45 protein-coding genes and 2 pseudogenes (2 of these 47 cut by a window edge) are annotated in these 57,671 nt (G+C 43.5%); 22 read left to right on the top strand and 25 right to left on the bottom strand.

What is annotated here, in order from left to right; all coding sequences use genetic code 11:
• From ACT7WV_RS04655 to ACT7WV_RS04605, 11 genes and pseudogenes are all read right to left on the bottom strand, one after another.
• Nucleotides 1-110, bottom strand: a pseudogene (locus tag ACT7WV_RS04655) (IS701 family transposase); it reaches 1,131 nt to the left of the window's first position.
• A 326-nt stretch (nt 111-436) separates the two neighbouring features.
• Nucleotides 437-784, bottom strand: coding sequence for a TniB family NTP-binding protein (locus ACT7WV_RS04650; RefSeq protein ID WP_445101780.1), 348 nt, complete (start codon nt 782-784; stop codon nt 437-439).
• A 16-nt stretch (nt 785-800) separates the two neighbouring features.
• Nucleotides 801-1,313: a hypothetical protein gene (locus ACT7WV_RS04645; RefSeq protein WP_445101779.1), complete on the bottom strand. Its 513-nt coding sequence runs from the start codon at nt 1,311-1,313 to the stop codon at nt 801-803.
• Between the two features lie 189 nt (nt 1,314-1,502).
• A complete protein-coding gene (locus ACT7WV_RS04640; RefSeq protein WP_445101778.1) occupies nt 1,503-2,402 on the bottom strand; it encodes a transposase family protein in 900 nt (299 codons plus the stop codon).
• Nucleotides 2,403-2,476: 74 nt separating this feature from the next.
• Nucleotides 2,477-2,758 carry a Mu transposase C-terminal domain-containing protein gene (locus ACT7WV_RS04635; protein WP_445101777.1) on the bottom strand — a complete coding sequence of 94 codons (282 nt, stop codon included), beginning with the start codon at nt 2,756-2,758 and terminating at the stop codon, nt 2,477-2,479.
• A 95-nt stretch (nt 2,759-2,853) separates the two neighbouring features.
• Nucleotides 2,854-3,333 (bottom strand): hypothetical protein, encoded by a 480-nt coding sequence (locus ACT7WV_RS04630; protein WP_445101776.1) that lies wholly within the window; start codon nt 3,331-3,333, stop codon nt 2,854-2,856.
• Between the two features lie 5 nt (nt 3,334-3,338).
• Entirely contained in the window at nt 3,339-4,133 is a 795-nt protein-coding gene (locus ACT7WV_RS04625; RefSeq protein WP_445101775.1) for a hypothetical protein, read from the bottom strand.
• Complete coding sequence (locus tag ACT7WV_RS04620; RefSeq protein ID WP_445101774.1) at nt 4,130-4,801, bottom strand: TnsA endonuclease N-terminal domain-containing protein; 672 nt, start codon at nt 4,799-4,801, stop codon at nt 4,130-4,132. The genes ACT7WV_RS04625 and ACT7WV_RS04620 overlap by 4 nt, the downstream gene beginning before the upstream one ends.
• Before the next feature lie 219 nt (nt 4,802-5,020).
• Nucleotides 5,021-5,853: pseudogene (locus ACT7WV_RS04615) on the bottom strand (IS5 family transposase).
• A gap of 77 nt (nt 5,854-5,930) precedes the next feature.
• On the bottom strand, nt 5,931-11,081 hold the full coding sequence (locus tag ACT7WV_RS04610) for a WD40 domain-containing protein (RefSeq protein ID WP_445101773.1): 5,151 nt from the start codon (nt 11,079-11,081) through the stop codon (nt 5,931-5,933).
• Nucleotides 11,082-11,833: 752 nt separating this feature from the next.
• On the bottom strand, nt 11,834-13,150 hold the full coding sequence (locus ACT7WV_RS04605; protein WP_445101772.1) for a P-loop NTPase fold protein: 1,317 nt from the start codon (nt 13,148-13,150) through the stop codon (nt 11,834-11,836).
• Between the two features lie 506 nt (nt 13,151-13,656).
• Between ACT7WV_RS04605 and ACT7WV_RS04600 the strand changes: the two genes are divergently transcribed.
• The 4 genes from ACT7WV_RS04600 to ACT7WV_RS04585 all read left to right on the top strand — a co-directional run bounded on the left by ACT7WV_RS04600 (nt 13,657) and on the right by ACT7WV_RS04585 (nt 17,886).
• A complete protein-coding gene (locus tag ACT7WV_RS04600) occupies nt 13,657-14,466 on the top strand; it encodes a cell division protein FtsQ/DivIB (protein ID WP_445101771.1) in 810 nt (269 codons plus the stop codon).
• Nucleotides 14,467-14,701: 235 nt separating this feature from the next.
• The gene (ftsZ, locus tag ACT7WV_RS04595; protein ID WP_445101770.1) at nt 14,702-15,973 is read left to right on the top strand and encodes a cell division protein FtsZ; all 1,272 of its coding nucleotides are present in this window, start codon (nt 14,702-14,704) and stop codon (nt 15,971-15,973) included.
• A 380-nt stretch (nt 15,974-16,353) separates the two neighbouring features.
• Entirely contained in the window at nt 16,354-17,166 is an 813-nt protein-coding gene (gene thiD / locus ACT7WV_RS04590; RefSeq protein WP_445101769.1) for a bifunctional hydroxymethylpyrimidine kinase/phosphomethylpyrimidine kinase, read from the top strand.
• Nucleotides 17,167-17,289: 123 nt separating this feature from the next.
• The gene (locus tag ACT7WV_RS04585) at nt 17,290-17,886 is read left to right on the top strand and encodes a hypothetical protein (RefSeq protein ID WP_445101768.1); all 597 of its coding nucleotides are present in this window, start codon (nt 17,290-17,292) and stop codon (nt 17,884-17,886) included.
• 66 nt (nt 17,887-17,952) lie between these two features.
• Here the strand turns inward: ACT7WV_RS04585 and ACT7WV_RS04580 are convergent, their stop codons facing one another.
• The gene (locus ACT7WV_RS04580; RefSeq protein WP_445101767.1) at nt 17,953-18,357 is read right to left on the bottom strand and encodes an NIL domain-containing protein; all 405 of its coding nucleotides are present in this window, start codon (nt 18,355-18,357) and stop codon (nt 17,953-17,955) included.
• A gap of 52 nt (nt 18,358-18,409) precedes the next feature.
• Here ACT7WV_RS04580 and ACT7WV_RS04575 point away from each other — a divergent pair, with 52 nt between their 5' ends.
• Entirely contained in the window at nt 18,410-19,009 is a 600-nt protein-coding gene (locus ACT7WV_RS04575) for a thioredoxin family protein (protein ID WP_445101766.1), read from the top strand.
• 110 nt (nt 19,010-19,119) lie between these two features.
• Here the strand turns inward: ACT7WV_RS04575 and ACT7WV_RS04570 are convergent, their stop codons facing one another.
• The 4 genes from ACT7WV_RS04570 to ACT7WV_RS04555 form a co-directional block, all read right to left on the bottom strand.
• Nucleotides 19,120-19,407 (bottom strand): hypothetical protein, encoded by a 288-nt coding sequence (locus tag ACT7WV_RS04570; protein ID WP_445101765.1) that lies wholly within the window; start codon nt 19,405-19,407, stop codon nt 19,120-19,122.
• 236 nt (nt 19,408-19,643) lie between these two features.
• A complete protein-coding gene (locus tag ACT7WV_RS04565; RefSeq protein WP_445101764.1) occupies nt 19,644-23,015 on the bottom strand; it encodes a sensor histidine kinase in 3,372 nt (1,123 codons plus the stop codon).
• A gap of 658 nt (nt 23,016-23,673) precedes the next feature.
• Nucleotides 23,674-24,507 carry a DUF3598 family protein gene (locus tag ACT7WV_RS04560; protein WP_445101763.1) on the bottom strand — a complete coding sequence of 278 codons (834 nt, stop codon included), beginning with the start codon at nt 24,505-24,507 and terminating at the stop codon, nt 23,674-23,676.
• Nucleotides 24,508-24,996: 489 nt separating this feature from the next.
• Nucleotides 24,997-25,911 carry a cell division protein FtsX gene (locus ACT7WV_RS04555; protein WP_445101762.1) on the bottom strand — a complete coding sequence of 305 codons (915 nt, stop codon included), beginning with the start codon at nt 25,909-25,911 and terminating at the stop codon, nt 24,997-24,999.
• A gap of 107 nt (nt 25,912-26,018) precedes the next feature.
• On the opposite strand from ACT7WV_RS04555, the gene ACT7WV_RS04550 reads away from it, so the two are divergent.
• From ACT7WV_RS04550 to ACT7WV_RS04530, 5 genes are all read left to right on the top strand, one after another.
• Nucleotides 26,019-26,735 (top strand): actin-binding WH2 domain-containing protein, encoded by a 717-nt coding sequence (locus ACT7WV_RS04550; RefSeq protein WP_445101761.1) that lies wholly within the window; start codon nt 26,019-26,021, stop codon nt 26,733-26,735.
• A gap of 164 nt (nt 26,736-26,899) precedes the next feature.
• Nucleotides 26,900-27,619: a hypothetical protein gene (locus tag ACT7WV_RS04545; RefSeq protein ID WP_445101760.1), complete on the top strand. Its 720-nt coding sequence runs from the start codon at nt 26,900-26,902 to the stop codon at nt 27,617-27,619.
• A 307-nt stretch (nt 27,620-27,926) separates the two neighbouring features.
• A complete protein-coding gene (gene def, locus ACT7WV_RS04540) occupies nt 27,927-28,490 on the top strand; it encodes a peptide deformylase (protein ID WP_445101759.1) in 564 nt (187 codons plus the stop codon).
• A gap of 22 nt (nt 28,491-28,512) precedes the next feature.
• A complete protein-coding gene (locus ACT7WV_RS04535; protein WP_463424219.1) occupies nt 28,513-28,707 on the top strand; it encodes a hypothetical protein in 195 nt (64 codons plus the stop codon).
• A 128-nt stretch (nt 28,708-28,835) separates the two neighbouring features.
• Nucleotides 28,836-30,206 (top strand): PrsW family glutamic-type intramembrane protease, encoded by a 1,371-nt coding sequence (locus ACT7WV_RS04530; protein ID WP_445101758.1) that lies wholly within the window; start codon nt 28,836-28,838, stop codon nt 30,204-30,206.
• A gap of 139 nt (nt 30,207-30,345) precedes the next feature.
• Here ACT7WV_RS04530 and ACT7WV_RS04525 read toward each other — a convergent pair whose 3' ends face one another.
• The gene (locus ACT7WV_RS04525; protein ID WP_445101757.1) at nt 30,346-34,344 is read right to left on the bottom strand and encodes a GAF domain-containing protein; all 3,999 of its coding nucleotides are present in this window, start codon (nt 34,342-34,344) and stop codon (nt 30,346-30,348) included.
• Nucleotides 34,345-34,976: 632 nt separating this feature from the next.
• Nucleotides 34,977-35,150 carry a hypothetical protein gene (locus ACT7WV_RS04520; protein WP_445101756.1) on the bottom strand — a complete coding sequence of 58 codons (174 nt, stop codon included), beginning with the start codon at nt 35,148-35,150 and terminating at the stop codon, nt 34,977-34,979.
• Between the two features lie 332 nt (nt 35,151-35,482).
• Between ACT7WV_RS04520 and ACT7WV_RS04515 the strand changes: the two genes are divergently transcribed.
• A complete protein-coding gene (locus tag ACT7WV_RS04515) occupies nt 35,483-36,262 on the top strand; it encodes a pentapeptide repeat-containing protein (protein WP_445101755.1) in 780 nt (259 codons plus the stop codon).
• Between the two features lie 141 nt (nt 36,263-36,403).
• A complete protein-coding gene (locus tag ACT7WV_RS04510; protein ID WP_445101754.1) occupies nt 36,404-36,844 on the top strand; it encodes a SufE family protein in 441 nt (146 codons plus the stop codon).
• 186 nt (nt 36,845-37,030) lie between these two features.
• Here ACT7WV_RS04510 and dusA read toward each other — a convergent pair whose 3' ends face one another.
• From dusA to ACT7WV_RS04495, 3 genes are all read right to left on the bottom strand, one after another.
• Nucleotides 37,031-38,080 (bottom strand): tRNA dihydrouridine(20/20a) synthase DusA, encoded by a 1,050-nt coding sequence (dusA, locus tag ACT7WV_RS04505; RefSeq protein ID WP_445101753.1) that lies wholly within the window; start codon nt 38,078-38,080, stop codon nt 37,031-37,033.
• A 114-nt stretch (nt 38,081-38,194) separates the two neighbouring features.
• On the bottom strand, nt 38,195-38,734 hold the full coding sequence (locus ACT7WV_RS04500) for a hypothetical protein (RefSeq protein WP_445101752.1): 540 nt from the start codon (nt 38,732-38,734) through the stop codon (nt 38,195-38,197).
• Nucleotides 38,735-38,932: 198 nt separating this feature from the next.
• The gene (locus ACT7WV_RS04495; RefSeq protein WP_445101751.1) at nt 38,933-39,886 is read right to left on the bottom strand and encodes a metallophosphoesterase; all 954 of its coding nucleotides are present in this window, start codon (nt 39,884-39,886) and stop codon (nt 38,933-38,935) included.
• Nucleotides 39,887-40,019: 133 nt separating this feature from the next.
• Here ACT7WV_RS04495 and ACT7WV_RS04490 point away from each other — a divergent pair, with 133 nt between their 5' ends.
• The gene (locus ACT7WV_RS04490; RefSeq protein WP_445101750.1) at nt 40,020-41,072 is read left to right on the top strand and encodes a hypothetical protein; all 1,053 of its coding nucleotides are present in this window, start codon (nt 40,020-40,022) and stop codon (nt 41,070-41,072) included.
• 171 nt (nt 41,073-41,243) lie between these two features.
• On the opposite strand, the gene ACT7WV_RS04485 is transcribed toward ACT7WV_RS04490, so the two are convergent.
• From ACT7WV_RS04485 to ACT7WV_RS04475, 3 genes are all read right to left on the bottom strand, one after another.
• The gene (locus tag ACT7WV_RS04485) at nt 41,244-41,957 is read right to left on the bottom strand and encodes an N-acetylmannosamine-6-phosphate 2-epimerase (protein ID WP_445101749.1); all 714 of its coding nucleotides are present in this window, start codon (nt 41,955-41,957) and stop codon (nt 41,244-41,246) included.
• A gap of 84 nt (nt 41,958-42,041) precedes the next feature.
• A complete protein-coding gene (locus ACT7WV_RS04480) occupies nt 42,042-43,946 on the bottom strand; it encodes a hybrid sensor histidine kinase/response regulator (RefSeq protein WP_445101748.1) in 1,905 nt (634 codons plus the stop codon).
• Between the two features lie 661 nt (nt 43,947-44,607).
• A complete protein-coding gene (locus ACT7WV_RS04475) occupies nt 44,608-45,453 on the bottom strand; it encodes a tail fiber domain-containing protein (RefSeq protein WP_445101747.1) in 846 nt (281 codons plus the stop codon).
• Nucleotides 45,454-45,590: 137 nt separating this feature from the next.
• On the opposite strand from ACT7WV_RS04475, the gene cobN reads away from it, so the two are divergent.
• Genes cobN through ACT7WV_RS04460 form a run of 3 tightly spaced genes read left to right on the top strand, consistent with a single transcriptional unit; the run spans nt 45,591 to nt 50,593 of the window.
• On the top strand, nt 45,591-49,436 hold the full coding sequence (cobN, locus tag ACT7WV_RS04470; RefSeq protein ID WP_445101746.1) for a cobaltochelatase subunit CobN: 3,846 nt from the start codon (nt 45,591-45,593) through the stop codon (nt 49,434-49,436).
• 56 nt (nt 49,437-49,492) lie between these two features.
• Nucleotides 49,493-49,711, top strand: coding sequence for a hypothetical protein (locus ACT7WV_RS04465; protein ID WP_445101745.1), 219 nt, complete (start codon nt 49,493-49,495; stop codon nt 49,709-49,711).
• A gap of 30 nt (nt 49,712-49,741) precedes the next feature.
• On the top strand, nt 49,742-50,593 hold the full coding sequence (locus ACT7WV_RS04460; RefSeq protein ID WP_445101744.1) for a class I SAM-dependent methyltransferase: 852 nt from the start codon (nt 49,742-49,744) through the stop codon (nt 50,591-50,593).
• 125 nt (nt 50,594-50,718) lie between these two features.
• Here ACT7WV_RS04460 and crn3 read toward each other — a convergent pair whose 3' ends face one another.
• Nucleotides 50,719-51,051 (bottom strand): CRISPR-associated ring nuclease Crn3/Csx3, encoded by a 333-nt coding sequence (crn3, locus tag ACT7WV_RS04455; RefSeq protein ID WP_445101743.1) that lies wholly within the window; start codon nt 51,049-51,051, stop codon nt 50,719-50,721.
• Nucleotides 51,052-51,629: 578 nt separating this feature from the next.
• Between crn3 and cas10 the strand changes: the two genes are divergently transcribed.
• From cas10 to csm5, 6 genes are all read left to right on the top strand, one after another.
• Nucleotides 51,630-53,966 carry a type III-A CRISPR-associated protein Cas10/Csm1 gene (gene cas10, locus ACT7WV_RS04450; protein ID WP_445101742.1) on the top strand — a complete coding sequence of 779 codons (2,337 nt, stop codon included), beginning with the start codon at nt 51,630-51,632 and terminating at the stop codon, nt 53,964-53,966.
• Between the two features lie 10 nt (nt 53,967-53,976).
• Complete coding sequence (locus ACT7WV_RS04445; protein WP_445101741.1) at nt 53,977-54,540, top strand: Uma2 family endonuclease; 564 nt, start codon at nt 53,977-53,979, stop codon at nt 54,538-54,540.
• A 67-nt stretch (nt 54,541-54,607) separates the two neighbouring features.
• Nucleotides 54,608-55,144 (top strand): type III-A CRISPR-associated protein Csm2, encoded by a 537-nt coding sequence (csm2, locus tag ACT7WV_RS04440; protein WP_445101740.1) that lies wholly within the window; start codon nt 54,608-54,610, stop codon nt 55,142-55,144.
• Between the two features lie 2 nt (nt 55,145-55,146).
• Entirely contained in the window at nt 55,147-56,106 is a 960-nt protein-coding gene (csm3, locus tag ACT7WV_RS04435; protein WP_445101739.1) for a type III-A CRISPR-associated RAMP protein Csm3, read from the top strand.
• Nucleotides 56,103-57,209 (top strand): type III-A CRISPR-associated RAMP protein Csm4, encoded by a 1,107-nt coding sequence (gene csm4, locus ACT7WV_RS04430; protein ID WP_445101738.1) that lies wholly within the window; start codon nt 56,103-56,105, stop codon nt 57,207-57,209. The genes csm3 and csm4 overlap by 4 nt, the downstream gene beginning before the upstream one ends.
• A 26-nt stretch (nt 57,210-57,235) precedes the next feature.
• Nucleotides 57,236-57,671, top strand: the beginning of a protein-coding gene (csm5, locus tag ACT7WV_RS04425; RefSeq protein ID WP_445101737.1) for a type III-A CRISPR-associated RAMP protein Csm5. Its footprint extends 869 nt past the window's final position; the window shows 436 of its 1,305 coding nt (coding positions 1-436); it begins with the start codon at nt 57,236-57,238; its stop codon lies beyond the right edge, outside the window.

Genomic DNA, 57,671 nt, shown 5'->3' with positions numbered 1-57,671 from the left:
TCACTTTCCCCTAATAATCCCCCAATATAGTTCCTAAACTCCCTTTTTTGCGCTTGATGTCTCCAGACATCATCAAAGCGTTTGCACCATCTATCGAAGCAAGGAGGCATGGCGGCGGGGGTTGTCTCTTTCCTGTCTTACACTCTAATGTCAAATGGCTGCCATGCCTAAATTATACCTTTATTAACTCTTTATTTTCGTTTAAGTCCCGCTAAAATTATGCCGATTCGCAAACCTCCGGCTCAATTGCGGGTTGAACTGAAAAACGGTTTCCGCCTCCGGCAGTCCAATTAAACCATTGGCACTTTTGTATCTAATATCAAGTCCTTCAACCAGTCAGATACCGTTTTGAGGACTTTGGCTGAATCTCGGTCAATAAAATGTTGGAATTCATCTAAGAAAACAAGGGATACCCCACAATCTTTCATCAATCCAATCAGTCGAATTGTCTGATTGCTGATAGCGCCCGCTCATAGGCTGGGTCTCCCAGTTCCCAAAGCAGCTTACTGACGACGCTTTTGACGGTAGCCGGGGAAGGAATCGTGACCGACAGGATGGGAACTACAGTCCCTTCTGGAGTTTCTTTTCTGGGATAATCTTTTTCATAGCTCTTGATGAGCGTAGTTTTCCCGGCTCCCGTCGCACCCTTTAAAAATAAGCATTCCGGTTCATCTTTCAAGTCCGAAAAATGACGACAATCATCGATGGCACTTAGAATTTCCTTGAACCGGGGATAGACGACGTAGATGTTATTGACAATGTAGAGCCGCTCTTTAAAGGTCATAGTTTGTAACGACTTTTTATCTATCTGCATCAGGTTCGACCTCACTGGGGTAAGTTGGTAACCCGATGCTGACATCCCATCCCGATAAATCTGGCTGCCAATTATCGGTTGAAGTATCATGGTTTTCGGGTTGAGCTGGCGAGTTGACTTTCTGACCACCCGCCTTGGTGGATGACCGACGACGGGACTTGGGTTGAGATGTCTGTGGTAGCCGTTCTGGTGATGGCAGAGATTCTTGGGCAGGGTTGGGATTATGGGTACTGCCCAAGTCAGAGAGTCCTGATCTCGAATGAGGTTGACTGCTGCTGTCGTTCGATTCTTGGCTTTGACTACACTCACCAGAACCAGACCGTCCAATCCCCAACCACCTCGCCATTGCAGTCCGAGTTCGACCTTTCTTTGATGAATTCCATTCCCGCTCGACAATTCGTTGAATCTTTTCTTTGGCTAAGGACAAAGCCACAATGTCCACTGTTTCAGCTTCTTGGCGTGCCAGTTGTTTAACGACTTGGTGCTGCCAGAGGGTCAACCCTTTAGTGTATTAGACATCTCCGAAAACTCCCAATGCCCGTCTGGTACTGGCTTTTCCAGGATTAAACGAGACCTGCCAACCCAGTCAGTTTTAACGTCAAAATCAGGCTTTTAGGTAGTTGCTGTTAAATTCTGTTCTGTAAATAGCCACCCCATTAACTCATTTAACACCTTTACTACCTGAACTTTAACAGGATAGAATTAAAGCCTTAATTCGGAGTCTGACTAATCCGCAAATAACCAGGATTACTGGCTTGTAATTAAGACAATTCAAACGGAATCTCTCGCGGGCTACGTTAAATATTTTGATAAGACGAATAACGTGTTCTACAAAAATTCGCTGTTGAGAAAACTCTCTATTCTGTTGTTTTTGTTCATCAGTTAACTGTCCACCTTTAGGTTTTTTGCATGGAGTTGTCACCTGTGCCTCTCCTTGATAGGCTTTGTCTCCACCAAATTTTTGCTTAGGGGCAAATTGTCGAAAGCGTTCTCTCAACAAATTTATGTCGCTTTTAGGTCCTGGTACTCCGGGGAGAATATCTACGATATCCTTTCCATCTGGCAAGACAATAAATTGATTTTTCATGGTATGAGTTTTCTTCTTCCCTGAGTAGAACTGTTTTGGCTCTAGGTAGCCTCCAGGTCTCTCTCTAACTTGTTCTGAAGTATCTACTATTAGCTGGAGTTCACTTAAAAGTTCCTGTAACCATTCATAATCTCCCTCGCACTTTTTTACTTGTTCTATCAATGTTGGTGGGAGAGCTTCACTGATGATTGGTAGCCAATAGTGGAAGATATCATTCGCCGTAGTTTCGCTGACTCCAAACTGGATACCTAGCAACTGAAATGTTGGGGAATGTCGTAAGTATATTAAAGTCAAGAGAATTTGCTCTTTTTGAGATAACTTAGGTTTTTTTTCGCCCCCTTTTTTATTGACTCGAAGCTTCTTTATCTCAATTTCCTCCTGCTTCTGTTTATGCAGCAACTCGGTTTTAGCTATCAGTTGTCGAAATTGCTCTTGGTCGATGCCAAGCAAGCGCTTAATCTCCTTGGGGTTATTTTCGATGGCTTCTAAAATTGCACCCATAACACTCCGTACGAGCGATTGACTTTTTGCATTTGTCGCTATTATCCCACGCTCTGTTTATATTCCGGAGATATCTATTCAACACAAAGCGCAGGCACCTCTAAAAATTGATGAGTTGTGGGGTCTAAGACATAGATGCAAGATAAATCAGTGGGGTCATACTTAACCGTTGCTTTCTCAGTACTTTGATGATTTGACCGCAGCCGAGCCAGTTCGCTGCTGTTGTAGAGCAGACCTTCAAACTCCACTCCTCTTCTGGTAACTTTTCGGGTGGTGATGCTGCCCACTAAAACTTTCAGTTCTTGATTAGACGGAGGTAAAGCTGGCGTCCATTCAGTAATCGCTAATTCCCACACTTTAGAGCGAGGAGATTTCAGTTCGGGATGGGAACTCTGGTTATGGATATCGACAATAAAAATATGGAGAATTTCTTGTAGAGCTTTAAACGAAATTACCGCATTCTTTTTGGGGTCGTAATCAGACGGTTGCAGAAAATTAGAGAAGGTTTTTCCAGGACATCGGAAAGCAACTGACTATTTAAAGCTCCGAAATACCGTTCTATAGCACTCTTGTACCAAGGCATTTTAGGGGGAGAGTATTGGATGACGATTCCAAGCTGAAGGCAGGCATCTTCAAAGTGAGTGCTGTAAAACTCTTTGCCGTTGTCAACGACAATCACTTCCGGCAGACCGTAGGTGTCCCAGGTATTTTCTACGCTCTTGAATTGGGAGTGAAGATAATTTTTAGGGCGAATAGCGTGCAGTAGGCATTGCATCACCGATAAATAAGAAGGCGGCTCAAAACTGGCGTAATAACCCAGTACTACTCCTGAATACTTATCGATGGCGCTGGTCAGCCAAGGAGTACCAATCGGCATCCGGGTTTGGGTATCCACAACAAACAGTGGTAATTTGGTATGGTCAATTTCCACCCTTTCTAATGGGCGGAGTGGATGCGACCTTTTTGAACTGGGTCATACATCTGGCTGGTTATTCTTTTACCATAGCGACCCACGGCTTTGACGTAAGGGTCTAGTTGGCGAATAGCACGATAGATAGCTGCAATGTTGGGGATTTCTAAGGAGTCTTGCCCGATAGCTTCTCGCAGCCGATTAGACTGATTAATTTCGATAATTACCCGTTCATAAACATCAGCACCGGAGGCTTGAGAGGGTTTGAGATACACTTGTTCAATTGCCTTGGAGATAATTTTCCGGACTTCTGGGTTGAGTCGGGGTTGACGATTGCCTTTGGATACATATTTGGGTACTAAAGAGCGAATATCTTGCCCCGATGCTTCGTAATCCTTTAGCCACCTCCAGAGTGTCAGCCATGAGGGAGGTTGGCTATCTTCGATTTCAAGAGCCACCTGGTTGATAATGGGTTTTAAGTTTGACTCAGTTCGCTTCAAGATGTTGTTGGAGAGAACCCGTTCTATATACCTGTATTTTCTTTTCGATTCTTCTCTTAATTCTGAGGGGAGCTGAGTAAAATCTGCGCTAATATATCCTTTTAGGGAATGGCTTTGTTTTCCTCTTGTAGCTTCAACTTCAATAAACTCAAGCTCCCCTTGAACTAGCAACTGAGTTAACGCTGTGGCTTTGAGGCTGGATAGATGATTGGTGAGTACGTCTTGAAGAAGAACTTCTCCTGTTGTTAAACATTGCTCAATCACGTATTCACGACCTTGCCAGGTTAGATGTAGTCCTTTTCTTAAAGAAATTCGGGTCATTGGATTTTCAATCTCTCCCAGGTGGGTGTCTCTTTTGAGAGTTGAATTAGACTTTCTGCGTTAATGGGTTGCATCAAGTCAGTCACCAGAAAACCACACCAAAGCAATCGCAACAGTAAAGAACGATTAATTCCTCTCTCTTTCAAGTCTCGCTCTGCATCGAGTAGACGAATCGGTTCGGTGGAGTGAAAATATTGCAGGCAATCGAGATAGTTGGACAGCGATAGGTAAGGCGCTCTGGCATATTTGTAGAGCAGCTTGATATTGTTGAGTCTTGGTTGCGCTCGAATCATTGGCTCGGTGACAACAACGAACTCCTGGTTGTTAGCTGTGCAAATTGGAGCGATTTTGCGGAAGAGATTGAGATTTTTCTCGGTATCAGCTCGGTTAGACGGTTTAACTTCTACAACTTGTGTTTTTTGGGGTCTAGTGACCACAAAGTCAGGTGTATATCTTCTTGGCTTCCCTTTGTCGGTATAGGAAATCGTAAAGGGCTGTTCGCCATAGGACAGGACTTCTGGGTCGATTTCGAGCAGGTAGATGTAGTCGCGTTCTAGCTGCGATTCCCACCAGATAACCGCGTTCATCTTTAAGCTGGGAAACTTGCCGATAACCTTGCGGTTGCCTGCATTGGTGATTTTTCTGGCTCTGACTGCTCCCGATGGCACTTCACTTCTCGCCGTTATCTGAGGTTAATCCCCTTAGACTAGCGGTTGTGGGAGTTTTTTCAGCTTATGTGCAAATAAATTTCATCTTATGTGCCAAATTTTCACGTTATGCGTAACGATTTTCAACTTATGTGCAAACCGACAGAGGCATGTAGTCTTTTATGGCGCTTAACTTGGAGGTTTAGTTATTAGACCTCTTGCAAAAGTAGCGGCAGCTAACTAATTTGAGTTCAAACGAAGTTCGTAATTATAGATGCCTGCAATTAAATTAAAGCGTAAACCAAACCTTTTTCTTCTGTTGCGATATCGCTCGGATAAAATTCTAAATATTTTGAGGCGACGGTAAACATGTTCAATCACTATCCTCTCTGAAGCTAATTTATGATTCTCTTTTTTTTGTTCTTTTGATAGTTTGCTCTTCTTGGGTTTTTTATGGGGTATCCGACTTTGTTTGTGGATTTTCGCTCGCTTCCCTGATATCCTCGATCTCCGAGACACTGTATCTCTGTCTTTAGATTGGTTTTACTCCGTTTAAACAACTTAAAGTCGTGTTCTTTACCCTTGCCGCATGCAATACAGATAATCTCTTTGCTGTTTTTTCAACGATAAGTTGAGATTTTAAAGTGTGCTTTTTTTCTTGCCACTGTAGAACTTTTTCTGTTTTTTTGAGGACGCTCTAGGGGAGTTTCAGTTACATCAATAACTGCTATCTCTATTGGGTTTCCCGATTTCAATAGTTGTTTCTTTCCCGGAATCCTTAATTCTTTTGACTTGATTAAAATATTTTCTATTTTACGAATTATTCGATATACTGTTGATTCGTTAAGTCCCCAATGTTGACCGATATGAAAGTAAGTTCTGTACTCTCGTAAGTATTCGAGCGTCATCAATACTTGATTTTCTGGACTTAATTTGGACGGTCTTCCGGTTTTTATCTTCTGTTTTTCATTTGTTTCCACTAACTCAACCATCTTAGCAAACGTCTCTTTTCTAACTCCACAAAGGCGTTTGAACTCTTGGGGTTTTAGGTCTTTCACCTTTTCATAGGTCATTATTTTCCCTCATACTGACCTATTTATCTCTTTTTTACTGGACTTTTGCAAGAGGTCTATTGTGGAAACTTCACAGCCTATTCAGTTTTTAGTTTTTGAGGTTTTTTATTAGAGAGTTGACAAAGCTGGCGATCGCTCTTTCTGACTTTTGGGTTGTTTTGTAGATAATCTTGTAGCCAGTTGCAGCTTTTGGGCAGCAAGTCATCTAAATCTAAATTCCACACAATCACCGTGTCATCTTGGCTTGCTGAAGCGAGAACCTTACCGTCATGGCTCCAACTAACGCTAGTAACTCGCTCCTTATGCCCTTCGAGAGTTTTAATCATCGTGTCGTCGAGTCGCCACATCTGTATTTTATTATCCCAGCTAGTAGTTGCCAAAACTTTGCCATCAGGGCTAAAACGGGCTTTGGCGACACTATCTGTGTGTCCCTCTAGAATCGATAGTAGCTTTCCCTTACGGCTCCACAGCATTACCGTATTGTCGTAACTAGCTGAGACTAGCTGCTGTGAGTCCGGTGAGAAGCTAACATCTAAAACCCAATTACTATGACCGGTAAGAGTTTTCAGTAATTTTCCGTTAGGTGTCCAAAGCTTGAGAGTTTTATCATCACTAGCTGATGCTAGTAGTTGGCCGTCGGGGCTAAATTTAACGGCGTTTACCCGTTCGTGATGTCCTCTCAAAGTTTTGAGCAACATACCCCTGCGGCTCCAGATTTTCACTGTCCCATCGCGACTAGCAGAGGCAATGAGTTGGGAGTCTGGACTAAAGGTGACATCTAATACCCAGTCTTTGTGTTCCTTTAAAGTCTTAAGCAAACTCCCCCTGCGGTCCCAGATTTTCACTGTCCCATCGCGACTAGCAGAGGCAATGAGCTGGCCATCGGGACTGAAACTGACGCTAAAGATGCGATCGGTATGCCCTTCCAGGGTTTTGAGCAGTTTACCTCTACGATTCCAAATCTTTACAGTGCGGTCATTACTCGCGGAGGCAATTAGCTGGCCATCTGGCGAAAAAGTAACGTCTCTAACGTTGTCCTGATGTCCCCGCAAAATCAGGCGAGATTGGTTACTGACAGCCCAGAGTTTGATAGTTTTGTCATGGCTAGCAGAGGCAAGCAGAGGGAGTTGGAATTGGGAATTTGGCTCAGGCAAAGAATCCTCACCTGAGTCAACTCCTAATCCTTCTTGATCACTAACCTTGGGATTAAAGCTCACGGCAGTAATGCTGTCACTATGTCCTTTAAAACTTTTCAATAAAGTGCCATTAAGTTGCCAGAGCCTTACTGTACTGTCAGCACTCCCTGAGGCAATTAACTGACCATCGGCACTAAAGGCGACTCCGAATACCCACTTACCCTGCTTGGGGAAAGTTCTGATTAGTTCACCAGCTTTATTCCATAACTTAACCGTTTGATCATCGCTAGCGGAGGCAATCAACTGACCATTAGGACTGAAGGTGACACAATTGATCTCGCCGGTATGTCCTTTGAGAGTTTGCAGCAATTTACCGTCTAGCGACCACAGCCTGACCATTTTATCTTCACCAGCAGAGGCAATTAGCTGGCCATTGGGACTAAAGCTGACTGCCTTGACTACACCATCGTGGGGATGCAAAGTTCTAATTAACTTGCCTTTAACTGTCCAAAGTTTGATGGTGCCATCACCACTGGCAGAGGCAATTAGCTGGCCATTGGGACTAAAGCTGACACCATATACATGACCAGTATGACCTCGAAGCGTTTGCACTACAGTGCCATCAGGACGCCAAATTTTGATAGTGCCATCCCAGCTAGCAGAAGCAATCAGTTGACCATCAAGGGGACTAAAAGCCACATTAGTGACACTTCCTTTATGACCTCTCAGAGTAGTGACTAAAGTACCATTGGGACGCCACAGTTTTACAGTCTCGTCTCGGCTAGCAGAAGCAATCAGCTGACCATCAGGGGAAAAGGCGACATGGGAGACTATATCACTATGCCCTTCTAGGCGATTGAGTTCAGAAGCACCGTAAACAGCTTGTGAAAGTACAGCCACCACCTGTAGGCGGATATCTGATTTAAGCTGAGCAGCAGTACTTTCTCCTGCCTGTGCTTGTTTCAAGAATCTAGCTGCTCTTAACCCTTCAATAAGTGCATCAAACTTTTTATTGGAGACAAATAGTGCCTCAGAAGAGGCACTAAGAGCACTTAAGTGAGCATTAATCCAGAGCCCATCGGCTTGTTTTCTCAAAACCTCGGCTCGCCATCCCAGTCCAGCAGAGGTAAATGCTAGAAGTGCCATAGCAACCCCAATTGCGCTTGAGAAGAGCTGCTTTTTGCGAACTCTCAACAGTTCGTTAGCATGTCTTTCTAGTTGCGCCACAATTTTTAACTGATCGCGCTGCTTAACTTTCAGACGAATTGGCTCGACTAAATAGTCATGAACTAACTGATATCGGGCTGGTTGTGAAAAGACTCGGAATACTAAACCAGAACCAACTAAAATTCTTACAATCAAATTCAGTTTTTCCTGGTTGTTCTCTTGAACCTTGTTCCATTTCCCTAGCTCCCACCATTTGCTTTTCTTTTCTTGCTTGACTGAAAAGTTAACTTGATGGCGAGGAGCAGCGAAGGATACGGAGGCAATGCTACTGAGTAATTCAGCTTTAGTCTTCAGGGGGCGGGTGCCTTTCTCATCTGTTAAAGAAAATAAAACCTGCCAGAGAATATCTTCGTTTTCTTGTCCGCAGTCGCTAATTAAATTTAACAGCGATCGCTCTACTAGAGATGCCTTGGGGTTGGAGCCAAGGGCGTTATATTGCTTAATGGTCGTGATTTTTTCTGCTTGCAGTTGTGCCCCAACTACTTGTAAATCAATTAGGCGCACTGCCCCGGAGCTACCCGCTAAATCATGGACTAGCCTTTTAATTAGGGATGTTTCTAATTGAAATTGAGATGCCGTTGCCAAAGTGCAAATGACATTTTTGGCATCTTCTGGGGCAAGATCTCCTAAGGGATAACGTAGTTCCCGATCTAGAATATTGTTATTGATGGCATTGAGGTTACTGTAGCGCTCTAACTCCAACAAATAATGCAAATAGTCTTCTCTAAGAGACAAAATAATCTTCACAAAAGGAAGATCTAAGCAACTAGATAAAAAATCATAAAATTGACGTCGCTCAACCAGATTTTGGGCAACAAAAAAAAATTCTTCAAACTGATCGAACACAAGGACAGTTAATAAATTTCGCTCGTTAGCAAGCTGTAACTGTCTTAGGATTTCTTGTAGTTGTGCTTGAGATTTAAAAAAAAACTTGCCCTGCTGCTTCTTAGTAAAATCTTTTGTAGAAGTTATTGATAACGATAAAGTTTGGGATGGTTGCTGAGAATTTTCTAAGCTTTCAATTTGTTGTCTTGCGAAAGATTCTGTGAGCAATCTTGCTAACTCACCAACCCAATTTTTGTAGACTGTTTGGACAACAGGTATTGCCACTCGTGCACCAATAATTTGTCCTTCGAGAGCCGGTAGTAAACCTGCGTTAATTAGCGAACTTTTACCAACACCGGAAGAGCCATGAATCACTGTCAGTTTATGGTCATTGCGGCTGAGACGTTCTATTAGGCGGTGGACATCCGGTTGACGTCCTGCTGCTGCAATTTGGAGAGGTGAGGGTGCTTGATTAATATTTGATGTTGCATTTCTTCTTACCCTGCGCCACCACTGAGATTGCAAGGGAACAGCACCGAGGAAAGGAGAAAAGCCGTACTGTTGCTCAACCGAGCGACGCTCTTGTTTAAGTTCAAAGGCTTGTAAATATTGCTGCTGCTCAAGGTATAGCGATCGCAATTCCTCTAAGATATCAATGTAAAGTTGGGGATACTGTTTGAGGGAGTTGGGTAGTGCTTTTTCTATTTCAATCGCTTGTTCTAAGTCCCTGATGGCTGCGGGGGATTCTCCTAACTGTCGCTGTACTTTAGCAGAGATCAACAAAAATAATCCTTGATGTCTAGGCTGAGGTGAAGGATAGTCATCGAGCTGATGCAGTGCTGCCTTAGCTAACTCTCTAGCATCTTCCCAATGGGAAAGTGCCTGAGCTACGGTTGCTAAAAAACCATAGGCTTGAGCTAGGAGTACAGGAGAGTTGTGAATTTGAGGCTTATCCAGGGATTCTAGAGCCAGAGCTTGTAATTCTCTCCAATTTTGCAGATTTTTGAGTACTTCTCCTAGCTGAATATTTAACTGAGCAACCCAGTCTAAGCGTTGGGCTGCGCTAAAAGCTTCAATGCTGGCTTGCAAAGATTTCCTCGCTTGCTCCCACTGTTTGGAATTGTTGAGCTGTTGTAGCTGTGCTCGGCGAGCATCACACAAGCTTATGTGATAGAGAACCAACCCAACCCTCTCTCCATAGGATATTGGTGTGATAGGGGATGCTGATTGCTCTGGTAATGGGGGAGTGGAGTAGGCAAGTTGCTTTCTATCTCCCGTTTCCCCTAAGCCTTGTTGCCAAAACTTTAGGCTCTGTTGATACTGCTCTAAGGCTAAATCAATTTGATCATTACTAAGGGCATCTCGTCCCAGAATAAATTGCCAGGTAGCGACTAACGCTGGTTCTACTCTGACGTCGGGGTAATGTAAGTCCCGCAGCGCTGAAGCCAATTCCTGTCGTCGGCGACAATTAGGCGATAATTGCAAAGCCTCATTGGGCAGAAATTCACCGATATTGCGATTTAAAATGGTGGCAAAGATTTCGTCTTCTGTTTGATGCCACAGGCTAAGCAACTGCTTAGTAGAAAGTTCAAACTTAATTGAGGTAGCAGCCCAACTTTTGAAGTCAGGGGCAAACCGTGCCATCTTTTGTAGCACCTCATCAGTTACCCACAATACTAAAGGAAATGTCAGAATTCTACGAAACTCATCTCTAACCTGGTTTGTTACAATGAGCGTTTGATCAATTGCAGTTAACGAATCCAGTCCAAATACAACCAGAGCTGATGTTTGTTTAATACTCTGAGCAGTAAGAATGATACTGTATGGAGTCTTGATTGACTCTGATAAAACTAATTTGCTTGGTGGTGCTTGGGTGAGTTTTTGCAGTTGTGACCACATCTGTTCTTTACACACCTCATAGTTGCAGCGCACCAAGATCAGTGCAAATTGTCCTTGAGACAGAGTTATTGCACGAGATAGCGTTGATAGCGCTCGAGCATTGGCTGCTGCCACTTGTTCTGATGGATCTTGCTCCCTCATTCAATTAATATGTTTGACCACTACTGGTGCTTAAATGCCAGTAATCTTCTAGTTTTTTTCTGGCTAAAGTAAAATTATCAATCTGGTGCTGGTAAGTTTTGAACACTCAGATAAATCAACAATCGCTCTTCTGGAATTGTTCAGGATTACCTCCTGTAGTGTTTCTCTTTTCAGAAGCTACAAATGTTGGGTTGTGATTTAGTTTACATCTGATGGATGTTTATTGCTAGCTGTCCTGTCAAATCCATCTGTTTAGTTGAGACCAAAGTTATCTTAACTTAAATCAAAACCTAATGCTTGAGCCTATCTCTCAGTAAACAATTTACTGGGATACTGTAGGTTAATTATCAGAGATATTCAGTGAGTAAGAGTTGAGCTTTCCTGTGATTTTAGGGTATCAACAAACGTGAGAAGTATTTTAACAAATCGTGAGATAGGTCACAGCTTTTATGAAGACTAACCAGATTTTCAGCTTGGTAGAATACAGCTATTTGCGGGGAGCAAACCTAAGCCGTTACTATTTAGGCAACAGCTTAGGATTTTATCAATATATTAGACCCCGCATTACCAAAAAAGACACCTGTCAGATAATCGCTCTCTTCTAGATATTTAACAACTTATCTCCTTGTCCCCAAATCAAACCTTAGATATCAATAATCTAGGTAAGAAAGCAAAAAGACTTTGGGAGAAAAACTGCTAATTTTGTTAGAGAAAATGTGGCGAAAAATCTTCTTGATTTGTTAGTTGTGGTCTCAGATGAGAATCTTGCCAGATTCAGCTAAAGCGGGATTGATGCCAAACCAGCGGCCAGATGAGTCTCGATATTCGTAAACAAACATGCTCCGCAACAGGGTTTGATATTCTTTGTCTCCTCGAACACTCTGCTGTTGTACGACTTGCGATAGTAACTCCCATTCGCTCTCATCAACTGCTAAAGCGAGGTCATCCCGGTAGCCTTTGATCACACTCTCTAAGCAACTGCGCGAGAATGGTGGATCTTCTTGTTGTAAACAGTTATACAGCAGTCCTAACAAGTTACGAACATGGCCACCACTAATACGACATATCCGATCTAGAGTTTCTCGATGATCAAAAACTTCTGGGATCAAATGTAGCCGTTTCTCTGCTTCTACCTGGGGAAAGGCTCTTGCTAGCACCAGTTGTCGCAGTAGTGCCATTCCTTGTTGATAGTCACTACCGTCTCGTAACTGTATTGGAACCATCGGTAAAACCTTAGGGGCGACACCACCTCCCATACGATTCTTGAGGGTTTCGTACTCATTAGAGAACATCAAAGCCAAGGGGAGAGTGTATACAACGTGGCAGTTCAAGCTGCGTAACTGAGAACCACGGTCTATAAATAAGTACTCAGGTTGTGAACGCTTGCTGTGTACTGGTCTGGGGTCAACCCGATCAAGGTTATCTACAATTACTACCAAACCGCTTTTGCCACGTCGTTTTAGTTCCTTAATACCCTGACCGAGAACTTCTTCGTTAATAGCCGCTAGAATCCCTTGGGTTCGGGGTTCTAAGTGCTGTCTAAGCTGTTCACGCATTTGAGGACTGTCTTTAGTTTTGGCAGTAATTTTGGCAATGCCAACAGAGAGTTCAGCCTCGGCGGAGAGGTCAATCGGGGTCTGAAGAAAGTTTTTGACGTCGTTGAATAAATTATTAAAGTACCTTGGTCGAAGGCGAATACCAATTTCTTCGAGACTTTCACTGACGGATCTGGCAATACTGAGCAAAATATCACTAATATCCACGTCTGCCATGTCCAAATCTTGAGAAGACTCAAAATACACCACATGAAATTGTTTCTCTTCCAAATAGGCTTTGAGTCGAAATAGCTCTGTGGACTTCCCACAGCCGATGTGTCCCGTAAATAATTGACAAGTCGGCTCATCGGGTGAGAGACGGGCGATAGTTCTTCCTAGAGCTTCGATAATTCTGCCGCCCCGCACAGCAGAAAAATCGATATAGTACTGTTGATCTTCAGGATTCCCTACAACTAGAGTTTTAGCAGGGTTACAAGCTTTGAAAAATGTTGGTAGATGCAGTTTCTTGTCCATACTTTACAGGCGTCTTTCCTGATCACTAGTCCCTTGGGGTTATCAGACTTGAGACAAAGGCGCTCTGGGCAGTCTTTAGGCAAAGCATTAACTAGACTTCTTGCAAAATTAAAACGAGGTTTCGATGGTTTTAGGCATTTTTGCAAGAAGACTATTCGTGCTCTGGCAATCAAAAGGAATGGTACTTTCTCTTGTTTTGCCGCCTAGTTCACACCAGGTAACCCAATTGCGCTTGGCACAATAGTGTTCTCAGCTACTAAACATTTAACTTGATATGGGGCGACAAGGGGGTGGGGTGTGTAGTTTGGTGGGAGGGAGAATGTTTTACTAAGTCTTCGTTGAAATACTTACAGCGCCCTGAGAAAGGAGTGGTTAAATGGGAAAGGTATCTTGGGCTGAGTGAACAGACGAGTAAAATTGCCGAGGTTTCACTCTGTGTATCTTTACTCTCTGTTGTCAGGAAAAACCATTACGAAATTAAATCCTGTCGTACCTGCCGGTAGTAGATGACAAATATTGCATCAGTCTCTCAAGCACAATTAGTCACCAGGCGCAAAAAACTGCGACGATCACGCCAGATTAAATCTTGTCAAGCTCTTTGGCGATCGCTATTGATTGGAAGTATGGCAAGTAGTTTAGTCTGGACAATTACTTTACCAGGTTGGGTCATTCATCAACCAGAACAAGTTGTTATTGAGGGCAATGACACTTTTTCTACCCAAGCGATTCGCTCGCTATTACCTTTGTCTTATCCCCAGTCTTTAGTATTCCTGGAGCCGCAAGAGCTGGCTGCTGCTTTGGAGTCTCGAACAGCAATAGCGAAAGCTACTGTTAGCCGTCAACTTTTGCCGCCCGGTTTGACGATACAAATTGAAGAGCGCCAGCCAGTGGCAGTCTCTGAGTCTCATGAATCCCTGGAGAGCACAATCGCTGACTCTAACTCGTCATTGGGCTTACTAGATGAACAGGGGATCTGGATGTCGGAGAGCAGCTATCGGTCACTACAGCCAAATCTGGAGTTACCAACTCTCAAAGTGATTGGTTCTATAGAGCTGTATCGCCCTTACTGGTCAGAATTTTATCAAGCAATAAGACGCTCCCCAGTCACAGTTTTTGAGGTGGATTGGCAAGATCCCGCCAATTTGATTTTAAAAACTGATCTGGCGAAGGTATATTTTGGTCCTTACACTTCGCGATTTAGTGAGCAACTGAGCGTTCTTGATCGAATGCGAGAGTTGCCTATTCATATAGAAAAAAGCCAAATTGCTTATATTGATCTCAGTGATCCGGAATCTCCGGCGATTCAGATGAAATAAAGTAAATAGACTCTTCTGCCAGACTCTCACTAAAATTAATATTGAAGAGTTCAGTAAAGTTACTCTTCAAGTCACTTAGCAAATTACTATGGGTAACTCAAGGTAATCAACCTCTCCAAGAGATTGAAGAGGTTTCTCTTGCGTTTAATTGGTTTTTATATCAACCTAACCTATAGTTTACTCAGATTGCTACTCATATACTGATAAAGTTGATTAACGACCCTGACTTATTGCAATGACGCTTAATAGTAAACTAGGGAATAACCATCAAAACTCTCGAAGCGCCGGAGAAGCTGACTTTCCTCTAGGAGTAGAAAATACTCACCCCTTCGGGAACTCTGGGTTACAGTTTGGTCAAATGCCTGATTCCAGGGGAATACCCAGGGAAAAGACCAGGAGTGACAATATCGTGCCAGGTAGTGTTGCCAAAATTAAAGTCATTGGTGTAGGGGGAGGCGGAGGCAATGCGGTTAACCGCATGATTGCCAGTGAGGTCGCTGGGGTTGAGTTTTGGTCAATTAACACAGATTCTCAAGCCCTTGCCCAAACTGCAGCCTCCAAGCGCTTGCAAATGGGTCAGAAGCTAACGCGGGGTCTGGGTGCAGGTGGCAATCCGGCCATTGGTCAGAAAGCGGCTGAAGAATCCCGCGAAGAAATTGCTCAGGCGTTAGAGGGTTCTGACCTAGTATTCATCACCGCTGGTATGGGAGGTGGTACGGGTACAGGCGCAGCGCCGATTGTGGCAGAAGTGGCAAAAGAAATTGGTGCGCTTACTGTTGGCGTTGTTACTCGTCCTTTCACCTTTGAAGGGCGTCGGCGCACCTCTCAAGCAGACGAAGGTATTACGGCTTTGCAAAGCCGTGTGGATACTCTGATTGTGATTCCCAACAATAAGCTGTTGGAGGTCATTAATGACCAAATGCCGGTTCAACAGGCCTTCACAGTCGCTGATGATATCCTGCGTCAAGGGGTGCAAGGCATCTCCGATATTATTACTATTCCCGGTTTGGTAAACGTAGACTTTGCCGATGTGCGAGCCGTGATGGCAGATGCAGGTTCAGCATTGATGGGAATTGGCTTAGGTTCCGGGAAGTCACGAGCCAGAGAAGCTGCGGTTGCGGCTATTTCATCCCCTTTACTAGAATCTTCAATTGATGGAGCCAGAGGTGTCGTCTTGAACATCACTGGCGGTGATGATCTGACCTTACATGAAGTCAATGCTGCTGCGGAGACAGTCTATGAGGTCGTTGATCCCAACGCCAATATCATCTTCGGTGCGGTGATTGATGAGAGGCTTCAGGGTGAGATCCGAATTACCGTCATTGCTACTGGATTTAGCGGAGAAGCGCAGTCTACACCAGCAATGATGGAAACTCCACGACAAACGATGAGACGACCGATAGACAGGACGCCCAAGCCAGCCACCGAGCCTGTATACGATCCTAACCAAAGACCAGGATTGGATATTCCAGAATTTCTGCAAAGGCGTCGCTTTCCTAGGAGGTAGAGACAGCTTGAGATTGTATAGAGTGAATCCTAGCTGATTAGACCAGGAATTTTATTAACCTTGAGTCCATTGTTGGTCTGAGCATTAGTGCTGCTTTAGCTAATCCTGCCAAGAGGAAGCGGTGATCTATCGTAATTCCATTCCAGTCCAGTAGAACCGTCAAAAGTTCCAGGAGATAGGGGATCATACAGATAAGTAAGGCAAAGACGTGTCACATCTAAGTGAAAACTACTATCAATTGCTCAAAGCGAACTCTTATCTACTTCTGTACTTCCAGACTGTGCTGATTGAAAATCTTATACGTAAACAAAATTTCTAGGCTCTGTGCATCTGCAAGAAAACGCTGATAGTTTAGCTATGCTCACGAGCTTTTGAGGCTTATGCTTTTTGACTCTAGCGTACCAGTTGCTCTGACCATTGCCGGTTCTGATAGTGGCGGCGGTGCTGGAATCCAGGCAGATTTGAAAACCTTTGCTTTTCACTGCGTTCATGGTGCCAGTGCCCTAACTTGTGTAACCTCACAAAATACTCAAGAAGTTACCAGGATTGATCCCTTGTCAGAATTGGCGGTAATCGCTCAAATTGAAACAGTGGTTAGTGATCTTAGCGTCCAGGCTACGAAAACTGGAATGTTACTCAACCAAGAAATCATTAAAGCCGTGGCGTTGCTTTGGCCAACTTTGAGTCTAAATAACTTAGTGGTAGATCCGGTGATGGTGTCCCGTACTGGAGTTCAGCTAATTAATGACGATGCCGTGGCTTGTTTACGAGATAGCCTGATGCCAATGGCCGCAATTGTCACGCCTAACCGCTACGAAGCCCAACTCCTGAGCGGTTCGGAGATTAATACCCTAGACGATATGCAAACCGCTGCCCGAAGCCTTCATCAATTGGGAGCTTCAGCAGTTTTGGTCAAGGGAGGAGCCATGACTGGTAGTCTACGGGGTGTTGATGTCTGGTTTGATGGCAAGGAACTCCTGACCCTGAAAACCTCCTTAGTGGAAACATCGAACACTCACGGCACTGGCTGCACTCTTAGTAGCGCGATCGCAGCCAATCTCGCCCTAGGAAAAAAACCTCTAGAAGCAGTCCGCTTAGCTAAAGATTATGTGACAACTGCCCTCAAATATGCTCTAGATATCGGTGGTGGGTCTGGGCCTGTAGGACACTTTTTTCCCTTATTGTTATCCTGAGACCCGGAAGTTGTAGGAAAGTAGGCATGCGTAAGCCGGAATAAATGAAAAATTCCTGAAAATATCGCTGCACTTAGAGTTAAATTTCAACTATTCTTGCCTTACGGAAGTTTTAATACGCCTATGACCTCAAGTTCTTCGATCAATCCCCCAACAGCTAATCTGCCGACAGATAGCTATCAGCCAAAAACAACCGCTAATCAATACCGTCCCTCGGTGCCAATTTCCGTCTACCGAGAACTAGCGGCTGAGTTGCAGACGAAACAGTCAATGGTGGAATCACTCAAGGCTCAAAATCAGCAGTTAGTTAAACAAAATCAACAGCTGCGGCAAGAAGCTGAAAAAGTTGTTAGGTCAGCCGTACACCTACAGCAGGTTGTTGCTTCTCTGGAATCAGCTAGTGGAGTGGAAGGACACCGCAAAAAGTCGGTGATGCCACCCGAAACTCGGCGAGTACCGCCACCACCACCCCGATCTGTACCAACTACCCCAGGACGTGAGTTTGCAGCATCTACTCAGCGACCCGAAGCTACGTCTCCTGCTTACGGAAATACTTTACTGATTGAAGAAGAAGATAGTCGCTACCGCCGTACTTCCCACTCAGATGCCAGTTCTGATGTCAACGGCTGGTTATTAGTCATGGCGATCTTGATGATTGTGTTGACAGCATTTGCTGGGGGCTTTTTGGTGCGACGTATTATGCTAAATAACAGCCGTTGAGCTTTCAATCATCCCACTGACACTCTTGGAGTCAGCTCCAGTTTGCTCTCACTTGCGAGCTGATCTCTAAAGATTGGTCGAAATTGCCTGAACCGGACAGGTGGGAATACACTGCTCACAGACAATACAGCGCGAGCGGATAAAGTTGAGTTTAAAAGTCTGCGGATCGAGAGTTAGGGCTTGAGTGGGACAGACTCCGGTGCATAAGCCACAATCAACGCAGCATTCTTCGTCAATCAAAATTTCTCGACCAATTAGGGAAACATTGATGTCTAGCGATCGCATCCACTCAAGGGCTGCATCTAATTCATCAATATCTCCCGACAGTTCGATCACCAACGTGCCAATTTGATTGGGTGCAACTTGGGCACGGATGATATTTGCTGCTACATTGAAATCTTTTGCCAGTCGATAAGTTACTGGCATATGAACAGTGCGCTTGGGGAAGGTCAAGGTTACCCGTTTTTTCATTAGCTTGTTACAGTATTTTTGTGAAAGTTAAGCAATATAAATTAGGTTGAGCATGAGTGTAAATTCCCCTGAATCAGCACCAATATCCTCCCCAAAAGCTGAAGCAACTAGCGGCACTCGGATTAGGAATTTTTTGATTGCCTTGGTAGCGATCGCTTTGGGTGTTACCCTGTTTCTAGGACTCCAAACCGAGACTGGAGTTACTGCCTTGGCAGCTCAAGCAGAAGAATCCACGCCTCTAGAAGTTGCACAGAGTAATAGTAAGCCAACTTTGATGGAGTTTTATGCCAACTGGTGTACTAGCTGTCAGGCGATGGCACAGGATTTGGGCGAACTAAAGCAGCAGTATGCCCAATCTGTAAATTTTGTGATGTTGAATGTCGATAACAGCAAGTGGTTGCCGGAAGTATTAAGGTATCGGGTGGATGGGATTCCCCATTTTGTGTTTTTAAGTGAAGATGGACAAACGATCGCTCAAACAATTGGGGAGCAACCCCGTCCTGTTTTAGAGGCGGACTTAGAGGCTTTGGTTGCTAATCTACCTCTACCTTATACCCAAGGCAATGGACAGATTTCTGCCTTTGAAGCGCCTGTTTCCTCGGCAACAACTAGCCAAGATGACCCTCGTAGCCACGGCGCTCAAGTTCAGTGAACTTCTTTACCCCCAATATCAAGAGATTATGGGGGTGGCTCGGCAAAAGTGTGATCTAACCCCTAAGAGGGATTGAAAAAAGTTATTAAACTTGGTAAGTATCAAAATTATCAGATATCATGGTAGCCATCATCTAAAAAATTAGCTCCGACTAAATCTACAAGTTGCTGCCATTGGTTTATAGGAAACCAGCCACGCTTTCCTTGAAAAGTTACCAAGGAGAACTCTTGGGAACCAACAGAAACCTGCGCTTGCAAGAAATAACTGTCCAGTTGCTTAAGAATTGTCAGCAAACCAGTAGTTGGTACAGATATCTCTAGAGGGCAGTTTCCTGGCTCAGTTAAGCGGATCAAAGCCTTGTTCTGATTAGTTTGTTCAAGTGGTAATGCAATGTTCATGGTGTCAAGTAATAACCTGGTGAACTTGATAGCTACTGAGCAGTAGCCGCTGCGCTTGAGGTAAATTTCAAGCAGTATTGGAGATAATCCACAGGAAACACTCTGATGACATCTTAATGATATCTACATTGAAAGCAGTTTGTATTTCGCAAGAGTTAGACTTTCTCTTTTCAATTAACCAATTTTCCATTTCCTCTTAGCAACATATCCCAGTGCCAGACCCAGTGACACAGAAGTCATGATTCTGATTGTATTACTGGTAAAGTAAACCAGAATGCTGTGCCATCCCCAGGAGAGCTAGTAACACCAATTTCTCCTCCATGAGCCTTAATAATTTGCCGACACAAATATAAGCCTAAACCAATGCCAGTTGAGTTGCGGTTTTTGCTCCCTCGGTAGTAGAGATCGAACAAGCGTGAACTTTGCTGTTGATTCATACCCAAACCATCATCTGCAATCGCACAACGCATCGTTCCTAATTCTTCAATGGTGGCATCAATTACCAAATTCACTCCTGGTGGGTTGTGTTTTAAGGCATTAGTAATCAAATTATCAAACACTCGCCATAGCTGAGTTGCATCAGCATTGACCATCAGTAAGTGATCACTCACCCGATTCTGCATTGTCGCTCGGTTTTTCAGCAACAGTGGCTCTAAATCGGTAACAATTGCTCTCACCAACTGGCTGATTTTTACTGGAGAGCAATTGACAACCATCCCCTGTACTTGGGTAGAATGAACCTCTAGCAAAGAGTTAATTAGGTTCAACTGGCGCTGGTTACTTTGAATCATCCGCTCTACCACTGAGCGAGCAACAGTGATTGAAGATGAAGAAGCTTCCCCCACTTCCTGAGAGGAAGTTGTGTTGCTCCCCAAGAACCCCTTGCTAGCCGTGCTTTGGTCGTCTACAGGCAATGCTGAAGTAGATAGTACTTTCTCTCCCTTGTCTCTCTTGTCTCCCTTATCTACTAAGTTAGAGCGCAACTCGCTATGAGTCTCTCCTTTGCCTAATCCTCTGTGAAGCAAATTATTCAACACCATTAAAATGCCCATCACTGGTGTTCGCAAATCGTGGGAAACTGCATGCAAAAAAATATCTTTGAGCCGATTGAGTTCTTGCAATTCTTGCATTTTTTGCTGCAATTGAGCAGTGCGTTCTTCTACTTGACTTTCTAAATCAGCACTGAGTTCTAGTAGTTGTTGATTGAGTTCGGTTGTCTGCTGATAAAGTCGTCCCTGCTTAATAGCAATAGCAACTTGTGTCGCCAAACGGCGTAATAAATCAACTTCTAAAGATTGCCAACGACGAGGGCCAGAACATTGGTGAGCTACTAACAAGCCAAACATCTGGTTATCTACGATAATAGAAACTCCCAGTGCTGCTTTGACGTGAGCTTGTCGGAGATACTGAATCGGCAAAGATGATAATCCAAGTTGATCCAAATCCTCAATAATCTGAACCTCACTCTGCTCAAACAGGGAAGCAACCTCCCGCAGATGGTCATCATCTATCGTTACTTCCATACAAGATGGCCAACTAGGAGCTACCGATTCAGCAAAAACTTTCCCGCACATCTCAGTATCCATGTAACTGATCAGAACGCGGTCAGCTTGCAGGAAGTGGCGAACTTCTGCCACCGTGGTGTTGAGAATAACATTAAGATCTAGGGACTGCCGGATGCGGGCTGCAATTTCTCCCAATAAGCGATCGCGTTCAGCAACTTCGCGTAGTTTTTCTTCTGCTAGCTTGCGCTGGGTAATATCATTGGTGAGCGCTAGTAAACACTGCTCGCCAGCTAGGGTAATAATTTCAGCAGAAAGTAAACCGACAACAATTTCACCTGATTTGGTGCGAAACTTGCACTCTTGACTGTCAACTGCTCCTTGTTCTCGTAAAGCCTGAGTTAAGCGATCGCGTTCTTGGGGATTAACCCAAATATGCAAATCCTGGATAGTCTTGCCAATCAACTCATCCCGCTGATAGCCCAAATAGCGCAACAGAGTATCATTCACCTCAAGATAGCGCCCTTCTACCATGGTACTGATAGAGATCGCGTTAGGGCAGCAACGAAAGGCTTTGGCGAATTTTTCCTTATTAAAGCGCAGAGCCTCTTCTGTCTGTTTGAGTTCTGTAATATCGAAACTAACACAGACAGCAGCTTGACCTTGAAGATACTTGTGAGCAAACACAAGATGAGCTACTAAGGAGCCATTTACTTGAATCTCCATTTCTTGAGAGGCTTGTTGAGCTGAACTAGCAAATAACTGGGCGACAAACTCCTTAAACCTCAGTGTTGTGTTGATAAAGCCCAATTCTTGACCAAGAAAGTCCTCAGGCTGTAAGTTGAAAGTCTCGGCTAGGTAGCGATTGACACCTTCGTACCTTAAATCAGAGCTAATCCAAGAAATACTCCCCGGTACGGCATCTAAAACTGCTTGCAGCTGGTCTTTGGCTGCCTGTAGAGAGTCGATTAACTGCCTTTCTCTTTCTTGAGCCTGTTGGCGTTCTGTGATGTCTCGACTGTTAATCACAATCCCACCGACACCAGGAACATCTAGCAGGTTGCGTCCAGTAACTTCCAGGTAAATCCAGCGATTATCTGGGATAGATAGCCGTAGCATCACCCGCACTGGTTCCCTAGGATGTTGTAATAATTGCTCAAAAGCTGCTTTAGCTACTGGTAAATCATCAGGGTGTACATCGTTCCAGCAGGATTTCCCCATTAACTCTGCTGGTTCTACCCCAATAATTTGCTGACAGGAGGGATTGACATACAAATAATTACCATTGCAGTCTAAGACATCAATCATGTCAGTGGATTCTTGGATTAATGCCTTGAACCAAGCTTCACTCTTAGCTAAAGCTACTTTAGTACGCTCACGTTCTGTGATGTCAGTACCGACGCTGATGATATGCTCCACCGCGCCTGCTTGATTGCGCAAAACTGTATTTGACCAAGCAATCAACTGACAACTGCCATCTTTTGCTAGCAAATAGCTTTCGTACAGTTGCGCACCAGGAGGTACACAAAGGTTAGCAGACTTAAGGGGTGAGACAACTGCAAGGTTCTCTAGTTCTCTGGCACTAGTAATCAACTGCTGGAAAACCTGTTGGTAAGATGCTACCTCGCTAGGTGGTAACAATAAATTGGCAAAATTTGAGCCTTTAACTTCCTCAAACGAGTAACCCGTGAGTTGCTCACAAGCCTGATTGAAGCGGACGATACTCCCTTGTTGATCGAGAACTATCACCAAAGCACCAGCAGTATCGAGTACTGCTGAGACGAAGTTGCGTTCTTGTTCTAAAGCAATTTCGACCCTTTGACGCTCGGCAATTTCCCAGCGCAGTTGCTCATTAGCTTTTTGTAAAGCGGCTGTTTTCCATAGCTTATACTCAGCTATTTCGCCCAAAAGTTGCTCATTAGTCAGCTTTAACTGGGCTATATTTTCCTCGACCATTGTTTCTATTTGGCTTTGTGGTAAAGATGCAGTCAATTGGCGAGGATGCGCGGGGATAGATGCGCTAGGCGGTTCCTTGGACAACTGGTCTACCGTAAAACATCGACCACATAAAATTGCCGCCCAGAGCTGTTTTAGCTTTTTGTACATCGGCTTTTTCCGGACAATAAGACTGCCAAAGTAGTTTTAAACCTTCAAAAAAATTATTATTTCCTTTAACCTGGTAATTAAATTCGTTAATCAGCAATTTTACAGGTAAAGTCGCTGATTAATGGCAAGCATTTAAGCATCATTCTCTTTATATTATTTTTACAGAACTAGTCAAGATTAACAAATATTTAGTACCACCAAAAGGTCAGTTTTATAATTCCTGGCTTCAAAGAAAAACCCACCGAGAAACGGTGGGAAGGGGTTATTTTGTTAGTAGCAGTAGCGGCGCGTTCCTGGGCGGGAAATTTGCCATCAAGCATGGTAGGTTTTTCTATTGGGCAGAATCCAGCACAAAACTGGAGAAAGTACTGCACAGGAAACGCAAATAGTGAAGACAATCGATAAAACTTGACTTAGTTCAGAATTCATTGTGTTTATCTCGGTAATTGGCTGGGTAGAAATTAAATTTAGGTAAGTAGGTAATCTGGGAATTAGAAGTCAAGCTTGAGGCTTTTGCCTAATTCTTCACTCCTCATAGTGTTTAATTTGACTTGCCTACTTACATAGTGCTTCAATTCATACTTCAATTTCAGCTCACTACTTTCCGGACAATCAAGCTTGTATAAATGTTAAGTAGAAAAATTGCTCTGGAAAGTCTCTAACGTAATTTCTTTTCGGTTACTAAAGTTAAATTGACCCATTCTCCTCGCGGGTTGTAGCTACGAATTAGTCGCTGACGCAAGTCTGGTTTGAGTAACCAACCAGCCTCTAGAACAAAAAAGTGACCCGGTTTAATTTCTACAGGACAATTAGAAGAGGCACCGTTGGGCAGCAGTAATACTTGGACAGTTAGGTTTTTTTGCTCAAAGTACAAAATTGACCCATCAATTCTTGCCGTCGAGGTGATGGTGCGAACTGACTCCCCAGCGCCGAAAGTTAACTTTTGTACTAATCGGTTATTCTCTTCACAATGCAGTTGCAGCAAAGTAGGATAGGTTTGCGGATCTCGCCCGTCAGGATAAATTGTTACCCCTTCTCCCTGCCATTCTCCTAGTAGCTGATCTAAGGTTAATTGGGGGAGTCTTGGGGTATCTGTACCAGTGCGTCTTTCTCTAATTAAAGTTAAGTTTGTTAACTTACCTTCTTGATTAAATAGTTGCGAAAGACGCAGACGGCGGTTGCTATCGATGAAGCTAAATTCTGTTCCAAATCCAGAAGATGGTTGCCAACGAGTATAGCCTTGTGAGAAAGTACCATTGGCAAAAAATAAGATATTTCCACTCAAGCAGCTATATTCTAGAACTTTTTCCTCCACCGCCTGCTGAGGTGGGAAACGGCGCAGTGTTTGGCGAATTGTTCGGTTATTATTGAGTCCTTCGAGGATCAGTAAACTAGGCGTATCTTCAAGTTCTTCTCCTTGGGGCGAGATACGGGTAAATGAACCTTGCCATTCCCCCAGATTTTTCAGGAGATATTCCCATTGTGATGACATTTTTGTGTTTATCAATTGAGGTTTTGGAAGAGTATTTGTTAACTAAATATTAAAAAGCATGAGGTATGGAAGTATGAAGAAAATGAATCAACCATTTTTGCCCTGTTTCCTCTGCTTCTTCTGTCTCCTTATTATCTGCCAAAATACAAAAGCGGAAGCTGTACGACAAGCGTAAGTTGCTCTGATTGCAAGGATGATAAGGTTTTGGGGAAAAGGATTCGATTGTTATAGTGGTGGTACAGCATATGTTCAAGCCTGAAGTAGTAAATCGTCTCAACTTAGCTATTGGGCACCGTTTATTCTAGTTAATAATAGGTTGTAATTTGCAACAGCTCGCTAAACTGAAGGCATAGTTCTCGGTCTTTTGCCATCTCATTTACCCAGGATGTAGAATCTTAAGAGGTTATTCAAGACGATGTTATCCCAGAAGATATCATCTTCCCACCTGGTAGTTTAGAGAATAACAAACCTCCTTTTGAAAGAAAATTCTCAAGACTTTTCTAAATAGAGGCTTTCTCGACTTACTGCTAACCAACTACCGATAAAACCTACCACACCACCAAGACTAAAAAGAAGTAATGGTAGTAGAAATAACTGTAGAATATTGGGTTGTATTTCCTTATTAATAAATTGGATAAAATCTGGCCCATTAGCTAGTAAGTTAGATAAAAACTGCCCGACACTGGTAATTAAAACCCAAGCGATTGCAGCACCAATCAGACCAAAAGTCATCCCCTGTAAAATAAAGGGCAAATAAATCCAGGATGTTGTTGCGCCAACTAACCGCATAATTTCAATTTCGCGGCGTCGTGCGATCGCAATTAGGCGCATTGTGGTGGTAATTACTGCCACGGCTGTCAGGCTGAGAACTGTAGTGATGGAGACACTCACCCAGCCTAAACCCTGATTCAGGTCTTGCAATCGTTGCAGTGCCTCATTTATATAAACTACATCATCTATCCCTGGCACTTGTTGCAGTTTCTGGGCGAGAATTGGCACATCTTGGGATTTTCTTGCCTTTACCTTTAGTTCATCAACTAAGGGATTGTCTTCTAAGTACTCAGTAGCAGCAGCAATCTCAGAAATTCCTAGTTCCTTAACTAAAGATGTCCAAGCTTCCTCTTTAGAAATTACCGTAACTTCACTTACTTGCGGTAGTTTTTTTACCGCTGGCATCACCATTTCTAACTGTGCTCCTGGATCAAGATAAACCGCCACTTCTAATTGACTTCCGAATTGGTTAACGAGTCTTTCCAATTGCCAGGATGCCTGCAAACTTATGCCGAATAGAAATAATAAGACGGTGACTGTGCTAACTGCTGCCCAGTTCATCCAACCGCCGCGTTGTAAGCCGAGAAAAGTCTCGCGTAGCAGATAGTCGAGTTTAGTTAGAAATTGTAACATTCTTGATCAAACCTCTTGCCCTAATTTAAACATAGTGACATCAAAGTTAATTGAGCTAGACTTGAGCCGAAGTATTTTTTGCTTCTCGATTATTACAGGATAAGCTCATGAAGCACTTTACCTTACTGATGCAGTTTTTGCGCGATCGCCAGAAATTTTTGCTTGACCTGGACAAGGAAATAAAACTTGACAAAAAGATTTTTTCTCTCTTGATTTCTAGTTGCGTATTTTTTGCGATCTACGGTGCAATCATCGGCTCCTTTGGCGGCCCGTTACAAGTTGTTAGTTCAGCCATCAAGTTACCAGCTTTGTACTTAATTACCCTCGTTATCTGCTTGCCCAACTTATATTTCTTAGATGTTGTTTCCGGTTCCAAGCGCAGTTTCGGACAATACCTCGCTTTGCTCTTGGCTGCTGAGGCGGTAATTGGTGTAATTTTATTTGGTTTTGCACCGATCACTTTATTTTTCAGAATATCTATTGATGACTATCAGTTTTTCCAGTTATACAATATAGCCATATTTACTATCACAGGTATACTCGGAGTCAAGTTTTTTTACCGGGGTATTTTATTTCTCGATGGTCACGATTATGAGCCAAAAAGTGACGACCAAGACTCTAAACTGGCAAAACTGGCAAAACGTAGTCCTTTAATTCTTAAAGGCTGGTTAGTGCTATTCGGACTGGTTGGGAGTCAATTAGCCTGGACTCTTAGACCGTTTTTTGGTAGCCCTGGTCAACCATTCTCCGTATTTCGTCAGCTAGAAAGTAACTTTTATTTACAGGTTTTGCGATTGATTGGTGGAGCGCTAGGCTTTAATTAAATCTGCGACAATTGAGAGTTATCTTTGGGTGCTTTTTTTAGTGAAAATTTCGTTTATTAGTACTATTTTATTTTGGTGTATCTACAAGGCGATACTTACCGCTAATGTCCTTTAAGTAATTTTTGACGACAGTAAATTAAGCAGCCAATTATGTGCCAAGGAATATGCCCTCTAAATTAAGAGATTTACCAATTACGGCGGAGGAACTAGAAGCATTAGTTGATTTAAATCTGATTACTACATTGGCAATTGACGGTTATAGGGCATTTATTCTCAAGGATATTAAGTATCTTTTATCAGCTTTATTGACCGAGTTTTTTATATTTGGTCTCAGCTTAATTTTTGTCTTGCCTGTTAGTCTAGTCATTCTTCGCAGTTCGGGCAATTTACCCGAAGATGCAGCTAGTATGACTTATCTTTTGGCGACACTCATTGGTATTTCTTGTTTAGGGACTGTAATAGTCAATATCTATCTCTGGAAACAGTTCAATCAGATTAAGCCCTTGGTTAAACTACTGGAGAAACTTGAGCAGTACAATGGTGTAATTAAAGCGCTTTCTCTGATTGAAAAATTAGGATCAGCTAACCCTTCAAGCAACCAGTTTAATCACTGCGATAACTTCGCGGAATTAATTAAAGCTTTGGGGGCGACTAAAGCTAGCATACTGAGTGCACTACAAGTAGAAAACCTGCTTAGAAAGCATCAAGGTTTACTTGAGAAACGTTATGAATTGTTTTCTAGCCTTGAAGATAATCTAACTACCTTGATGACCTTTGACTTGAACAATCAAACGAGTGACTATCGGCAATTAATGAACGAGGCACTAGAGATTGGGATAAGTGTCCAGAAGGAAGTGAGAAATTTACGAAATCAAAGTCCTTAGAACTGAGTTTCCAGAATTAGCTGTTCGTCATTGAAACCTTATTGTCAATAATTGCGAAATCTTTGTAGTGCGACCATCTTGGTCGCTACTCATACTCAATTTACGCTACTCATACCCAATTTAAATAAATGACAAATTCAAGCTGAAGCGCAACGGGCAAAATTACCTGACGCCAACGGTGGCTTTTTCAGGGTGTACAGGGCATCCCCGGTGGTTGGGCAATCAACACTTAAGCTCAAACCAAGAGAGCTGTTAATATGAAAGTTGTTACACCACAGAGAATTAGCTGTACTCAGAATTGCTCCCTATGACTTCTCAAGTTGTCTTCGACAAGCAAAAGTTAAAAAATCCACCTTTAGAAATCCATTATCTAGGCGATCGCGTTCTGCGCCATCCTGCTAAGCGTGTTGCGAAAGTAGACCAAGCAATCCGCCAGTTGGCTCAAGAGATGCTGCAAACTATGTATAGTGCAGATGGTATTGGTCTGGCGGCGCCACAGGTGGGAGTTAACAAGCAAATTATTGTCATCGACTGCGAACCAGACAACCCAGAACACCCTCCTCTGATTTTAATCAACCCAGTAATCAAGAGTTTTGCCAAAAGTCTATGTGATGATCAAGAAGGTTGTCTAAGTATTCCTGGTGTCTATCTGGATGTCAGACGTCCGGAAAATATCGAAGTTACCTACAAAGACGAAAGCGGACGCCCAAAAAGCTTGAAAGCCACAGGTTTATTATCTCGCGTTATTCAACACGAGATGGATCACCTCAGTGGAGTGATGTTTGTAGATCGTGTGCAAAACGGTTTAGCCTTAACAGAAGAACTAGAAAAGCACGGCTTCTCTGTACAAGCCGTTAAAGCCATCAATTAACGCATCTCTAAAAACAATCATGATGACTCCAAAGAGCGGTCTGTTTTTGATGATTTCCTGCATAGCCGCCATCGCCGCTGTTGGTTCAGTGTTTGAACTGTCTTACGGAACTCCCAAGTATGGCTCATTAGCTACAGGGATTATCTTGGCGGCTAGTATTCCTTTAACTGGATTCTTTTTCTGGGCAGCAGTCCGTGATGCCAGGGCAAATCAGTAGAAAAGCTGTTAGATTTGAGAAAGATAGCTGGAACCCAGTAAAACTTTCACCTGACATGCTAGGAACAAGAATCGATTTGACTAGTCAATCAGCTAAAAACCGCTCTCCAAGTTCCTAATTGCTGCTTTATGACTGGTCAAGTTTACCCTGGATTTCTGCGACAGTTTTCTACAAGTGGCACAAGTGAGCCAGGAACGTCCTATCCCTTATCAGATAGTCAGGAGACGGTTATTGGACGTGATCCTAGCTGCCAAATTGCTATCAATCCAGACGAGTACCTCAGCGTGTCGCGACGTCATGCAGAAATTCGCCCTCTCCAGTCACAGGGAAATAGCTTTCCTGGCTGGGAGATTTGTGATTTAACCAGCGTCAATGGCACCTACGTCAATGGAAAGCAGTTGCGAGGTTGTCAGAAGTTACTCTGGGGCGATCGCATTGAGTTGGGGCAAGATGGCCCTAAGTTTATTTTTGAGTGTGCCTTACCCACTGTGCAATCATCGCGATCGGCACCATCTCCATTAGCTACTGGCAAGCCTGATATCCCTGGTGCCTCTAGCAGACAAGAACCTAAAACAGACGCTTTAACCTTCTCCTTACTGTTTCCCATCGCTTCTAGGGGACAGAACCTCACTCAAAAAGCTTTTTTGATACCGGGCATTTTGACGGTACTGTTTGTGGTTTTAATGTTTGCCTCAGTAGGTGAACCTTCTTTATTTAACCCACTGCTGGCTACCTACTTAGCAGGAGCAGCCTATTACTTTGTTTACCAACTCTGCGGTAAGCCAAAACCTTGGTGGGTGATGCTGACTTGTGCTGCTTCCACCTGCTTCATCTTAGCTAGTCCAATTTTACCGCTATTTATTACGGTCTTTCGGGAAATTTTGCCCGGAAGCGTGCCAAAAGAAGGGGAATTGATCAACTTCAGCTCTCTGTTTGTCAGAATGTTTTTTGGAGCGGGACTGATGGAAGAGTTGCTCAAGGCAATACCTGTACTGGGAGCCTATTGCCTGGGTTTACTCCTGTCTTCCCCCTGGCGCAAACGTATTGGCGTCTGGGAACCCCTTGATGGGATTCTCTTGGGAGCAGCATCTGCTGTTGGGTTTACTCTATGGGAAACTCTGGGACAATATGTCCCCAACATCATTGATCTTGCTCCCCTGCAACCTGGTATCGATGACAGTCAATTGTTGGGATTGCAGTTGCTCATTCCCCGTATTATTGGCTCAGTAGCCGGACACCTCGCCTATAGTGGCTACTTTGGCTATTTTATTGGTTTAAGCGTCCTCAAACGCCGACAGCGCTGGCAGATTCTGATTATTGGCTGTCTTAGTGCTGCGGCTCTCCATGCTCTCTGGAACGTGACGGGATATATTAGTAATCTGCTCTTGGCAGTCGTGGGTGTTGTCTCCTATGCTTTTTTGGCAGCGGCAATTCTCAAAGCGAGAACTATCTCTCCGACGCGTTCTCAAAATTTCGCCACCCGTCTGTTCAAAGACTAGTCAGGGTTGCATGCTTAGGGGACTGGGGAGACTAACTAGGAAGATCAAAATTCTCAATCATCCTTCCTGGAACTATACAAGGCTGATTAGTTACAGTGGGCACCCTTGCTTAACATTCAGTTTCTGGCTGGTTGTTATCTTAGCTAAGCTGTTTGATGGGTATTTGAATGAGAAACTCTGTACCTTGTCCCGGCTCGCTTTGACAGTGTAGCTGTCCCTTGTGTTGTTCAAAGACAATTTGATAGCTAATGGATAATCCTAAGCCTGTACCAGTACCAACCGCTTTAGTGGTGAAGAATGGGTCAAAGATACGCTCCTTGACTTGTTCTGGCATTCCGGGGCCATTGTCACAAATACAGATTGCCACCTGTTGGTTGGGCAACACCTCGGTACGCACTCGAATCTCGCCGGGATTGGCTTTGATTTGGTCTAGCGTTAGGGTACGGTTATAGTCATCGATGGCATCAATAGCGTTTACTAGCAGATTCATAAATACTTGGTTGATTTGTCCTGCATAGCACTCCACTAAGGGCAAGTCACCGTATTCTTTAGTTACATAAATTTCATGATGCTTGCCGTTAGCCCGAAGACGGCTTTGCAGAATCATCAATGTACTATCAAGGCCTTCATGAATATCTACACCCTTCATCTCGCCTTCAGAACATCGGGAAAAGTTACGCAAGCTACGCACAATTTCACAAATACGCTCGGCCCCAACCTTCATTGAATCGAGGATTTTTGGCAAGTCTTCCATCAAAAAACCCAGTTCGATGGTTTCAATCTTTGACTGAACTTCTGGTTGGGGAGTGGGGTATGTTTGCTGATAGAGTTCAATTAGACTGAGCATGTCTTGAGTGTATTCGCTGGCGTAAGTTAGATTGGCGTAGATGAAATTAACGGGGTTGTTGATTTCGTGAGCTACTCCAGCAACTAGTTGTCCGAGGCTGGACATTTTTTCTCCCTGCACCAGTTGGGCTTGAGCTTTCTGGAGTTTTTGCAAGGTGTGCTTTAGTTGCTGTGCCTGTAAACTGGATCTTTTAGCCGCGATGCGAGTTTGCTCGTAGAGTTGCGCCTGTTGCAGAGCGATCGCTAATTGGTCAGCTACCTTGCAAATTAACTCCACTTCTGAATCTTGCCAATGGTAGGGGCCAACATCCATCACTAGGCACAAAGCACCCCATACTGAGGAGTCAAAGTGTAGTGGAACCAGCAACCAAGCGCCAGGGAAGTTTCGAGCAAAGCTTTTATTAGTTTTGTCTTCCAGAAGATTGGTGTCGTCAATCTTGACAACTTCTAAGCGTTTGAGTTTCTCAGCAATCGGATTATTTTGATCAGGGATTTCTACACCTAAACCAACTGGTGAGGTTTTTTTGCAGGATTCGGCAACGTTGACCCAAAGCCTCTCTTCTGGCAAGAATTGTACAATTTGAGCACGGTCTACTGGCAGTACTTTCTCTATCTCATGGGTAGCTGTGGAAAAAATTGTCGGTAAGTCGAGAGAGCAACGAATTGACTGAATCAGTTGATTAATGATCTGCTCTCTTTTAGCTTGATGCTGAGCCTGCTCGTAAAGTTGGCTTTGCTGAATAGCGATCGCTATTTGATCGACGAGTGCACGGACTAATTCTACTTCTGATTCTTGCCAGTGATAGGGGTGAGTATCTCTCCCTAAAGTGATGCTTCCCCAGACTTGAGAGCCGAAATGCAGCGGCACTAGTAGCCAAGATCCTGGAAAAGTCTGAGCTAACTCTCGATTAATCTCGTCTTCACAAGTATTGCTATCGTTAATTTTGACAATTTCTAAACGTTTAATTTTTTCGGCAATCGGATTATTTTGATCAGGAATTTCTCTGCCTAGTGCTTTCGGTGAGTCTGGGTTTTTCGCGTATTCTGATACATGTAACCACCGTCTTTTTTCGGGTAAGTATTGCACAATCAGAGCGCGGTCTAATTGCAGTAGTTCGCCAATTTGTTGGACGGCTGTGGAAAAAATCGTATTTAAATCTAAAGAAGAGCGGATTGCTTGAGTGACCTGATTGAAAGCCTGCTCTCGCTGAGCCTGGGATTTGGCTTGTTCGTATAGCTGGCTTTGCTGAATCGCGATCGCGGCTTGGGAGGCTAAGGAACAGAACAAATCAACCTCAAATTGCTGCCATTGCCTAGGTTCACCACAGTGATGAGCAATCAGCAATCCCCATAACTGATTTTGGCTGTTGGCTTCTAGATTGTGGATGCTTTGCTCTCTTTTGACAATCGGCACCACTAAGTTAGCTCGTACTTGAAATCTTTCTAATAAATCTTTGTGGCAGTCGCTGATATTTGCTGTTCGGATATCTTCGATTATCCCGACTCGACCTTGCTGGTAGGGCAAAACATAAGCTTCTTCAAAACAATGGTCATGAATATTGTTACCTCGGATAGAGGGCCAATCCTGATTGACTGATTCCACTACTACAGTGCCACTCCAGTCTGGCTCAAAGCAAAAAATAATCACCCGATCTGTCTGAAGCACCTGGCGGACTTCTACCACGGTACGCTCTAGAATTTCATCTAAGTTCAACGATTGGCGAATGCGTTGAGTAATTGCCCCGATTAGCTTCTCTTTGACTAACATCTGGCGCAGTTCAGCTTCCGCCTGTTGACGTTGTACAATCTCCGATTGTGCTTGCTGATAAAGTTCCGACTGCTGGATGGCGATTGCTGTTTGGGTGGAGAGGTTCTTGAGTAACTCAATTTCCCACTCCTGCCACTGCCTAGTTTCCTGACACTGCTGAGCTACTAACAACCCCCACAATTGCTGCTCGTGTACAATTGGTACTACTAAGTTGGCTTTGACCTGAAACTGAGTTAGCAAATCGACGTGGCATTTAGTCAAACCGGCTGCGTAGACATCTTCTATAGCCTGAACTCTGCCCTGTTGATAAAGCTCGATATAGCTTTCGGCAAAGTAACGGTCGTTGATGGGGGTTCCGGCAATTGGTCTAAACTCAGAGTTGACTGATTCAACGACGACAACCCCACTGCCATCGGTATCGAGGCGGAAAATAACAACTCGATCGCAAGCGAGAAACTGTCGGACTTCAATCACTGTGGTATTGAGAATCACCTCTAGGTTTAGGGACTGATGAATGCGTCTGGCGATTGATCCTACCAACTGCTTTCTGAGGAATTGTTGTTGAAAAGCTTCTTCCGCCTGCTGGCGCTTGCTGATTTCTTCCTGTAGCTGCTGATTTGCCCTGGTAAGTTCTGCCGTGCGCTGTGCTACCCGACACTCTAGGTGATGACGGTATTGACTCAATTCCTGCTCTGCTTGGTGCCGTTCGGTGATATCACGGCAGCTATAAAGTACTGTACCTTCCTTGATAGCAACGCGCTTAACATTGACTAGTAAAGTGTGGGTTTTGCCCGTCTTGTCAGTAATCTCTCGCTCAATATTGGGAATTTCCCCCCGGATTGCCAACTCTTGCCAATCAAAGAAAGATTCTCCTAGAAGTTGGGCAATATTGCCCATTTCCTGAACTTCTGGCAAAGAGTAGCCAAAAATTATGTCTACATTTGGGCAAATAAAAGTAAATTTACCAAGATAATTAGTAATAAATACTGTATCGGAAATATTACTAAGGGTATTCCGATGTAGTTCTTCTGATTCTCTTAGTGTCTGCTCCATTTGTTTGGCAGCAGTAATATCTTCACAAACTAGATTGATTAGGGGATTTGTTTCTGTTCCTGGGACTAAACAAGCAGTTGCTTTTACCCAAATTTGATTGCCTTGTTTGCCAATTAAACGAGCTTCCCATTGGCTAATCTGAGTTGGCTGTTGTTGCAGTAAACTTAACTGGATTTGGCAGCTATTTTGGTCTTTTCGATCAAACAGTGATCTGACTGGCTGTTGACATAATTGATTGACTTCGTAACCAAGATAGGCGGCACCGAACTCACTGACGGAAAGCACTACACCTGTCTCTGCAAGTGTGAAGTAAATGCAGGGTATATTGTCCTGTACTTCTTTAATTAATCTGATGTCTTCCCTGTTACTTTTGAGGTAGTTACAGGTTTCCCGTTGGTTACTTTTATGGTTACATTTAGTTTTTTCTTGAGAGCAGTTTTGTCCGTTTTGGTAGAGTTTATTGTGGTTCACTTTATCTAATCTAAACCCTTAAATAGAGCATTTGACTTTCAGAGTTAGAGAGATTTATTTGTTTGTTTAATCAGAACTAACTTTACCAACAAAAATCGTAGCTTCCAACGAAAACTTATCTCATTTAAGCCCAAAATGTTGACAGAATACTCTCTTTTTAGCAAGCTTTAAGGAATCTTTTTATTTACTTTTATTTATTATTTTAGCTGTCTGGGAATTGCTCCCACTCCTTTCGTCGCTCTTCCCAGCAACGAGCTGTTTTTGAGAGCCTAAACTTTTATATTGTATACAGTTAAACATTATTTGGAGTTATTTTTCATCAAAATTAATATTACGGTAGTAGTCATCCTCAATGATTGATAAGAAAAATTAACTATCAATAGACACAAATGAACAAGGGAGAGAAGAAGCAGTTCTCACTCTTGATCTCCGATAGTTCTGGTGCCATCAAAGATAACTAGTTGAAGACCGATAGTAAATATTGCCAGCAAGTTTGGCTAATATCTGGTTAGCAATAGTTTATGAGTAAATGAAAGAGTCATTGGAGGGCTAGAGCAAAACATTGGTAAATAACTCCAGAATTGATAGGTTCTTGGAATGTTAACGCTTTGCTCCTAAGAATCAAGGCTTATTTAGGCAGCAACAGGTTCTGAAGTAGCCTCTGGTGAGCCTTCATCTGGTATTTCCGTCGGTGCGCCGTCTTGCACTAGTAAGCGCGTTTTTCCGCCCTTTTTTCTGAGTTCAGTAATCATTGCGATTAAGGCATTAACTTTACGCGATCGCCATTCATCGATTAGCCTTGGCACAACATCAGCTCTCAGGTGACCCTCTACTGCCTCCAGCAGATAAGCGGCGCGTCTTGTTTGATCAGAACCAATAAGCAGGTATGAAGCTTACGGTTGTCATCTTAACGTGGTTTCCTGAGGAGAGATAATTATCAGTAACTAAGTTTACGTCCCTGCAATTGTTATTCTGAATCTACAGTTAAGAGAATCTCAAGTAAGAAGGACAACTTTTGTCTGATTAGCTAGGTTTGCACTTCCTGGAGTTCCTAGTCAGATAAAATTCTTTTCGAGTAAGCTAATCAGCCCAAACAACAAGATAGAAACTCGTAGCCCATTTACCCCGTAACGCTGCCATGAAAGTAAAACAGACAATCCTTGCCGCTATTGTCCTGCTGAGTGCAATTAACACTATAGAACCGGCTAAAGCAGAGAACTGGCAACATATCCAACAGCTACTTTCTACTAAAGATTGTCAGCAGTGTGACCTCAAGGGTACTGGTTTATTTATGGCTGACTTGGTTGGGGCTCAACTCAGCGGGGCAGACTTAAGTCGTGCTAACCTCAGTCGTGCTAACTTATCAGGGGCTGACCTTAGTGGTGCCAACCTCAGTGGCACTTCTCTCAATGGTGCTAACCTCAGTGGAGCTAATCTTAGTGGTGCCAACCTTAGTGGTACTGACCTCAGAGACGCTTTCCTTGTAGAGGCTAAATTATTTGGTGTTAGTCTGGACACTGCTTATGTCCAAGGGGCAATAGGCATTCCCCAGTACGCCGGAACTCCTGAAGACTTTTACGCTTGGGGTGTTGTGGAGGCGAGAAAAGGTAACTATAAAGTTGCTATTGAGAATTTCGATAAGGTACTAAACCTCAAGCCTGAGTTTGCTCCAGCTTGGCTGGGTCGCGGAGTCTCTCGTTATCGGCAAGGAGACGAAGCAGGAGCCATCCAGGATGCTGAAGTAGCCAGTGAACTCTTTAACGAACAAGGCAATACAGAAGGCTACCAAGCGACGCAGAACCTGCTGCAAGAAATAGAAATTGTCCGCAATCCTCCCGAAGTCCAACAAGGCTCATCTCTAGGGAGAGCGCTAGTCTCAATCGGCGCAGTTTTATTCCGGGTGATTTCTCTGTTTTGATGGTACTACTATCTTGAGAGTCAAAACAGTAAACAATTTCACTGGTATTGGCAGTTTTTTAGACAAAATACAGGAATTAAGCCCTAACCGATCACTATAAGCTTGCTAGGATCAAGATGATAACCGTTGTTAACATTGGGTATGTCATCAACCTCAACTCCCCTACCAGACTCCTTAGCCCGCATTGTCGAACGATTTAAGCGGCGAACAGATCCAAAGCAGCGTTATGCACAACTGCTTTGGTATGCCAAGAAACTCAAAGAAATGCCAGAAGAGGATAAAGTTCCAGAAAACAAAGTACCTGGTTGTGTTTCTCAGGTCTTTATGACTGCCAACCTGGAAGACGGTAAAGTTTGGTACAAAGGGGATTCCGATGCTCAGCTAGTTAAAGGGTTAGTTGCGCTGCTCATTGAGGGACTAAATGGGTTAACCCCTGAAGAAATTTTGCAAGTTTCTCCTGACTTTATCCAAGAAACTGGTCTGAATGTTAGCTTGACCCCTTCTCGTGCCAATGGCTTTTACAATATTTTTCAGACTATGAAGAAAAAAGCACTGGGCTACAAATTAGCAGCATCTTCTTAAGGGTTCAGCTCGATTTGTACTGAGAGCAATCATCATAAAACAGATAATGAATAAACTTCTACTTCTTGATAGTCAGACTCTAGAATAACCAATTATCCCCGTCCCTTTAGGGCTGGGGAGTAAACGGAACTCCAGTCATTTTTACTTATTAATGATTCCTAGGAACGGGATTGAAATCTAACTCTTTCAGTTCCCACTCAGCACAGCCGCAGATTCCAGCACTCTCTCCAAAGCTTGCTGTACTACTTCAGAACCAGCACCTGGAATACAAGATTTTTCAGTCAGATATCTTTTCCAGGCTCTACTCCCCGGCTGCCCAGAAAATAACTGCAACATGTGGCGAGTAATTTTATTCAGCTTAATACCCCTTGCCACCCACTGATCAATATAAGACAACATTCCTTGAGCCACCTGATGACGAGTTGGTGCAATCGCCTCCTCACCGAAAAACTCATAATCGGCAGTAGCAAACAAAAAAGGATAATCGTAAGCAGCACGCCCAATCATCACCGCATCGACAAAGCTTAACTGTTCCCGCACCTGCTCTAAACTAGTCAATCCCCCATTAATTTCAATCAATAAATTAGGAAACTCCCCCTTCAGACGATGCACGTCTTCGTAACGCAAAGGCGGAATATCACGATTATCCTTCGGGCTCAAACCCTGTAACCAAGCCTTGCGAGCATGTACACTAAAGTGCCGACAACCAGCCTCAGAGACAATGCGCACAAAATTAGCCATGTCCTCATAGCGGTCAAGTTCATCGATGCCAATGCGGTGCTTAACAGTGACGGGAATATCCACCGCTTCCAGCATTGCCGAAACAGCACGCGCCACCCGTTCCGGTTGTGCCATCAGACAAGCACCGAAATTGCCATTTTGCACGCGGCTACTGGGACAACCGACATTGAGATTAATTTCGTCGTAGCCCATCTCCTGAGCAATACGCGCACATTTAGCCAGTTCTACTGGTTCGTCACCACCAACTTGGAGAGCAAGAGGTTTTTCTTCCCTAGAGAAGCCCAAGAGGTGTTCGCGATCGCCGTGGAGAATTGCTGCACTAGTGACCATCTCGGTATAGAGTAAGGTGCGGCGAGTAATTTGCCGCATAAAATACCGAAAATGGCGATCCGTGCGATCCATCATCGGCGCAATACTCAACGGGTAAGCGCTGTTACTCACTCTTGGTTCGGCAGAAAACAAATTGGGCAAAACGGCAGTACTCAAATCAGTCATGGGCTACAGTGGGGCTGCACAATTAGGGGATGATATCAAGGACAAGGGGCAGAGTAATTGCCGAAAAGCCCCAATCATCCTGCCACAAGACAAGGCTGTGACAACATATCCAGGTTAACTGCTCTGTTGTGGTGACGGTGGGGCAACCTCCAGTGAGGCATCCCAGAAATAAATACGCTGGCAATATTGAGCTGTACTTGAACACTGGGCCTCTATGGAGATATTACTAGTACTTGTGACATCTAATGACACAGAAGCTTCTTCTCCAGGAGAGATGGTGCGAGTCTCGGCTTTTACCCCATCTAGATAAACATTAACAGCCACTGAAGAACTCCCCTGATCATTGTCACGCATGCCAAACCCTAACTGCAGCTTTTGAAAGGTGACGTTCCCTTTATTGGGCTGAATTTGACAGGTTATTGAGGCCGATCTATCGCCTGGCCCCATATACATCCGGGACTGGTAAAAGGCTCTGCCTACAGAAACATTTTGATTTTGACCAGCCCAGTTACCGATTCCTGAATTAGCACAAGGGAGTCTTAGCAGAAATACCTTCGGCGGTGCTTCCTGGGCAATTTGTTTGGCTTGGGGAGCTAAAGCGAGGCATAGTATTGCACCGATAATGACTTTGTTAATCAACTTGATTTTTTGCATTGAGAGACAGCTAACAACAACGGGCGTCAAGTAAATCATGCCACCTAAATGTAGGTTAGACGGTAGGCAATTCCCTTGGGGGTATAAATTTAGCTATTTGAGTATCTATTTGAGGGGGTTTGGGGGAGCGATAAGCATGTCCTTGAACGAAGTGAAGGATACCCGCGCTATATTCTTTGAATTAGCGACGGGAGGAGCTCACGTAGATTGCCTGGGGATGATGCCTTGGTCAAACACACGGTTATCAGTACCGATTCCTTTAATCACCAGATGATCGTGGTACAGTTCATAGGCAGCAAAACTCAGCCGTCCAGCAGAATACTCAGTCCAAGCAGAGCGCCCCGCAGTACGAGTACCAGCCCCAGCACCACAAATCAGGTAAGCTGTGCCGTTAATGGGGCGAGTCCGTTCATAAACGTGGTCATGACCATTGATATAGAGTTGAACTCTATACTTTTGAAATAGAGGTGTCAGCTTGTCAATTAATGCTTGATTAATTCCATAGTGGGCTGATGAGTAAATTTGATGGTGTCCAAATACCACTTTCCAAGGTGCATCACTGCTTGCCAGTTCCGCTTCTAGCCAAGGTAACTGTAGCTGCCAGTCTTGATTATCATTAGTGTCGAGGGCAAAAAATTGCACCTCCCCACGGCGAAAGCTATAGTAACGCCCTTGCATATTAAAGCCGGGATAACTGACTTGGGCATCACCATTATTTGTACGGATGTCATGGTTACCGAGGCAAGCTTGAAATTTGACTCCCTGTTGTAATAAAACTTGATAGGGTTGCTCAAAGACTGCCCCAATCTTTTCAATCTCGCCGTTGTTATAAATATTGTCCCCAGCCAAGATCACTAAGTCGTAGGGGTTTAGTTGATGATAGGCGCTCATTGCCTTAGCTACTGCATATTGACCCTCTGCACCTGTACCTGTATCAGCGACAGAGACAAAGCGCAATAGAGGCTTTTCTGCCCCTGGATTGTTGGGAACCTCTGTAGATCTGGCTGTTTCTAGGGCAAGGTTAGGAGAGTCTGTCGAGTTGAGATTATTACTCTGAGCAGTCTTTGAGTTGTACAATGCTTTGCCCAGAATAGCTAAACCGAAGCCACTGAGGGTACTTAAAACCAAAAAATTACGGCGTTTCAGGCTCATAGATATCTAGCAATCAAATTTTGACCGAGGACAGGTTCAGCAAAGGTGATAAATTTGAGCTATAGGTGCAGCTTCCCGTAAGAATCTAGCGCATGTCAACTAATTGCGCTGTCTGGGAGGGAAAAGCTACGAAGTGACTGATTTAAGAGATGCAGATCAAATGTCACCAGACCAACAACAGCCCCCAGAATCAGAAAAAGACGAGACACAAACACCGCCAACACCAGTAACGGCCGCCGAAACTGGCGATTCGGAGCAATGGTTGGAAACTACCAGTGAAACTGTTGAATCAACTGTAACCACAAAACTTCCCTTTCTCAAGGCTCAAACTGTTAAGGTACTCCGAGGCACCATCGGGCTACTAGAAGGTGTTGTGGAAAAGCTGGAGACAGAACCAGTCAGAGAGTTGCCCAGCAGGAGACTAGAACCAGAGTCTTTGAGTAGTACGAAAGAACCAGTTGTTACTGTGCCTGTCTCAGATACCCCCCAAGTAGCGCCAGTACCAGCAGCAGAAGAACTTGAGCAAAAATCAGCAAAACCACCCCACAAAGCGAAAGGAATTGACCGATTACTGCCTAGTTTTAAGGCTCTGCAGGCTTTCTGGAACGGCATATTAGATAAAGTCCGCTTACTATTGCCTGCTGCTTGGAATCAAAAGCTGTCTGATTGGGCTTTGACAGGTGCGATCACAACTGTTGTGGTAGCTGTTCTCCTAACTACAGTAGCACTGCTCCCAGAAACACCGTCTCAGATTGCCAAGGCTCCACCTCCTACTGAGACTATTGAGGCTCCACCGGAATTGGAGGCCCCAACAGCACCGCAACCCGTAGAACCGGAACTACCATCACCGCCACCACCGCTAGTGCTAACACCAGAACAAAGCTTGGTAGCAGCAGTGCAAAATCAAGTTGCAGAAATTACCGCTCAGTATGGTGAGGGGCTAATTCAGTCAATCCAAGCTAATTTTTTGACGAGCTTAATTACTGTTAAAGTTGGTGATGGTTGGTACGAACTTGAAGAGTCTGAGCAGAACGATTTAGCAGATAGTATACTGCTTCGGTCTCAAGAATTGGATTTTAGCAAGCTAGAAGTTACTGATTTGCAAGGGAATTTAATTGCCCGTAGTCCCGTTGTTGGCCCCCATATGGTAATTTTTAGACGTCAGGAATTGGCAGCAAATTTATAATGTTTTGCTCATTGGATAATCGAAACTTAACTTGTTTGGCTACTGTACATCCATCCCACTTTTCAATAATTTAGGAAAGAAATTATCCACAAATAGATACAGATGGACAAAAGATAAAATAGGCAGTTATCATCAAGATTCGCCTAGGATTGCTATCTCTACAAGCTCAGTCTACTGTACAAAATCAGAAGGAGAGTGAGCTCCGGAAATAGCTTGTTGATAAGCTTGAACCTGCTTGTCAATACCAGTAATTGCTGCGCCAACAACAACGGCATAAGCTCCCAACTTCAGAGCATCTTGAGCCATTTGGGGAGAAGCAATGCCGCCCTCACAAATTACTGGTACATCGAGTTTTTCTACTAGCTGAGCAAGTAACTCAAAACCAGGAGGCACTAAATGCTGGGTTTGACTGGTGTAACCGTAGAGAGTTGTACCCACTAAATCAGCGCCAGCAGCAGCAGCGGCGATCGCACTTTCAATTGTATCGACATCTGCCATTACCAATTTGCCTAGTTCTGTGTGAATTTGGCTGATCAGGGTTTCTACCTTTTCTCCCTCAGGACGTTCTCTTAAAGTAGCGTCAATGGCAATAATATCAGCACCGGCAGTTGCGATCGCACCAGCATGGTGAAATTGAGGAGTGATGTACACCTCGCATCCGGATAACTGCTGCTTCCATAAACCGATAATGGGAGTGGTGGGACATTGAAGACGCACTGCTTTGACATGACTAGGAGTATCAATCCGAACACCAGTTGCTCCCCGCAGTACCGCTGCTTGTGCCATGGCTGCCATGATCAAGGGGTCATGCAGAGGGGAGTCTGTAGGGGCTTGACAAGAGACAATTAAACGGTGATGTAAAGCTGGAATTGGGTTTTTGAGCATAAAGTTGAACTACTACTGAACCGGATGAACCTCTTTTGAGGCTCATGTCTCCCACCCTCCATGCCTGACTTTTCCAGAATCAGTTTATGCCATCAAAGCCGTCACGGTTTTTAATAATTTGACTGGTTCTATGGGTTTAGGTAGATAATTATCTACCATAATACTCAGCTCGTACTCTTGCTCTTCGGATGGTTCCTCAGCCGTCAATGCCAGGAGTTTAATTTGTTGTGTGGCAGATGAGTTACGCAGGTGGAGACTAAGTTCGTAACCGTCCATTCCTGGTAATTGCCAGTCGATAATTACTGCCTTGGGCTTGAGTAGTTCCACTTGTTCAATAGCAGTTGGCCCGTCAACTAGCCAGACAACTTGATACCCTGCTGCTGTGAGAATTTCGCAAATGAGGGTAGCACTATCTTCCTGTTCTTCTACCAAGACAATGGTTCCTTGAGGCTTGGTGTTGTTTTTCGGGATTCGTCTAGCTCTAGCAGGTGTTGTTGGTGTTGTTTCTTGATCTGGTAACCAAACCGTGAAAAAAGAACCCTCTCCGACCACAGATTCCACTTCAATTCTGCCTCCATGTAATTCTACCAGTTGTTTTGTCAAGGCCAAACCTAAACCAGTACCTTCGTAGTGACGTTGATACGGCGTTTCTAGTTGCCTAAATTTCTCAAATAATAGTGGTAACTGATCATCAGCAATACCGATACCCGTGTCTTCAATTTGAAAAACTGCCAAGTTTTTCTCTCGCCAAGCTCTGAAGGTGACTTTTCCACCTTCAGGAGTGAATTTGACAGCATTGCCCATTAAATTAAAGAGAATTTGCTTAACTCGGCGTTGATCGGCATGAAAAAGGTCTACTTCGGGGTTAATCCGCGAATCCGTTTTTAGGGTAACCCCCTGAAGGTAGGCTTTTTCCTTAAGGGTTCTGACAACCTGCTTCATCAGCTTGCTCAGGGAAAACTCGCTAATGCTCAACACTGCTTTGCCTGACTCGACTTGAGACAAGTCCAGAATGTCGTTGATTAGCTCTAGTAGATGTTCTCCACTTTCCTGAATGGTTTTTAGGTAGCGTCGTTGCTTGTGGAGAGGTATGGCTTTTTCTGATCCCTCTGCAAAAGACCAATGGGATAGGGTCGCCGATAGTCCAATGACGCAGGTAAGGGGTGTTCGTAATTCATGACTCATGGTTGCCAAAAATTCGCTTTTGGCTCTGTTTGCCGCTTGGGCCGCTTCCAGGGCGTCTCTGAGTTCTTGTGTACGCTCAATGACCCGCTGTTCAAGAGTATTTTTCTGCTGCTGTAACTGAGCGTATAACTGAGCATGGTAAACAGCGAAGGCAAGGTTCTCGGCAATCTGCTTGAGAAAAGTTTTTTCATTATCGCGCCACGGGTGTGGCTCAAGACATTGGTGGGCGATTAGTAGCCCCCATAATTTATTTTCCACGACAATTGGCGATACTAAAATTGCACGTACATTGAGGTTTTCTAGTAGTGACTGAGAGCAAGGAGAAGGAGCCGCCGCATAGGCTATTTCCAGGTCATCAATGGCGTAACTCAGCCCTTGATTATATTTCTCTATACACTCTGATGTGTGGGTAAAGCATTCATCTTGCTCGTTAAAATTCAGTACTGACGGTATAGCCTCAGAAGCTCTAGCTTCGTAGGTAACGAAGCCATGACCTAGTTCAGATTTAAGATTTTTTTTGTAATTTTTTTTCTTGACTACTGCCGAGGAAGTAGTCTCCTTGATATCGGCACAAGTGGAATTGAGACCAAATTGATAAATCAGCAACCTGTCTACTTTAAGAAAATGTTGTACCTGCTCAACAGCTGTTTTGAGGATGACTTTTAAATCGAGGCTTTGACGGATTTGGGTCGTAACCTGATTTAGTAGCCGCTCCTGTTCAACTTGTTGTCGCAGTTCATCCTCTGCTGGTTGACTGGCAGAAACTTGACGATAAGTTGGGTCTGGAGGGAAGCTGCTCACCATTATTAAAAGTCCCGAGCTTGTGGCATACTTCCAACCATTTTGTAAAAGCTAGCAATTATCCTGGTCTTGGCTTCAATTTTAACTTGTAAGTGAAAATAAAAATCTGGCTAAGTATTTAAGAAAAATCACCCGGACTGTACTAAAGAGACATTTAATGTTTACTTTTGTTTTGACCAATCCCAGACACGGAAGCGTCTGAAGGTCGTGATCTCCCCTGAATAACCTTTTACGGTTCTAGAAAAATGGTTACAAAAATTTATTGCTTGATAATTATTTTCCTACTTTGTGGGAAATTGTAACAAATTCCTCTTCTAATTGATAGCATAAAACATAGTGATTAAGCTTATAAAAATGTTAAAAATGATACGGGATTTACGAGCTGTCTAAAGTGCTTGACTATTAATCTTGATGATCAGGCAACACAACCTGGCAAAGCAGAAGATGGAACACTCAATTCGTAATATATTCTTTAACTTTCGTCGGAAAAGTTTGCCTCTCCAATAACAGAGGTATTGTTAACACTAAACAGATACAAATAACTCTGTGGCTACTTACCAGGTAGCCCCACACCCTTAGAGGGGAGAGAGGCTAATCTGAGGGGAATCCCTAACTATATCTATATCCAGTAGTAGTCGATAGTTTCCCTCAATGGTTTTTTTTCTTAAGATTTGGGGTTAAGCCCTTGAAGAGTTGCCTCAAGTTGCCCTATTTTAGCTAGCGCTTTTTCCAGTACTAATTTCTGCTGTTCGATAAGTTGCTGTTGTTCTTTGATAGCTTCCACCAGGAGAGGCGTCAAGCGTGAATAGTCAAGAAATTTGTAACCTTCCGAGTTAGTAAAAACCACCTCTGGACAGAGAGTTTCTACTTCCTGACCAATGAAGCCGATTTGTGACTCTTCATCAAGTTGTTGTTCGAGAAATACTTCTGGCTTCCACTGATAGCGCACGCCTTGCATGGCCAGAACCGTCTCAAGAGCATCTCTGAGGGGAGTAATATCTTGCTTGTAGCGTAAGTCAGAAGCTGAACTGACGTTAGCAATTGTCTGACCTTGAATTCTTACCCCACCTGTATAGTCATTGTTAAAGTTAACAACTAGCTCATCATTAATGTAGTGTACCAGAGCACGCTTGGTTGTTTTACCCCCCTGAGGTCGTCCATCATTAAGACCAATACTGAGATCAGAACCAAAACTAGCAGAACCGCGTACGTCTAGTTTGAAGGCAGGAATCGTGGTGCCAATACCGATGTTGCCACCACTTTTAATAAACAACCTACTATCAGCTACATCGGTTTCTCCAAAGTTTAAACCCAAATTATTTCCCCCCAAATTTTGATTAATATGCCACTTTGGGGTTCCTTGGGGATCTTCAAAGCTAATTAATTCTTGCCCAGTGCCTTGGGCGCGAATTCCTAAAGGGCTTATCGGATTTGCTGCACCGATACCCACACCATTATGACCTGACTGCATAATGCTCTTGGTGCCTACTGTTAACCATAAATCTGTCATGGGAAAATCTCCTTTTTGCAATAACATAGGGAAGCTTGGGACAGCTTACTAAAAAATCTGCAACCTTGCCTCGAATAGAGATTAGAATTCTGGTCAGTGCTGCATCCTGAAGATCACCGAAGTCAAAAGACAAAGATATGCATCGTATTGCCGCCACACCCGGAGGTTGGAACCCTCAAGCTGAAGGTGTCATTTTCGTGGAACAGACACCTGCACCCCTTGTTTTCATTACAGCGGCTGACACAGATATTCAGACTTTAGCAGCATCTGTAACTCAATTACCCTCTGAGTTTCCCGCCTTGCGAGTAGTTAACCTCTTGCAGTTGCAGCAGCAACTAACAATCGATAACTACGCCGCAGATGTCTTAGTCCATGCCCAGGTAATTATTCTCCGCCTCTTGGGAGGACGTTCTTATTGGTCTTATGGTCTAGAAGTAATGCGGGAAACGGTGCAGCAAACAGGCGCTGCTTTGCTAGTAATACCTGGGGATGATCTTCCAGATCCAGATTTAATTAGTCACTCGACGGTAAATCTTGCCGTAGTCAACCAGTTATGGCGCTACCTTACAGAAGGCGGTGTCACAAATTTCGTCAATGCCCTTAAATTCGTTGCTGATGCCTGCTTAGGGGAAACTCATAATCCACCACCACCACAGCCAGTACCTCGCGTGGGGATCTATTCTTGGCGACTGGATGGGAATCAGGAAAAATCTTGTCCCTCATCTTCCGTATCGAAAGTTGGTGTACTTTTCTACCGTGCTCATTACCTAGCAGGGAATACCGCACCAATTGATGCCCTCTGTCAAGCTTTAAGCCAGAGACAATTAGAACCTTTGCCAGTGTTTGTTTCTTCCCTGCGTGAGGCTGATGTGCAAGCAGAACTATTGTCTTGTTTTCAGCCCAAAGATAGTCTCGGAATTGGCTTATTGCTGAATACTACCAGTTTCTCTGTAGCGAAATTGGATACGGAAACGCCGCAGTTAGAGTTATGGCAGCGTTTGGATGTGCCAGTGTTACAGGTTATCTTCAGCGGTGGCACAGTTGAGCAATGGAGTGAGCAATTTCAGGGGCTAAACCCACGGGATACGGCGATGAATGTCGCCCTGCCAGAGGTGGATGGCCGTATTATTAGTCGTGCGGTTTCTTTTAAGGCTGTGCAAACCTGGAATCCTCTGCTGGAGACGGATCTAGTAGTTTATCAGTCAGTACGCGATCGCATTGAGTTCGTTGCCGATTTGGCTTGGCGTTGGCTACAGTTACGGCAGACACCACCGCAAGAACGGCGAGTTGCTCTAATTTTGGCAAATTATCCTAATCGGGATGGGCGGCTGGCTAATGGTGTGGGGCTAGATACACCTGCTAGTTGTCTGGAGATTCTTAAGGCTTTGCAGCAAGCTGGCTATTGGGTTGAGGGGATACCAGCAACTGGGGATGAACTGATTAGACGGCTGACTACTGGGGTAACTAATGACCCAGAAGGAAGAGAGTTACGCTCTATAAGACAGAAGCTTTCTCTCGAAGTATATCATCAGTATTTTGCCACTTTGCCTGTAAAAGTGCAACAGGGGATTAGCCGTCGCTGGGGAGTCTCTTTGCAGGAATTCCCCATCTCAGGCATTCAACTTGGTAATGTATTTGTCGGTATTCAACCGTCACGGGGTTATGACCTTGACCCAGCTTTAAACTATCATGCCCCTGATTTAGAGCCTACTCATGCTTATTTGGCTTTTTACTATTGGCTGCGGCAGCAGTTTGAGGCGCAGGCGGTAGTTCATGTCGGGAAACATGGGAATCTGGAGTGGTTGCCGGGTAAAAGTTTGGCGCTATCGGCTAGTTGTTATCCAGAGGTAGCACTGGGGGCAATGCCTCATCTTTACCCTTTTATTGTCAATGACCCTGGTGAGGGTTCTCAAGCTAAGCGTCGTTCTCAGGCGGTGATTATTGATCACTTAACGCCGCCGATGACTCGTGCTGAACTCTATGGCCCTTTACAGCAATTGGAAGGATTGGTTGATGAGTATTATGAGGCTCAAAGTTTAGATCCTTCACGATTAGCGGTAATTAGCGATCGCATCACTCAATTAGTTATTCAAGAAAACTTGCATCAGGACTTGGGAATTAATCTAGAACATGAAGTTAGTGATGGGGAATTTTTAATTTTAAATTGTCTTGATGGTTATCTTTGTGAGTTAAAAGAAGCCCAAATTAGAGATGGTTTGCACATTTTTGGTCAGTGTCCCCAAGGGCGTCAGTTAAGGGATTTAATTATTGCGATCGCTCGTCATCCTGGTAATAGCCGTATTGGTTTAACTCGTGCTTTAGTTAAGGATGGGGGATGGGATTTTGATCCTTTAACAACTGACCCAGTAACAAGGTTAACAGGAAGATTTGAGGGTTTTCCAGAAAGTTTTAATGTCGGGGATGTTATTGAAGAGGTGGAATCAAAAGCGGCTGAGTTGGTAGAAAGACTAATTGAGGATTACAACCCCAGATGGACAAAGATAAACACAGATCAAGAAGATAGTTATTGTTTGTCTTTATCTAGTAGTGCGTCTAGTCAGACATCGGCGGTTCGCCAATTCCTGCAAGTCGGGGAGGTGACTAGAGGGGAATTAGCTTGGATTGGCGATTGCCTCCTCCCGAATCTTTGGCAAACTAAGCAGGAACTCAGCCAATTATTGCGAGGACTTGATGGGCGGTATGTTTCCAGTGGCCCGGCTGGTGCACCAACCAGAGGACGACCAGAAGTTTTACCCACGGGTCGCAATTTTTACTCGGTAGATATCCGGGCTATTCCCACGGAAACCGCCTGGGATGTCGGTCGCAAGGCGGCTGAGGCTGTAGTTGAACTATATACTCAAGAAAATGGCGAGTATCCTCAGACACTAGGCATTTCTGTCTGGGGGACTTCTACCATGCGTACTGGTGGAGATGATCTCGCACAGGCCCTGGCTTTGCTGGGAGTTAGACCAATTTGGGATGGTTCATCAAGAAGAGTTGTAGACTTTGAAATCCTGCCTACGTCTGTGTTGGGGCGTCCTCGTGTGGATGTGACGTTGCGGATTTCGGGCTTTTTTAGAGATAGCTTTCCTAATTTAATAGACTTATTTTACAATGCGGTGGCAGCAGTGGCAAGCTTGGACGAACTGCCAGAGCAAAATCCCCTAGCGGCTCAAGCTAAGCAGGAGACTGAGTTGTGGCTAAAAGCGGGGTTGAGTCAGGAACAAGCCGAGGAGCGATCGCAATACCGCATCTTTGGCTCGAAACCGGGGGCTTACGGTGCTGGCTTGCAGGGCTTAATTGAGGCGCAAAACTGGCAAGATGAGCAAGACTTGGCCCGTGCTTATCTTAATTGGAGCAGTTACGCTTACACGGGCAACGGTAAGGGTCATGCAGCACCAGAAGCCTTTGAGCAGCGTCTGCGACAGATGCAAGTGGTACTGCACAATCAAGATAACCGGGAACATGATTTATTAGATTCTGATGACTATTATCAGTTCCAGGGTGGTCTAACGGTGGCAGTGAGGGCTTTGACGGGCAAGAATCCACAAACCTATTTTGGTGACCATTCCCTTCCAGAAAATCCCAAGGTGCGACAGTTGCGTACAGAAATTGCTCGTGTGTATCGTTCCCGTGTAGTTAATCCTAAGTGGATTGCTGGTGTAATGCGCCACGGCTATAAAGGGGCTTTTGAAATGGCGGCGACGGTGGATTATTTATTCGCTTACGATGCTACAGCTAATTGTGTAGAAGACCATATGTATCAGGGTATAGCAGAGGCGTATTTGTTTGACCCAGCCGTGCAGGAATTTATCCAGCAAAAGAACCCTTGGGCATTGCGAGATATGGCAGAAAGATTACTAGAAGCACATCAGCGTGCTTTATGGCAATCGGCTCAACAGGAGACAATTGAGGAATTAAGAGCGATCGCGCTTCAGGCAGAGGCTGTTATTGAAGGAGATACTGATACCATTTCAGTTTAAAGAAGATTGGGATAGCAATTCGATAGGAATTCACTAAGCTCATTAAGGAACCAGCAATGAACGAACATCACTTCCACGATGAAATCTCTCTTGCCACAGAAGCAGAAAAGTGGGCAAAAAAAGCCATGGAGTTAAAACTTATCCCTGGTTTTATCATCCATTTTTACCCTGATAGCTGGCAATTCTATATTTCTAACGACAAGCAAGCAGAACCTTTGACTCCAGAAGAGGCGTATTTTCATTTCAAACAACTCGTTGATCAAGCTAGTCAGTAACCAAGAGTACGTCTCTTTAGTGCTTAACTTATGCAAGATTCTGACTCAGTAAAAGCCTGGTGTAGTGAAATCACAACTTCCTACACCTTAGAACAAAGAAAACAGTGGTACAGTGTAGTTGCTCATGCCTATAACCAAGTTAGACCACGCTATCCTCAAAAGCTAATTGATCGCGCTGTTGAATTAACCCAAATTCCTCCTCAAGCTACCATTCTGGAGATAGGATGCGGCCCAGGGATTGCCACTGTAGAATTTGCTAAATTAGGCTTCTCAATGGTTTGCTTAGAGCCAAGCCAAGAAGCTTGCCAACTAGCACAAATAAATTGTGCCGCATATCCTAATGTCAAGATTATCAATACTACTTTTGAAGAGTGGCAGCTAGAACCTAACAAATTTAATGCTGTTCTAGCAGCGACTTCAATTCATTGGATTACACCGGAAGTTAGGTATCAAAAATCTGCTGAGGCTTTGCAAGATAATGGTTCTTTAATTTTACTGTGGAATACCCCACCGCACCCCAATGATGAAATTTGTCATTTATTAGATGAGGTTTATCAAACCTATGCGCCATCTATTCCCAAATCTGTCAGATATCAAGCAAGAGAAACTCATCAAGCAAACTTTCAAGAAATTGGACAAGATTTCCTTAACTCAGGTTTATTCCAAGATTTAAGATCTGAACATTTGGTGTGCGAAACTACCCATAGCATTGATGATTATCTGCTACTCTTGAGTACCATGTCACCCTACATGAAGTTAGACCTTCAACAACGAGACGCTTTATTTGCCAATTTAACAGAAGTGCTAGAAAGACACTCTCCAGGAAGTCTCCAAACTGCATATCTTTCCGCTGTGCAAGTTGCCCAAATTAAGCGCAATTAAGGAAGAATTTATGTTGCTGTGTGTCATCCAGTAACGGCTTCGAGAACTCTAATTCTTAACTTACAATCGGACAAAAAAAGACAGCACCGGGAACTTTGGTAAGAAGATTTACCCACTAACAAATTTTAGCTACTGGGCATTTCCAGTTTGAGTATTTGACCAACAGATATGGTACGAGTGTGGGTTTCCACAACGATAGCACCTTGGTGTCGAGGGTCATAACATCCCACCCAAGCGGCTGCGTGACATTCATGAACTAAGTAGGCGTACAGCCAAATCGGCCCTTTGCCTTCAATGACAATTCCTTGACTGAAGTCAATACCAGATGGCAGTTTCAATCCCTTGAGATCTTCTGGCTCAATAATACCGTTCTCGTCGGTAATCTGGAGGCGGAGGTGTTGGTAGGTAAGCCCGTCTTGAGTCTGATGGGGATAATAGTTGAGTTGAATAGCGCTCATTTAGTTTGCTAGAAATTATCTGTAGTGGTTCCCAGTCTTTTGGATATCTAGAGTGATTAGTTCCTGTCAGTCCTAAGAAAATAGGACTTCTACTTCTCAAACCAACCCTGGCAATCGCCTGTAATAACTAAGGTATGCGGGGTTTTTTCCTGTCCAATAGTATCAGGCATCGAGAGCAAATTCAGTCGAGGCGGTAATTGTGCTGGTTAATTTCGCCTTTGCAAGCACCGCCATAGGCATAGAAGTTTTTTGCCCGTTCCATGTAATAGCGTATCAGACATTGGAAGTACCCCCTTCCGACGGTGTGCCATATTGAGACGGAATTTGCAGGAGATGGATAAAGTTACTCCCTGAGCTATTGACAAAAGTCATCAATTCCTTTGCTAGTTAGACTTTTGGGGGAAATTTAAATGTTGATTTCGCACATTGGTAAATTATGCCCGATTTTGGGAACTTTAAAGATGGACGGATTGAATTTTGTTAATTAGTGATTACCTACAGTAGTGCTAAAGCGATCGCATTTCCAGTTGTATGTATGTCTATCCTCTGCTTATTGGAAGTTTATCTAGCAAGTTTTTATGATGACAAGTTCTCAAGTTGCTCTACAAGTCGTACAGCAAGCCATATTAGTTTTGGCAAAATGGGCAAAAGCTGATCTACCAGAAGGATGTCAGTGTCCAGATGATAATGATGCGATCGCACGAGCCAAAAAACTCTTGTCTTGGCCCGAACTTAGTACACAACCACAGGCTTTACGGCTATTATTTGACACAGTGAAACTATCGCACGGTCAAAAAGATAATTACTATTGGCCTGAAAGTTCTATTGAAGCAGGTGAAGACGATTACCCCAAAATACCTTATCCACAGTCAAAACCACCAACTGAAGCAGAGCTAGAAAATTATAAAGAAGAGATTAAAAAAGAACTCGACAAACTCAATAACTCAGACTGGGAAAACCTCTCTCTACTGACCCTTATTCTAGAGAAATACGGCTCTCACCTCAGTTTTGGGGAAGATGATATTGCCTTAATTGATATTACCCGTACCACTGCTGCTGTAGCAGCTGCTCTTGCAGATGAACCTGATGCTAGTCATCTAACCTTAATCGCAGGTGATTTATCGGGAATTCAAAAATTTATTTACACTATTTCTTCTGATGGTGCGCTTAAGTCTCTTCGTGCGCGGAGTTTTTACTTAGAGTTGGTAACAGAAGAAGTAGTTCAGCAGTTGCTGGAAGTATTAGAGTTACCACGTACAAATGTTATTTATGCTGGGGGTGGTAATTTATATATTCTGGCTGCCAATAACGAAAATGAGCCAAATAAAACTATTGCCACTATTCGCGATCGCTTTAACAGGTGGTTTAGAACAAGCTTTCAAGGTAAGCTATTTTTAGCTCTAGATTATTTATCTCTACCTACTGAATCTGTAGGAAGAAAAGAATTTGCAGAATACTGGAAGCAACTACCTAAGAAACTAGCTGAACAAAAGCTACATAAATTTAAAACTCAAATCAGTGACTTTTTGCAATGTAGTCCAACTTATGAACCTTGCCGAGTTTGTCATCGAGACGATTTACCTAGTCTTAGACCTCTGAATGAGAAAGAGCCAGATTCTTCTCCTGCTTGTTGGATGTGTCGCACTATGTTTAAGTTAGGTGATCGCTTACTAGAAGTAAAAGCAATTGTACGTTCTTACCGTTCTAACTTAAAAAGTAAGTTAAAGATTGAGGGTAAATTAGAGAGATTATCTTTTCAGGGTTGTTACTATTATCTATTTGAAGAATCAGCTCAGGCATTAGATTTTAGTGATGCTGAGGCAGTATATTTGATTAACGACTGGAAAGTAGATAACTATCGAAATGATAATGCAGTACCTCTGCTACTAGGTAACTACGGACAAGTTATTGAAGTAGAAGAAAGTGAAATAGAAAATAGGACACACTACATAAGAGCTGGCGAAATGACAGAGACAGCCAAAGGAATCAAGCGAGTAGGCTATTTGCGGATGGATGTAGACAAACTTGGACAAATTTTTGCTAAGGGGTTAGGTGATAATCAAACCTTACCGAGATTGGCTGGACTTTCTCGACTGATGAGTTATTTTTTCAAAGTCTACCTTAACAGTCTAGCCAAATCTCGCCAAACCAATTTTCTGGAACAACGTCAAACAGTTGAGGTTTTGAAAAAGACTAAATATCTGAGTGAAGATGATCGCCTTAATTTATTATTTATTTATGCAGGTGGCGATGATCTATTTGTTAGTGGTTCCTGGAATGAAGTGGTAGAATTTGGCTTTGATATTTACCAGTGCTTCCGCGCCTTTACTGGATATCATCCCGATATTACTCTTTCTGGTGGTATCAGTTTAGCTGGGGCAAAATTTCCTCTTTATCAAGCGGCTGCTGAATCGGGTAGAGCGGAAGATGCAGCTAAAGATAATGGTCGTGATAGTTTAGGATTATTTGGTCAAGTATTTAAATGGGATGAGTGGTTAGGCACCGCAGATTTAGAGGTAATTGACTCAGAGATTCAAAAATATCTTAGTCCGGAAACTCAGCCCAACTTATTTGGAATATTTCCCTTTGTCGAGTGGCTGGAGAATCAAAAGATAGAAGTTAACTACTCCCGTAGTTTTGTGCGTAATCTCCTAGCCACAGCACAGATACAAGAGCAAATGAGTAAAGATATTAAGGAGAAACGAAAGGAAGAACAGTATACAAATCATCTCAAAGATATTCGCTACTTCCTACATCTACCGAAAATTGCTTACACTTTAGCTAGATTACCTAAACATGTGCTAACTAATGAAAGTTTCGAGCCAGTTAGGATATCTTTGAAGAGTCCTTATAACGCACCCTATTTTCGTGCGATCGCTACCTGGATAGAACTTCTTAATCGTTCGTCTACTTAGGACTAAATCTATGGCTACAACTTCTACTATACCAAAACTAAGCTTTGAAGAATACTTAGCTTATGACGATGGAACGAATAATCGCTATGAATTAGTGGATGGAGAATTAGTTATCATGAACCCACCTACAGTTCGCCATGCTCTAATTATTCGTCTGCTCAATAATGCTTTTGAATCCGAAATTGGTAGGCTCAATTTACATTGGGTTCCGTTACAAGGAATTGGTGTACGAACCTCAATTAAAAGGTCTAGACTTCCAGACTTATGCGTAGTGGCCATGGAGCAAATTCAGGAATATTTAGATGAGTCAGCCGTCATTGAATCCCCTGCATTATTAGCTGTAGAGATTGTCAGTCCTGAGTCAGTAACCAGAGATTATCGCTTCAAGCGGTCTGAATATGGTGCAATCGGCATTCCTGAATATTGGATTGTTGATCCAGCTGAAGAGAAAGTGACAGTTCTGTTATTAGTTGAAGGATTGTATGAGGAGACGGAGTATAGAGGAGCAGAAAAAATCATCTCTCAGACTTTTCCAGAACTTGAGTTAACTGTTGCTCAGGTTTTGAAGGTATAAAAGCTGTAGTTTATTTGTAGGCGATCGCTACCTGGATAGAATTACTTAACTCAACCATTTTTAAACTATGCAAAAACGACAGAATAAAAAACAGATTTTATCCAAGGACAGTTCTCCTAAGCAACTGGCAGATAGTGGCAAAACCAATTTAGGAGTAGACAACAGTAAAGAGATTATCAAGACTATCAAAGATTTACCAGGAGAACTGCAAACCTATCCGATTCGCACTCTTGTTGAACAGGCTGAAATTTTTGGTTTATACCTGAAGAAGCAAAACTTGAAAACTAATCAGATTCGGAAGTTTCTAGATGCCATTAACCGCCTGAAATTTGAACTATCTCAAGGAGGTAAGTTTTCCAAAATTGAAACAGCAGTAATTATGCTTAAACCAAAACTGGTTTATGCAGCTAATCGTGCAAATGCTAATAAAAGTCAAACCGAGGCGATTAAGAAACTTGGAGATGTCCTCAGCGCAGCAATTGACAAACTTAAGAAAGAGGTGAAAACTCCTGAAGACCTAGAAAGTTTCAAAGAAGATTTTGAACGTTTAGTCCAGCTAATCGAATCAATCATTGCTTATCACAAAGCAGAAGGTGGAGAGTAACTATGCCAGCATCACTAGAACAAAAACCATTACTTGGTAAATTTCGCCTCAACAGCACCCTAGTGGTTGAAACAGGTTTGCACATCGGCGGCGGTGGCGAAAATTTAGATATCGGCGGACTAGATAAACCAGTAATTCGTGACCCATTGACACAGCAACCCTATTTACCTGGTTCGTCAATTAAGGGAAAACTACGTTCAACTTTAGAACGTTTGTTGAGGAAACCTCTAAATCGTGGTGGTGGAAGTGGTACTTATCGCTATGAAAGTGATGACATAGAAGATGGCTACACAGAAATTGAGAGACAGTTAATTCCTTATGAAGGTGCTAAACATTGTCAGATTAGCCGCCTGTTTGGTTCCACTGGTACTAATTGTTGGATTAAATCTTCTGTTGCAACAGAACAAGGATTGTCAGGAAATGGTAATCGCACTATAAACGACGAAGAATACACCAAAATAAAAGGACGCAATGCACCTGCAAGATTAATTGTTCGAGACTGTCATCTACTAAATGACTCTGCACAACAGCTAAAAACAATTGACACCGGACTATACATGACTGAGTGGAAATTCGAGAATGGCATAGACAGGGTGACAGCAGCAGCTAATCCTAGACAACTAGAACGAGTACCAGCCGGTTCAAGGTTTAAATTTGAGATTGTCTACACTGTCGAAAACGCAGAACAAGCAGTTGAAGATTTACAGAATTTAGCGATCGCACTTGCCATTTTAGAGGATGATGCTCTCGGTGGACATGGTTCTAGAGGATATGGCAAGGTCAAATTCGAGAATTTTGAGTTTTCCTATCATGATTTTGATGCCTATCGCCGTCAGCTTGAAGAAGGAAATACTGATTTCGAGAGTTTAATTACATCATTTTCACAGCCTGTAAACAATACTGAGGAATTACTCGGTAAGTTTGATGCCATTGGCAAATTGCTTACAGGAGATACACAGTGATTACCTGGAAATTAGTCAGACTCAATTTTGAAAAGAATCCCGTCCACTTTGGCGAACTAGGTATTGGTTTAGAAGAAACAGCAGAAAGAGTAAGTTCTGATACTCTATTCAGTGCTTGGATTAATGCCTATGTTCGCCTCTTTGGCGGTAAGGCAGTCGAGAATCTGTTACAGCAATTTCTCAACTCTCCACCAGTGCGGATGAGTTCGACTTTCATCTATCGGCAACAAGGTGATGAGTTTACCTACTACCTCCCTCGTCCTTTAGCATTTCCCCGCAGCTATCCAAAAGACAATGACCTCGCTTTTTTCAAAACTTACAAAAAGCTAAACTATTTACCCCTGAAAGTTTGGCAGCGATGGTATCAGGGAGAAGGATTTACCAAAGGGGATGAAGGAAGCGATCGCACAGAACTAACAGAAACTACTTATAAAAGTAACGCCAGTGGAGACTTACATGATGCTGGAGTCTTTGATTACGGTTCTACCTTCAAAAAACACCAATTACCAAAAGTTGCCGTAGACCGGGTTACTAGAGCCACTAACTTTTATCATACTGGCTTTGTGCATTTTGAAAATGAGCAAAATGAGAATGGAGACAAAAAGCATTCTGGTTTGTATTTTCTTCTGCAATTTCCCGAAACAGATGAAGATTTAGAAAACCGCCTTCATACTGCACTCAATTTATTAGGTGAGGAAGGTTTGGGGGGAGAACGTTCTAGTGGTGCTGGCAGGTTCAAGGTTGATTGTTGGTCAGACTTGCCATTTAATTGGCGAGAAGTAGCTGAATTTAAGGAAGGAAACAGCCACTGCTTAATTAGTCTATTTTGGCAAAAATCCCTATCCTCAGAATTTCTTACAGATTCCAGCTACGAAATCATAGAACGTGGTGGCTGGATTGGTTCTCCTTTCTCTGGACAACAATTGCGGCGTAAAAAAGTGCGGATGTTTGCCGAAGGTTCTGTTTTCTCCTCACCTCCCTCTGGACAACTAGCGGATGTCACACCAGAACGTTTCAATACTCACGCCATTTACCGCAATGGTATTAGCCTCAGTCTACCTATTTTGATTGACCAACCTTCCCATCAAAATAGCAAGACGTAAATTGTCAGATTTAAGTTATCAATATTATGACTACTTCTGCTCAAACATCTCTTACCAAACCCAAGGTTTATGAATCAAAAACGATTCAGTTAACCAGTCATATGCTACACATCGGTTCCGAGGTTTCCCGCCTCAATCCCTTTGAATATGTCCAAACCGCCTCTAAAGTTTATCTTCCCAATCAAGAAGCACTTGCTCAAGCATTACAAAAAAAGGGAGGAAGCTTTTTACAAGATTATATAGAAGCAATTGAAAATCAGCGTCCGATTGAAAGTCTGCTCAGACAAGCTTTTGGCGAGAATTGGACAAAGGCTAAATCTCCTGAAGGGGTAGAAATTTTCCCCGATGTTTGTTCTAAGTGGATGCAGCAGGAAAATCAGCAAGTTACCGATTTACGTCCGATGATCCGCAATGGGATGGGACAATTATACATCCCTGGTTCTTCAATTAAAGGGGCTATCA

The organism is Symploca atlantica LB2515 (assembly GCF_052546295.1).
Note: the sequence above shows the minus strand (reverse complement) of the source record. Positions and strands in the feature narration are given on the sequence as shown.

Excerpts from the sequence above, each read along its gene's own strand:
- ACT7WV_RS04545 (WP_445101760.1), top strand. The coding sequence starts at position 26,900 with ATGCCCTCTAAATTAAGAGATTTACCAATTACGGCGGAGGAACTAGAA.
- ACT7WV_RS04480 (WP_445101748.1), bottom strand. The coding sequence starts at position 43,946 with ATGGTGAGCAGCTTCCCTCCAGACCCAACTTATCGTCAAGTTTCTGCC.
- ACT7WV_RS04625 (WP_445101775.1), bottom strand. The coding sequence starts at position 4,133 with ATGACCCGAATTTCTTTAAGAAAAGGACTACATCTAACCTGGCAAGGT.
- ACT7WV_RS04550 (WP_445101761.1), top strand. The coding sequence starts at position 26,019 with ATGAAGCACTTTACCTTACTGATGCAGTTTTTGCGCGATCGCCAGAAA.
- ACT7WV_RS04510 (WP_445101754.1), top strand. The coding sequence starts at position 36,404 with ATGTCATCAACCTCAACTCCCCTACCAGACTCCTTAGCCCGCATTGTC.
- ACT7WV_RS04500 (WP_445101752.1), bottom strand. The coding sequence starts at position 38,734 with ATGCAAAAAATCAAGTTGATTAACAAAGTCATTATCGGTGCAATACTA.
- dusA (WP_445101753.1), bottom strand. The coding sequence starts at position 38,080 with ATGACTGATTTGAGTACTGCCGTTTTGCCCAATTTGTTTTCTGCCGAA.
- csm2 (WP_445101740.1), top strand. The coding sequence starts at position 54,608 with ATGCAAAAACGACAGAATAAAAAACAGATTTTATCCAAGGACAGTTCT.
- def (WP_445101759.1), top strand. The coding sequence starts at position 27,927 with ATGACTTCTCAAGTTGTCTTCGACAAGCAAAAGTTAAAAAATCCACCT.
- ACT7WV_RS04465 (WP_445101745.1), top strand. The coding sequence starts at position 49,493 with ATGAACGAACATCACTTCCACGATGAAATCTCTCTTGCCACAGAAGCA.
- ACT7WV_RS04575 (WP_445101766.1), top strand. The coding sequence starts at position 18,410 with ATGAGTGTAAATTCCCCTGAATCAGCACCAATATCCTCCCCAAAAGCT.
- ACT7WV_RS04600 (WP_445101771.1), top strand. The coding sequence starts at position 13,657 with ATGACAAATATTGCATCAGTCTCTCAAGCACAATTAGTCACCAGGCGC.
- cobN (WP_445101746.1), top strand. The coding sequence starts at position 45,591 with ATGCATCGTATTGCCGCCACACCCGGAGGTTGGAACCCTCAAGCTGAA.
- thiD (WP_445101769.1), top strand. The coding sequence starts at position 16,354 with ATGCTTTTTGACTCTAGCGTACCAGTTGCTCTGACCATTGCCGGTTCT.
- ACT7WV_RS04640 (WP_445101778.1), bottom strand. The coding sequence starts at position 2,402 with ATGGGTGCAATTTTAGAAGCCATCGAAAATAACCCCAAGGAGATTAAG.
- ACT7WV_RS04650 (WP_445101780.1), bottom strand. The coding sequence starts at position 784 with ATGACCTTTAAAGAGCGGCTCTACATTGTCAATAACATCTACGTCGTC.
- ACT7WV_RS04530 (WP_445101758.1), top strand. The coding sequence starts at position 28,836 with ATGACTGGTCAAGTTTACCCTGGATTTCTGCGACAGTTTTCTACAAGT.
- ACT7WV_RS04515 (WP_445101755.1), top strand. The coding sequence starts at position 35,483 with ATGAAAGTAAAACAGACAATCCTTGCCGCTATTGTCCTGCTGAGTGCA.
- ACT7WV_RS04555 (WP_445101762.1), bottom strand. The coding sequence starts at position 25,911 with ATGTTACAATTTCTAACTAAACTCGACTATCTGCTACGCGAGACTTTT.
- ACT7WV_RS04580 (WP_445101767.1), bottom strand. The coding sequence starts at position 18,357 with ATGAAAAAACGGGTAACCTTGACCTTCCCCAAGCGCACTGTTCATATG.
- ACT7WV_RS04460 (WP_445101744.1), top strand. The coding sequence starts at position 49,742 with ATGCAAGATTCTGACTCAGTAAAAGCCTGGTGTAGTGAAATCACAACT.
- ACT7WV_RS04560 (WP_445101763.1), bottom strand. The coding sequence starts at position 24,507 with ATGTCATCACAATGGGAATATCTCCTGAAAAATCTGGGGGAATGGCAA.
- ACT7WV_RS04475 (WP_445101747.1), bottom strand. The coding sequence starts at position 45,453 with ATGACAGATTTATGGTTAACAGTAGGCACCAAGAGCATTATGCAGTCA.
- ftsZ (WP_445101770.1), top strand. The coding sequence starts at position 14,702 with ATGACGCTTAATAGTAAACTAGGGAATAACCATCAAAACTCTCGAAGC.
- crn3 (WP_445101743.1), bottom strand. The coding sequence starts at position 51,051 with ATGAGCGCTATTCAACTCAACTATTATCCCCATCAGACTCAAGACGGG.
- ACT7WV_RS04535 (WP_463424219.1), top strand. The coding sequence starts at position 28,513 with ATGACTCCAAAGAGCGGTCTGTTTTTGATGATTTCCTGCATAGCCGCC.
- cas10 (WP_445101742.1), top strand. The coding sequence starts at position 51,630 with ATGATGACAAGTTCTCAAGTTGCTCTACAAGTCGTACAGCAAGCCATA.
- ACT7WV_RS04495 (WP_445101751.1), bottom strand. The coding sequence starts at position 39,886 with ATGAGCCTGAAACGCCGTAATTTTTTGGTTTTAAGTACCCTCAGTGGC.
- ACT7WV_RS04605 (WP_445101772.1), bottom strand. The coding sequence starts at position 13,150 with ATGGACAAGAAACTGCATCTACCAACATTTTTCAAAGCTTGTAACCCT.
- ACT7WV_RS04585 (WP_445101768.1), top strand. The coding sequence starts at position 17,290 with ATGACCTCAAGTTCTTCGATCAATCCCCCAACAGCTAATCTGCCGACA.
- ACT7WV_RS04610 (WP_445101773.1), bottom strand. The coding sequence starts at position 11,081 with ATGAGGGAGCAAGATCCATCAGAACAAGTGGCAGCAGCCAATGCTCGA.
- ACT7WV_RS04565 (WP_445101764.1), bottom strand. The coding sequence starts at position 23,015 with ATGTACAAAAAGCTAAAACAGCTCTGGGCGGCAATTTTATGTGGTCGA.
- csm3 (WP_445101739.1), top strand. The coding sequence starts at position 55,147 with ATGCCAGCATCACTAGAACAAAAACCATTACTTGGTAAATTTCGCCTC.
- ACT7WV_RS04485 (WP_445101749.1), bottom strand. The coding sequence starts at position 41,957 with ATGCTCAAAAACCCAATTCCAGCTTTACATCACCGTTTAATTGTCTCT.
- ACT7WV_RS04445 (WP_445101741.1), top strand. The coding sequence starts at position 53,977 with ATGGCTACAACTTCTACTATACCAAAACTAAGCTTTGAAGAATACTTA.
- ACT7WV_RS04570 (WP_445101765.1), bottom strand. The coding sequence starts at position 19,407 with ATGAACATTGCATTACCACTTGAACAAACTAATCAGAACAAGGCTTTG.